Here is a 57,671-nt window from a genome sequence, read left to right as displayed (position 1 = left end):
ACGACGGCCATGAAGCAGACCAGAATCGCCCAGAAGGTGGCGACGATAAGGCCCGCGAGCTCTCCCGCGGTAAGCATTGCCGATCTCCCTAGATCACCGGAGCTGGAATGGCAAGACCCTATCGCGAACGCCCTGCGCGCCGACGCGCACTACACGCCTGCCCGGCGATGCTCACGTGCCCGTCGGGTCGCTCTCGCCCCGGAGGAAACCGCGGATCTTCGTCCATCTCTCGCCGAAACGGGCCTCGGCCCCGTGGCTCGTCGGCTCGTAGTAGCGGCGGTCCCTCAGCTCCTCCGGCGCGTACTCCTGCCTGACCAGGCCGTGCTCGAAGTCGTGCGGATACTTGTAGCCCTTGCCGTGGCCGAGCTTCGCCGCCCCCGGATAGTGGGCGTCGCGCAGGTGGCCGGGCACGTGCCCGATCAGGCCACGCCGTACGTCGTCCGAGGCGGTGCCGATGGCCTTGACGACGGCGTTGGACTTGGGCGCCAGAGCGCAGTGGATCACCGCCTGGGTCAGGTTGATGCGGCCCTCGGGAAGGCCGATGAACTCGACGGCCTGGGCGGCGGCCACCGCGACCTGGAGGCAGGTGGGGTCGGCCATGCCCACGTCCTCGGACGCGAAGATCACGATGCGGCGGGCGATGAAACGGGGGTCCTCCCCCGCCTCGACCATCCGTGCCAGGTAGTGCACGGCCGCGTCGGCGTCCGAGCCGCGCATGCTCTTGATGAAGGCACTGATCACGTCGTAGTGCTGGTCGCCCTGACGGTCGTAGCGTACGGCCGCCTTGTCGGCAGCCTTCTCCACCACCTCGACGGTGACGTCGTCCGCGAGCAGGGCGGCGGCCTCCAGGTACGTCAGCGACCGGCGGGCGTCGCCCCCTGCCAGCCGTACGAGCTGGTCGAGGGCGTCGGCCCGCAGGGTGGCGCGGCCGTCGAGGCCGCGCGGGTCGGCGACGGCGCGCTCCAGAACGGACCGGATGTCGTCTTCCGACAGCGGCTCGAGGGTCAGCAGCAGCGACCGGGACAGCAGCGGGGAGATCACCGAGAAGAAGGGGTTCTCCGTCGTCGCCCCGATGAACGTGACCCAGCGGTTCTCCACGGCGGGCAGCAGCGCGTCCTGCTGCGCCTTGTTGAACCGGTGCACCTCGTCGACGAACAGAACGGTCTGCCGCCCGGTCATGCCCAGCTCGCGACGGGCCTGGTCGATGGCGGCGCGGACGTCCTTGACGCCCGCCGAGACCGCGGACACCTCGACGAACCGCCGCTTGGTGGCGTTGGAGACGACGTAGGCGAGTGTGGTCTTGCCCGTCCCCGGGGGCCCCCACAGGAACAGCGACATCGGGGCCTCGCTCTCGACCAGCCGCCTCAGGGGCGTGCCCGAGCCGAGGAGATGCCGCTGGCCGATCACCTCGTCGAGGCCTCGCGGCCGCATGCGCACGGCCAGCGGCTCGTGGCTCTTGTGGGCCTCTTCGGCCGCCGAATCGAACAGGCTATCCACAACGCCGAGACTACCGTCAGTACGCCCAGACCGCCCTCGCGCCGCTGTCGCCGGCCCGGAACACGTAGTAGGCGACGACGAGCGCCAGCACGACCGTCGCGACGGACAGGACGAGGCTGACGACCCTGGCCGAGCCGGCGGGCGCCGTCCCCGGCTCGCGGTGGGGACGCGTCAGGTAGACGAGCACCAGCGCCACGACGCCGAGCCCGATCGTGGAGTACAGCAGGGGGCTGGCGAAGCTCGAGTGGTCCAGAACGGGCTGCGGGATCTGGCCCTTGAACAGGCGCGCCTCGAGGGCCTCCCCGCTCTCCCTGGCGGAGAACACGGCCAGCGGGGCGGCGACGGCGCTCACGACGAGGGCCCAGTCGAGCTTCCCTCGGAAGGCCGGGAGAACGACGTAAGCGATACCCAGCAGCACGAGCAGTGGGGTGAAGACCACCGCCGCGTGGATGATCAGAGGGTGGGCGGGGAGACCGAGTATCTCGTCGAACATGTGCATCGCTCCTGAACTGGATCCAAGCGTGACTTCACTCTCGCTGCACTCTCATACGGATTCCAGCGCCAAGAGGTTCTCCCAAGACCCCAAGTCATCCCGAATTTCTCAGATTCCCCCACTCCCCCACCCCGCGTGATCATGCACACCCTCGGGAAATGCGGGCCCTGACCTGCCCCACCCCGGATCGTGATCATGCGCGGGTTCGGCGGAAAGGCCTCCCACATGCGTCTTCGCCGTACGTGATCCGGCAATCAGAATTGCCAGATCACGTACGGCGTCGCCCAAGGCAGACCTGCCTACTTCCGAATCCGCGCATGATCACGTACGGCATCGCCGCAGGTCAGGGAGGAGATCCGCGAACCTACGCATGATCACGCCGCGCGTTGGCACACGTCAGCGCACACGTCCACGAGCCTGTGCATGATCACGCGCAGGCAGGGGTCACGTGGCCGGCTTGGCTTCCTTCTGCTTGGCGTCCACGCCCGCCTCCTTGCGCTGCGCGCCCGTGATGGGCGTCGGAGCGCTGGTCAGCGGGTCGAAGCCCGACGCGGTCTTCGGGAAGGCGATGACGTCCCGGATCGACTCGCCGCCCGCGAGCAGCATGCAGATCCGGTCCCAGCCGTAGGCGATGCCTCCGTGCGGCGGCGGGCCGTACTTGAACGCCTCCAGCAGGAAGCCGAACTTGCTCTCGGCCTCTTCTTTGGAGATGCCCAGCACGTCGAAGACCCGCTGCTGCATCTCGGCCCGGTGGATACGGATCGAGCCGCCGCCGATCTCCATGCCGTTGCAGACCATGTCGTACGCGTAGGCGAGCGCCTCGCCCGGGTGGTCCTGGAAGTTGTCCGCCCACTCGGGCTTCGGCCCGGTGAAGGGGTGGTGGACGGCGGTCCAGCCGGTCTCGCGGCCGACCTCGTCGACGACGGGCTCGAACATCGGGGCGTCGACGACCCAGAGGAAGGACCACTGGGAGTTGTCGATCAGGTCACAGCGGCGGCCGATCTCCAGCCGGGCCGCGCCGAGCAGCTCACGCGAGGGACCACGCGCACCGGCGGCGAAGAAGATCGCGTCGCCGGGCTTGGCCCCGGTCGCCTCCGCCAGGCCTGCGAGCTCCTTCTCCGACAGGTTCTTGGCGACGGGTCCGCCCAGACCGTCCTCCTGGACCAGGACGTAGGCCAGGCCGCGGGCGCCGCGCGCCTTGGCCCAGTCCTGCCAGCCGTCCAGCTCCTTGCGGGTCTGCGACGCGCCGCCCGGCATGACGACCGCACCGACGTACGGCGCCTGGAAGACACGGAATGTGGTGTCCGAGAAGTACTCGGTCAGGTCGACGAGCTCGACACCGAAGCGGAGGTCCGGCTTGTCCGAGCCGTACCTGGCCATGGCGTCGGCGTACGTCATCCGCGGCAGCGGGGACGGCAGGTCGTAGCCGACGGTCTCCTTCCAGATGCGCCCGATCAGCGCCTCGCCGAGCTCGATCACGTCGTCCTGGTCGACGAACGACATCTCGATGTCGATCTGGGTGAACTCGGGCTGCCGGTCGGCACGCAGGTCCTCGTCGCGGAAACACCGGGCGAGCTGGTAGTACCGCTCCAGGCCGGACACCATCAGGAGCTGCTTGAACAGCTGGGGCGACTGGGGCAGGGCGTACCAGTTGCCCGGCTGGAGCCGTACGGGCACGAGGAAGTCGCGGGCGCCTTCGGGCGTGGAGCGCGTGAGGTTCGGCGTCTCGACGTACACGAAGCCGCGGTCGCGCATGACCTCGTTGGCCAGGTAGGTGGCCTGAGACCGGATCCGCAGCGACTGGGCGATCTGCTGGCGCCTGATGTCGAGGTAGCGGTACTTCAGCCGCGCCTCCTCCGACACCTCCGTGCCTCCCTCGATGGGGAACGGCAGGGGCGCCGCCTCGCTGAGCACCTCGACCTCGGAGGCGACGACCTCGATCTCACCTGTCGGCAGGTCGGGGTTCTCATTGCCCTCCGGCCGCACGCGGACCTCGCCCGTGACCTTGACGCAGTACTCCGAGCGCAGGTCGTGGGCGTGATCCTCCTCGCGGAAGACCACCTGGGCGGAGCCCGACGCGTCACGCACGTCGATGAACACCACCCCGCCGTGGTCGCGCCGGCGCGCCACCCACCCCGCCAGCGTCACCTGCTGGCCTGCCTGCTCCTTACGAAGCGTCCCTGCTTCGTGAGTGCGGATCACGAGAGTTTCCCCTTCAAAACGTCGACGACCTCGGCCAACGGCACCGCGGTCTGCTCACCTGTTGTCAGGTCTTTCAGTTGTACGGCTTCCGCCTCGATGTCCCGCTCACCCAGGATCAGGGCGAAACGGGCACCACTGCGGTCGGCGGCCTTCATGGCGCCCTTGACGCCCCGGCCGCCGAAGGACATGTCGACCGCCACGCCGTCTCTGCGCAACTGCGCGACCAGCGAGAAGATCCGGCGCCTGGCCTCCTCGCCCAGGGGGACGGCGAAGACCTCGACGTGCCCCGGACGCTCGGTGAGCAGCCCTTCCGCCTCCATCGCGAGGACCGTGCGGTCGACGCCGAGCGCCCAGCCGACGCCGGGCAGCGTGGGGCCGCCGATCATCTCGCTCAGGCCGTCGTAACGCCCGCCGCCGCCGACCGCGGACTGCGCGCCGAGCCCGTCGTGCACGAACTCGAAGGTCGTCCGCGTGTAGTAGTCGAGCCCTCGGACCAGCCGCGGATCGTCGGTGTAGGTGAGTCCGGCGCCGGTGAGCAGGGTGCGGACCTCCTCGTGGTAGGCCTTGCAGGCCCCGCACAGGTGGTCGGTCACGAGGGGCGCGTTCACCAGCTGCGCCTGGACCTCCGGGCGCTTGTCGTCGAGGACCCGCAACGGGTTGATCTCGATGCGCTGCCGGGTGGCCTCGTCGAGGTCGAGCCCGCGCAGGAAGTCCTGCAGCGCGGCCCGGTAGGCGGGACGGCACTCCTTGCAGCCGAGCGAGTTGATCAGCAGCCGCACGTTCTTGAGGCCGAGAGAGGCGTACCCGTCGCAGGCCAGCACGATCAGCTCCGCGTCGAGCGCCGGGTCCTCCGCGCCGAGCGCCTCCGCGCCCACCTGCGAGAAGTGCCGGTAACGGCCGGCCTGCGCCTTCTCGTAGCGGAAGTAGCTGCCGGAGTACCAGAGCTTGATCGGAAGGGCTCCGCCGTACAGGCCGTGCTCGAGGACGGCGCGCATGACGCTGGCCGTGCCCTCGGGGCGCAGCGTCAGGGACTGCCCGCCCTTGCTCTGGAAGGTGTACATCTCCTTGGTCACGATGTCGGTCGACTCGCCGACTCCCCGCGAGAACAGACCGGTGTCCTCGAAGGCCGGCGTCTCGATGTACCCGTAGCCCGCGCGGCGGGCGGGCGCGCTGAGTGCGTCGCGCACGATGAGCGCCCACTCCGAGCGCGGCGGCATCCAGTCGAAGGTGCCCTTGGGCGCCTGAAAACTCATTACAGTCCCCTGCTAGGGCCGCTGGGCGGCACCACTTCCCTGAGAAAGGGGTTGGTGGCCCTCTCGCGGCCGATCGTCGTCTGTGGTCCGTGACCGGGCAGGACCAGCGTCTCGTCCGGCAGCGTCAGCGTTTTGGCGAGGCTGCCGAGGATCGTCGCATAGTCGCCGCCCGGGAGATCGGTGCGGCCGATGGAGCCGGCGAACAGCAGGTCTCCCGAGAACAGGACCTCCGCGTCCTCCGCGGGATCCGTACCCTTCAGGGGCGTCCTGAACGTCACCGACCCCCTGGTATGCCCGGGGGCGTGGTCGACCGTGATGTCCAGACCGGCGAGCCGCAGGGTGGCCCCGTCGGACAGCTCCCTGACCTCGTCGGGCTCGCTGAACCGCAGCCCGCCGAACACCTGACTCGCCTGAGCCGACAATCCCTTGCCGGGGTCCGACAACAGCTCGCGGTCCTCCGGGTGGATCCACGCGGGGATGTCATGCGCGCCGCAGACCGGGGCCACCGACCAGACGTGGTCGAGATGCCCGTGGGTCAGCAACACGGCCACGGGCTTCAGCCGGTGCTCCCGGAGCAGTTCGTCGAGGCCGTCCACCGCGTCCTGACCAGGGTCGACGACGACGCACTCCTCGCCTGGGGCGGGAGCGACGACATAGCAGTTGGTCTGGAAGGACCCTGCGGGAAACCCGGCGACGAGCACGGAAGCGCCTCTACGTCTCGTGACGATGTATCAAGGATTACGCGAGCGAATGTAACCGAAGGGTACCGGTGCGGGTCGGCGGGCTGCGAACCAATACCCGTGTGCCGATACGATTCGCCCACCTCAATAGTCATTCTTGGAGCAGTCGAGCCGGATGCCATAGAGCGACGCGCCGTTCGCGGAGATCTTCCGTCACCACGTACGGCGGCGCTCGGGGCGGACCGGCATCCGACGAGGCGACCAACGGAACCAGGCAGTTCGGGAGGACGCAGTGGTCACCGGCAAGGACCGTCAGAGGCAGCTGGCCCGCGAGCACCACCAGCGGCAGATGCAGTCGCGGGCGGAGCGCCAGCAACGGGCGCGTCGTGTCGCGATCTTGGGGACCAGCACGGCCGTCGTGGTCGTGATCGGCGGCATCGTGGCCGCGATCGCGCTCCTAGGCGGAACCGACGGTGATGTCGCGACCGCGTCCGCGGCGCCGTCCGCGAGCGCTCCCGCCACGGACGCCGCAGCCGCCGCCGAGCCCAAGGCGTACGACCCGGCGACCGGAACCTGCGGCTACGTCGCCGACCCCGGCAGCGGTCAGGTCAAGGACGTCGGCCTGCCGCCCGCCAAGGTCAGCACCGCCGCGGCCACGATGACCATCAAGACCAACCTCGGCGACATCGTCGCGAAGCTGGACGCGGCCAAGGCGCCGTGCACGGTGGGCTCGTTCCGGTACCTGGCCTCCAAGAACTACTTCAAGGACAGCAAGTGCCACCGGCTGGGGACGGACTTCCCGATCCTGCAGTGCGGCGACCCGCTCGCCAAGGCCGACGGCAAGAACCCGACGGATGGCCAGGGCGGCCCCGGCTACCGGTTCGTCGACGAGAACCTCGAGGGCGCCAAGTACTCGCGTGGCGTGCTGGCCATGGCCAACAGCGGCCCCAACACCAACGGGAGCCAGTTCTTCATCGTGTTCGGCGACACGGGGCTGAACGCCGCCTACACACCCTTCGGTACCGTAACAAAAGGACTAGAAATCCTCGATAAGGTCGCCAAGCAGGGCATACTTCCCGGCGGTACGGGTGACGGCACGGGCGCTCCCAAGCAGCCCGTGGAAATCAAAGACGTGACAATCACGGGCAAGAGCTGACGTAATACAACCAAGGGCATTTCGGGCCCTGGAGGGCTGATTCAAGTGCGGGAGGACGCGGTGACCACCGACCCGTGGGGCCGGGTAGACGCTGACGGCACCGTCTACGTGCGTACGGCTGAGGGAGAACGGGCCGTCGGGTCCTGGCAGGCCGGCGAGCCTGAAGAGGCTCTGGCCTACTACCGCCGGAAGTTCGACGAGCTAGCCGGGCAGGTCCAGCTTCTGGAGCAGCGGGTGAAGGGCACCGACCTGGCGCCCGCTCAGGCCGAGTCGAACATCGCGAAGCTGCGGGAGGCGGTCGCGGAGGCGCACGCCATCGGCGACCTCGCGTCCCTCCAGGACCGCCTCGCGGCGCTGACCGAGATCGTCGGCAAGCGCCGGGAGGAGGTCAGGGCCGCCCGCGACCAGGCTCGCGTCCAGGCCCGGGAGACCAAGGAGCGGATCGTCGCCGAGGCCGAGCGCATCGCCGAGGACGCCACGCACTGGAAGTCCGGCGGCGAGCGCCTACGGCAGCTCATCGACGAGTGGAAGGCCGCCGAGCGCATCGACCGGGCGACCGAGGCCACCCTGTGGAAGCGCCTGTCCGCCGCCCGTACGGCTTTCGCGAAGCGGCGCAAGGCCTACTTCTCGTCCCTCGACGAGCAGCGCGACGCCATCCGCAGCTCCAAGGAGCGGATCGTCACGGAGGCCGAGACGCTGGCGTCCTCGACCGACTGGAACGCGACGGCAGCGGCCTACCGCGAGCTGATGCGGCAGTGGAAGGCCGCCGGGCGCGCCTCCCGCGAGGCCGAGGACGAGCTCTGGGGCCGGTTCAAGGCCGCCCAGGACCAGTTCTTCCACGCGAGGTCGGCGGTCTTCGCCGAGCGCGACGCGTCGTTCGCGGCCAACGCGGAGGTCAAGGAGGCCCTGCTGGTCGAGGCCGAGCGGCTCCTGCCCGTCACCGACGCCCGTACGGCCCGCAGCGCGTTCCGGAACCTCCTGGAGCGCTGGGAAGCCGCCGGACCTGTGCCGCGAGAGATGCGGGACAAGCTCGAGGGCGGCCTGCGCCGCGTCGAGGACGCCGTCCGCAAGGCCGAGGAGAACGAGTGGAAGCGCTCGAACCCCGAAGCCCGCGCTCGCGCCCAGGACACGGTCAACCAGCTCCGCCGCTCGATCGAGCAGCTCGAGACGCGCCTGTCCAAGGCCCGGGCCGGCGGCAGGGACAAGGACGTCAAGGAGGCCGAGGAAGCTCTGGCCGCCCGGCGTTCCTGGCTCGAGGAAGCCGAGCGCACCCTGGCCGAGTTCTCCTGACGACGACGCCCCGTTTGTGCGTGATCACACCCAAGTTCGGAGAAGGTGCCGCTGACCTGCTCCGACCTTGGGTGTGATCATGCCCGGGTTCGTGTAAAGGTGTCACGAGCCGGCCTCCCCCGGTTTGTGATCATGAACACTTTCGACGTAACCACCGTTGACCTGCGGTTACGTCTTTCGTGATCATGCACGGGGGGACGGCCGCAACGTGCATGGGAGCGCTCAAGCGAGATCGCCAGTCCTGCATCAGGACTCGGCCACCCAAGACGGCTTGCCACGGATCGTCGCCACTGTGGCCATAGACCTCACAGCCCGAGTGCCGCCATCGGTCGCCTGCCCTGATGTCGCGGCGGCACCACGCCGACCAGGCTCGCGCAACGACCCCACGTACGGACTGAGCATCACCTCAACGACCTGCGTACGTCCGCAGTGCATGATCACCTACAAGCACAAGCCGAGGGGGTCAGTTGGTGACGCGGTAGACGTCGTAGACGCCTTGGATGGTCCGGACGGCCTTGAGGACGTGTCCGAGGTGCTTGGGGTCGCCCATCTCGAAGGTGAACTTGCTGACGGCCACCCGGTCCCGGGAGGTCGCCACCGACGCCGACAGGATGTTCACGTGGTGGTCCGACAACGTCCGGGTGACGTCGGACAGCAGGCGAGGCCTGTCCAGCGCCTCCACCTGGATCGCGACCAGGAACAGCGAATCGTCCTGCGGCGACCATGACACCTGCACCAGACGATCCGCCTGGGCACTCAACTGGTCCACGTTCGGACAGTTCGTCCGATGTACGGAAACTCCATGCCCTCGGGTGACAAATCCGACGATGTCGTCGCCGGGTACCGGCATGCAACATCGAGACAGCCGCACCCAGACGTCCGGGTCGCCCGCCACCATGACGCCGGCGTTCGAGTTGCCCCTGGGACGGCCCTTGAGCCTCGTGGGGACCGCGGCCTCCGCCAGGTCCTCCTCAGCCCCCTCGACGCCTCCCAGCGCCTGTACGAGCTTCTGAACGACGGACTGGGCCGCGACGTGGCCCTCCCCCACGGCCGCGTACAGCGCCGACACGTCGGGGTAACGCAGATCGCGGGCGAGGGCGAGAAGCGCCTCGCCGGACATAAGGCGCTGGAGCGGCAGGCCCTGCTTGCGCATCGCCCGCCCGATGGCCTCCTTGCCGGCCTCGATCGCGGTCTCCCTGCGCTCCTTGGAGAACCACTGACGGATCTTGTTCCGGGCTCGGCCGCTCTTGACGAACTTCAGCCAGTCACGGGACGGCCCCGCGTCCGGCGACTTCGAGGTGAAGATCTCGACCGTGTCCCCGTTGCCGAGCCGGGACTCCAGCGGCACCAGCCGCCCGTTCACACGGGCGCCGATGCAGCGGTGGCCCACCTCCGTGTGCACGGCGTACGCGAAGTCCACGGGCGTGGCGCCCTCGGGAAGGGCGATCACCTGCCCCCGCGGCGTGAAGACGAACACCTCGGACACCGACAGGTCGAAGCGCAGCGACTCCAGGAACTCACCCGGGTCGGAGGTCTCCTTCTGCCAGTCGAGCAGCTGCCGCAACCAGGCCATGTCGTTGACCTGCTTGGCCTTGGCGGGCCCGGAGCCGTTCGTCTCCTCCTTGTACTTCCAGTGGGCGGCCACGCCGTACTCGGCGCGGTTGTGCATCGCCCTCGTACGGATCTGCAGCTCGATCGTCTTGCCCTCGGGCCCCATGACCGTCGTGTGCAACGACTGGTACATGTTGAACTTGGGCATGGCGATGTAGTCCTTGAACCGCCCGGGCACGGGCCGCCACTGCGCGTGGATCGTGCCGAGTGCCGCGTAACAGTCGCGGACCGTGTCGACGAGCACCCTGATGCCGACCAGGTCGTAGATGTCGTCGAACGCCACGTCCTTGGCGATCATCTTCTGGTAGATCGAGTAGTAGTGCTTCGGCCGCCCGCGCACGGTCGCCTTGATCTTGGCCTCGCGCAGCTCCGCGGAGACCTTCTCGATGACCTCCTGCAGGAACAGGTCACGCCTGGGCGCCCGTTCCGACACCATCCGGGCGATCTCGTCGTACCGCTTCGGATAGAGCATGGCGAACGCGAGGTCCTCCAGCTCCCACTTGATGGTGTTCATGCCAAGTCGGTGAGCCAGAGGCGCGAAGATCTCGAGCGTCTCCCGGGACTTCTGCTGCCGCTTGTGCTCCGGCATGTACCGCATGGTGCGCATGTTGTGCAGCCGGTCGGCGAGCTTGATGACCAGGACCCGGATGTCGCGGGACATCGCGACGACCATCTTCCTGACGGTCTCGGCCTGCGCGGCGTCACCGAACTTGACCTTGTCCAGCTTGGTCACACCATCGACGAGCAGCGCGATGTTGTCGCCGAAATCGGCTCGTAATTCGTCGAGGCTGTAGGCGGTGTCCTCGACGGTGTCGTGCAGCAGGGCGGCGCACAGGGTCTCGTCGTCGGTCCCCAGCTCGCCCAGGATGCTCGCCACGGCCAGCGGGTGGGTGATGTACGGGTCGCCGCTCTTCCGCTTCTGGTCGCGGTGGTGGTAGGCGGCCATGTCGTAGGCGCGCTCGATCAGGCGCAGGTCGGACTTGGGATGGGTCGCCCGGACCGTCTTGAACAGCGGCTCCAGCACCGGATTCATAGCACCCCATTGCCCCCCGAACCGGGTCAGCCGCCGTCGTACGGCCGGCGCCGGTCTCTCTTCCGCGCCCCCCGATGCGTCGGGCACCGCGTCAGCGGGCACATCGGCCGGCTCGGGGGCGTCGCGCGGGTCGGTCCCGCGTCCAGCCCGCGCGCTGTCAGGCACGACCACATCACGGGGCACACAGACTCCTCACGTCGAGTCCAGATTCCTCAGTGTATCCGTGCTGCCACAGCACTCTCCGCCGCCTGTTCACGGCCGTGATCCGCAGCCCTTTCCCGGCCGTGACCCGCCGTCCATTTCCGGCCGTGATCCGCCGCCCGCTCCCGGCCGCGCTTCGCCGGCCGCCAGGCCCGCCGCACGGCGGATGCCGGTGCCCCTGATCCGCCTGCTTACCGGCCTGCCCCACGGCGGCTCCGCACCGTGCTCACACGCTCAGCAGCGTACGGACCTCGAGGCCGGGCAGCCGGTCCCGTCCGGACAGGAACGACAGCTCCATCAGGAACGACAGCGCGGCCACTTCCGCGCCCGCCCGCCTGACCAGTTCCACGGTCGCCTCGGCGGTTCCTCCCGTGGCCAGCACGTCGTCGACGATCAGAACCCGCTCGCCGGGTGCGAAGGCGTCCGCGTGCACCTCGATGACCGCCGAGCCGTACTCGAGATCGTAGGAGGCCTCGAGAGTCGCGGCCGGCAGCTTGCCCTTCTTCCGCACAGGGACGAACCCGGCGCCGCTCCGGTAGGCGACCGGCGCGGCGAGGATGAACCCCCGCGCCTCGATGCCGACCACCTTGTCGAAGGCCAGGCCGTCCGCCAGATCATCCACGACCTGCGTGAACGCCGTGTGGTCGGCCAGGAGCGGGGTGATGTCCTTGAACACGACCCCCGGCTTCGGGTAGTCAGGAATGTCCCTGATCAGGGCGCTCCAGTCAGTCACGACGCCCACCCTAGAGCACATCGGGCGAACGATCCGCGTCCGCCGAGCCGGCTGTGCACCGACGGAAGCCGGCCGCGCCGGCTGCGCGACCGGCAACACCCGCCGTGACCCCCGGAAACAGCAGCGCCCCCGCTGCCCGTGCGGGCGGCGGGGGCGCTTTCAGCGTCCGGACGACTAGCGCTTCTTGCGCTGCTTGCCGGACACGGCGCCGTTCTGAGTGCCCTGCCCGGTCTGAGTGCCCGTACCGTTCTGGGATCCCGCCACGACGGGCTCCTTGCCCGTACGGCTCCCGCCCGCGGCCGCCGCAGCCGCCTTGGCGGCGGAGACCTGCCGGGCCGCGACGCGCCTGGCGAGCGCCTGCCACTGCGGTTCCCGCTCCTTCAACGTCACCAGGATCGGTGTGGCGACGCACAGCGAGGAGTAGGTGCCGACGATCATTCCGACGAACAGGGCAAGCGACAGGTCCTTCAGCGTGCCCGCGCCGAGCAGCGTGGTCCCGATGAACAGGATCGCGGCCACGGGCAGGATCGCGACGAGCGAGGTGTTCAGCGACCGGATCAGGGTGTGACTGAGGGCGTTGTTCGCTGCCTGGGTGTAGGTCATCTTGGCCGACGTCCCGAGCTTGCCCGTCACCTCCTTGATCATGTCGAAGACCACGACCGCGTCGTACAGCGAATAACCGAGGATCGTCAGGAAGCCCAGCATCGTCGCCGGGGTGACCTCGAAGCCCGACCAGGCGTAGATGCCCGCCGTGATCACGAGGTCGTGCACGAGGGCCACGACGGCCGCGAGCGCCATCCGCCACTCGAAGGCCACGGAGAGGTACAGCAGGATCGCGATCATGAAGACCGCGAGGCCCAGCCATGCCTTCTGCGAGACCTCACCGCCCCACGTGGCGCCGATCACCTGAGAGCTGACCTGCGCCTCAGGGATCTTGAACTCCGCCGCGACCGCCTTCTGAACCGTGGACACCTCTGCGACGTCCAGGCTCTCCGTCGTGACCCGCCAGTTCTTCTGGCCGGCCTGCTGGACGATCACCTGGTGCGGGCCGGCGTCCGAGACGGCCGACCGGACCTGTTCCACGGTCGACCCGGGCGTACGGGCGAAGTCGAAGACCGATCCGCCCCTGAACTCGACACCGAGGTTCAGTCCGTGGAGGACGAGCCCGAGGATCGACACGGCCAGCAGGAAGGCCGACAGGCCGTACCAGGTCTTGCGCTTGCCGACGAAGTCGATGTTGATGTCGCCGCGGTAGAGGCGGCTGATAACACCCGGCATCACGCCTCCTGCAGGGTCTGCTCGGCGGGGCTCGTACGGCCCATGCGCTCCGCGTCGAGTCCGGACAGCTTGTGGCCCTTCGCGAAGAACCTCAACCTCGCCACCAGCGACATCAGCGGCTTGGTGAAGAGGAAGACGACCACGATGTCGATCAGTGTGGTCAGGCCCATCGCGAACGCGAAGCCCGCCACGCCGCCGACCGCGAGGAAGTACAGAACGATCGCCGCGATGAACATGACCGCGTCCGCCACGAGGATCGTCCGTCTCGCGCGCCGCCAGGCGACCTCGACGGCCGATCGCAACGTGCGGTGGCCTTCCTTGATCTCGTCACGGATGCGTTCGAAGTAGACGATGAACGAGTCCGCCGTGATGCCGATCGAGACCACGAGGCCGATGATGTGCGGCAGCGAGAGCCGGAAACCGGCGTTGTGGCTCAGCAGCACCACCGTCGAGTAGGTGATCACCGTGGCCACCCCGAGGCTGGCCACACCGATCAGGCCGAGGCCGCGGTAGTAGAGCAGCAGGTAGAGCACGACCACCAGAAGGCCGATCGCGCCCGAGATCAGACCACCCCTGAGCTGGTCCTGGCCCAGCGTCGAGGAGACGGACACGACCTCGCTCTGCTTGAACTTCAGCGGCAGCGCGCCGTACTTGAGCTGGTCGGCGAGGTCGTTGGCGGTCAACTGGGTGAAGTTGCCGGAGATCCGGGCGCTTCCTCCCGGGATGGCCTCCTCGATCGTGGGAGCCACGATGACGACGCCGTCGAGCACGTTCGCCAGCTGGTTGCGCGGCGCCGGCAGCGTGGTGATCCGCCGGGTGATGTCCGCGAACTCCGTGGCGCCCTTGGACTTGAAGTTGACCTGGACGATCCATTCACCCGTCGTCGAGTCGGTGCCCGCCGAGGCCCCGCTGATCTCGGTGCCCTGCACGGCCGCCTTGTCGAGGATGTAGCGCGCCGTCCCGTCGTCGCTGCACGCCACGATCTGCTTGTTCGGATCGTCGGCGACGCCCTGGCCGCGGTTCTTGGCGGTGCAGTCGATGTCGCGGAACTGCGTCAGCAGAGCCGGGTCGATGCCGGTGGTGTCCTGGCCGGCCAGCGGGTCCGCTGTGTCGCCTGGACCCGGCGGCGGCGGGGTCGGGGTGGATTCGGCCTTCGCCGCGTCGCTCTTGGCCTTGTCGTCGCCCTTGGCCTTGTCGTCGCCCTTCGCCCCGCCCTTGGGATCCGCGGGGGCGGACGGCGACGGAGCGGCGAGCGCCGAGGACAGCGCCCTGCCCGCGGGAGTCGCGCTCGCGCTGGGAGTCGACGTAGCCCCCCCGCTGGGCGTGGCGCTCGGAGCGCCCGAGCCGCTGGGCGTGGGAGCCGTCGTCGGCATCTGGACCGGCTGGTTCGTCGCCGAGGCAACCGCGAGCACCTGGCGCATCCGCAGCTCAGCGGTGGTCGCGACACGCGCCACCGCCTCGCGCTGTCCGACGCCGGGCAGCGAGATCACGATGTTGCCGTTCGCCTTGGCGACTTCGGCGTCCGTGATGCCGCCGCCGTTGACGCGCGCCCGGATGATGCTGACGGCGCGGTCCAGGCTCTCGGCCGACGGTGGCTTGTTGTCGAGTGTGACCGGCGACAACGTCACCGTGGTCCCGCCGGCCAGGTCGAGGCCGAATTTCGGGACGAACGCCTTCTGCAGGGCGATCGTCGCGCCCATGGCAAGAATGATCGCCAGAAGTACCAGGAGCGTGCGTCCCGGCTTGATCTGGCTACTGGTCGGTGGGGCCACTGGTGGTCAGTTCTTTCGTCAAAGGGTGTGCGATCAGCCTACTCAGGACTGCTTGCTACTCGAATCATCGTCGCCCGGCGTCGTGTCGGGGGTGTCGGCGACCGAGCTGGTCTCTTCCTCAGAGGTTCCCTCCGCGGGCGGGATCACACGGCCGATCGCCGCCTTGACCCACCGGGTCTCGACACCCGGCGCGACCTCCAGGATGACGTCGTCGTCCTCAATCGCCGACACGGTGCCGAACAGCCCGGTCGTCGTCATGACGCGGGCGCCGGGAGCCAGAGTGTTCTGCATCTGTACCTGCTCCTGCTGCCGCTTTCGCTGCGGACGGATCAAGAGGAAGTAGAAGACCACTACCAGCAAGATCAGCGGCAGGAACGTCCCAAGCGGGTTGCTACCCACGGGGCCACCCTTCCTTACGTGATTAACCGGCCTGACGCCGGAGGTTTGATGCGCATTGCCACGTGGCCGCCGCGACGCTACACGGGTCGGCGTAAGCGGCCAGTCAAGCCACGCAGTGTATGCGAGCCGTTCTTGACCCGGCAACGAGCACACGTTCCGGCTCGCGGGAAAGTTCCTGTTTCATAGCCTTCGAAACCGATTTGTAATCGCACTCGCCCCGTACATCACAGGTGTGCGACTTTTCCCGGAACTTTTTCCTTTCATTTTCCTCCTTGTACGGCTCACGCCACCACGCCCCCGAGTGTCTACGCCTCGTCGAACAGCCCGGGGAGGACGGATGCGCCGAACGCGTCAGGAGGAGGAGTCAGACCGAGATGAGCCCAGGCCGACGCCGTCGCGACCCTGCCTCGCGGGGTGCGGGCGATCAGGCCCTGCCGTACGAGGAACGGCTCGGCCACGACCTCGACGGTCTCGGGCTCCTCCCCTACGGCCACGGCGAGAGTCGACAGGCCCACGGGACCACCGCCGAACTTGCGGAGCAGCACGCCGAGAACCGCCCGGTCGAGCCGGTCCAGCCCTTCCGCGTCGACCTCGTAAAGATTCAGTGCGGCTGAGGCTATCTCCTGGGTGATGACCCCCTCGGCGCGGACCTCCGAGAAGTCTCTGACCCTTCTGAGCAGCCGGTTCGCGATTCGAGGCGTGCCACGAGACCGCCGGGCGATCTCATGGGCGCCCTCCTCGGGCAGGCCCACCGCCAGCAGGCGCGCCGAACGGTGCAGGACCTGCTCCAGCTCGCTCGCGTCGTAGAAGTCCATGTGCGCGGTGAACCCGAACCGGTCGCGCAGCGGGGCCGGCAGCAGGCCCGCGCGGGTCGTCGCCCCCACGAGGGTGAACGGCGCGATGTCCAGGGGGATCGAGGTCGCCCCCGGCCCCTTGCCGACCACGATGTCGACCCGGAAGTCCTCCATCGCGAGGTAGAGCATCTCCTCCGCGGGCCGGGCCATCCGGTGGATCTCGTCGATGAACAGCACCTCGCCCTCGGACAGGGTCGACAGGATCGCGGCGAGGTCGCCCGCGCGCTCGAGCGCGGGACCGGAGGTCACCCGGAGCGGCGCACCCAGCTCCGCTGCGATGATCATCGCGAGCGTGGTCTTCCCGAGGCCGGGCCCTCCGCTCATCAGCACGTGGTCAGGCGGGCGGTTGCGGCGAAGGGCGCTCTCCAGCACGAGCGACAACTGCTCGCGGACCCGCGCCTGGCCGATGAACTCGTCGAGACGCTTGGGCCGCAGCGCGGCCTCCAGCGTGTGCTCGTCGTTGTCCGGCTCGGGCGACACGAGATCACGTTCGAAGCTCATGCGCGCCCCCGGGTCGCCGGTCTAATGCCCTGCCTCATCGGACGCTCAGCGCGCGCAGCGCCGCCTTGAGCAGCACCGCGACCTGGGGCGTACGGCCCGCCGCGACCTCCGCGTCCGCCTCGGCGCCGACGACGGCGACGGCCTCGTCCGCGTCCTTGGCGGAGTAGCCGAGCCCGACCAGGCCGGAGTGGACCTGCTCGCGCCAGGCCGGAGGCTTCGCCTTGCCGTTCAACGCGGCGGCGACCGTCTCGTCGGGGGTGCCGAGCTTGTCCTTCAGTTCGAGCACGATGCGCTGGGCGCCCTTCTGCCCGATGCCGGGGACCATCGTCAGTGCCTTGAGATCGGCGCCGGCCACGGCGACCCGCAGCGCGTTCGGCGTGTGCACCGCCAGCATCGCGAGGGCGATGCGCGGTCCCACACCGCTGGCCGTCTGCAGCAGTTCGAACACGACCCGTTCGTCATCGGTGGCGAAGCCGTACAGCGTGAGCGACTCCTCCCGCACGACGAGAGCGGTCGCGAGCCGGGCGGGCTCGCCCACGCGCAAAGTGGCGAGCGTGCCGGGCGTGCAGTGCACCAGGACGCCCACCCCGCCGACCTCGATGACGGCGGCGTCCGGCGCGACGGCGGTCACCTCCCCCGCCACGGATGCGATCATTCGCCCGTCCCCTCCCCGCTCCGGGCGGAACGGTCACGACGCCGTCCCACCGGCCCGCCGTCGTGAGCGTCAACGCCTGTCGCCCGCCTGAACCGCGACATCCACCGCGGGACCTCCGGCAGGCCACGCCCGCGAGCCGCCCCCAGTCCTACCAGAGCCCGCAGACAGAGCGCCGCCCCCACCGCGGATCGGACGGTCATGGTCTGGTCCGATCGCCGGTACGGCCGGGGGGCGAATGCCGGTAGCCCGCGGCCATCGCGACCGAGGCGGCGCCGCGAGACCGGGCGAGAGCATCGGCCAGCCGGTTCTGTACGCCTCCTCGCCACACGTGGCAGATGGCCAGCGCGAGGGCGTCGGCGGCATCGGCGGGCTTGGGCATCGCGTCGAGCCGCAGGAGCCGGGTGACCATCGTGCCCACCTGCTTCTTGTCGGCGTTGCCGTTCCCCGTGATGGAGGCCTTGACCTCACTGGGGGTGTGCAGGGCGACCGGCAGGCCCCTGCGGGCGGCGCACACGATCGCGACGGCGGAGGCCTGGGCGGTGCCCATGACGGTGCGGACGTTGTGCTGGGCGAACACCCTCTCGACCGCCACCGCGTCGGGCTTGACCTCGTCGAGCCACCGCTCGAGCTCGGCCTCGATCACCACCAGGCGGGCGCCGATGTCGTCCTCGGCCGGAGTGCGCACCACCCCGACCCCGATGAGATCGAGTGGCGCGCCGGGACGGCCCCGCACCGCGCCGACGCCGCATCGCGTCAGCCCGGGGTCGACCCCCAGCACGCGCAGCTCTGGCATCCGCACCGGCAGGCCTCCCTGGTCCGCTCGCCCAGCGGCGTCCTGGGAACCGCCGAACATCTGTTCGGCACCGAACTCTACCGTGATCGGCTCGTCTTCGCTCGCGTCAGAAGTAATCGATCATGTACGCGGCGCAGTTGAAGGCGGCGTCCAGGGCGTCGTCGACCTCGGGAGATCCCCCGGAGAGCCGTCCCGTACGCCGGAGGGTGGCCGTGGGGACGCCGGCGAACAGGGCCGACAGGCCGCCGATCGTGAATCGGGGCGCCGCACCCGAGCCGGCGGCGGACCCGGAGGAAGCCGTACCGGACCCGGCGGCGACCTCCAGGCGCCAGGTGCCCGAGTTGGCGGGCCGCTGCGGGTCGTCGACCTCGATCGTCGTGTCGAGGGCGACCCCGGCGGGGAAGCCGCGCCGTCCGACGGCGGCGGGCAGGTCGATCAGGCGGAACATCCAGCGCGTCTGCCTGACCTCGTCGGACTGCCGCTCACGGAGCATCCACAGAACCGGGTCGTGGGGCGCCACAGGGGCCCTGACCGACGTGGCGATGGACGAGGCGGTGCCGACGAGCGACCACAGGGCGCGCGCCGTGGCCTCGGAGCCGGCGACGAGGTTGTCGACCTCGATGTCCCCGGAGTCCCAGCGGTAGATCACGTACCCGTCGTCGGCCAGGTAGCAGAAGTCGTCATCGTCGTCGAGCCACAGGCGCCACGTGGGCTCGTCCCAGCCGAGCGGGCCGCTGGCGCGGGTGGAGGCGTAGACGCGCTCCAGCACCGCCATGAGCTCCGGCGCGTCGGCCGCGCCCATGCGGCGCAGCTTCACGGCCTTCGAGGCGTCGTCCCCGAGGCCGCGCAGCGCCTCAGTGGGCAGGACGGCCGTGAACAGCGCCCCCGCATGCTCCCAGCCCAGGCTCCGGTAGATCGGCGTGGTGGCCGGATAGAGCGCGGACGTGACGTGCCCGAGTTCGCCGCACCGGTCGATCACGGCCGACATGAGCGTGCGGCCCACGCCGCGTCCGCGGTCCTCCGGCGCGACGGTCACGCCGGCGATGCCCCCCATGGACAGCGCCCGCCCGTGCCACCACTGGGTGAAACGGTTGATCCGTGCCGTGCCGGTCAGCCGGGAGCCTTCGAAGGAGCCCAGGTAGGACCCTTCTGGCAGGATCTCGAAGCGTTTGCGCCACGTCTCCACGTCTCCCGGGGAGAGCGGGCCGAAGGCGCGCTTGCGGTTGTCGAGCACGGCGTCGAGATCATCGGCCGTCAGGTCGCGAATGTCCACGAACGACCAAACTAGGCTGCCCGCGGCCGCACACGCGACCCGTTTTCCGCCCGGCGCTAGTCCTCCTCGAGCTTCTCCATGATCTCGTCGCTGACGTCGAAGTTGCCCCAGACGTTCTGGACGTCGTCGCTGTCCTCGAGCGCGTCGATGAGGCGGAAGACCTTGCGGGCGCCCTCCTCGTCGAGCGGGACGTTCATCGTGGGCACGAAGCTCGCCTCGGCCGACTCGTAGTCGATCCCGGCGTCCTGCAGGGCCTTGCGGACCGGGATGAGGTCGGTCGCCTCGGAGACGACCTCGAAGTTGTCGCCGAGGTCGTTGACCTCCTCGGCCCCCGCGTCCAGGACGGCCATGAGCACGTCGTCCTCGGTCAGCGAGGCCCGCGGGACGATCACGACGCCCTTGCGGTTGAACATGTACGAGACCGAGCCGGGGTCCGCGAGGGAGCCGCCGTTACGGGTGAGAGCGACCCGGACCTCCGACGCCGCGCGGTTGCGGTTGTCGGTCAGGCACTCGATCAGGATGGCGACCCCGCCGGGGGCGTAGCCCTCGTACATGATGGTCTGCCAGTCGGCGCCGCCCGCCTCGAGACCGCCGCCGCGCTTACGCGCGCGCTCGATGTTGTCGATGGGGACGGAGTTCTTCCGCGCCTTGGTGATCGCGTCGTACAGGGTCGGGTTGCCGTCCGGATCGGGACCGCCGGTCCTGGCCGCGACCTCGATGTTCTTGATGAGCTTGGCGAAGAGCTTGCCGCGCTTGGAGTCCAGCGCCGCCTTCTTGTGCTTCGTCGTCGCCCATTTGGAGTGGCCGGACATCGCCTAGAACTCCCTCACCATTTCGACAAAATACGAATGAACCCGCGCATCTCCGGTTAGCTCCGGGTGGAAGGATGTCGCGAGCAGAGGTCCCTGTCGGACCGCGACGATCCTATCCCCAGCTTCGCTCACCGCATCCCCTGGTCGCGCGCGGCCCAGCACGTCGACCTTTGGACCGACGGACTCGACCCAGGGCGCGCGGATGAAAACGGCCCTCATCAAACCCCGCGAGGCGAAGTCGAGATCGGCCTCGAAGGAGTCGACCTGACGGCCGAACGCGTTGCGCCGGACGACCATGTCGATGCCGCCCAGAGTCTCCTGCCCCTCGATCCCGCCCTCGATGCGGTCGGCCAGCATGATCATGCCGGCGCAGGAGCCGTAGGCGGGCATGCCCTCCTTGATCCGCAGCCGGAGGGGCTCGAGGAGCTCGAACGCGGTCGCGAGCTTCCACATCGTGGTGGACTCCCCACCCGGGATGACCAGCGCGTCCACCGCGTCCAGCTCTTCCTGGCGGCGGACGGGCATCGCGCCGGCACCCGACGCCTCCAAGGCGCGGACGTGCTCGCGCACGTCACCCTGGAGGGCGAGCACACCGATCTTCGGCGCAGCGGTCACAGCAGTCCCTTCCTCTGGTGCCGATTCAGCGTATGACCACGCGGGGTCGCGTCCCAAACCGGCGACGACCGCGGGTGGTCAGCCGCGGCCGAGCTTGGCCAGCGCGGGCAGGGCCGCGGTGATGGCACGCCGCTCGTCCACCGTGAGCCGGTCCAGCTGCCGAGTCAGGTAGGCGATCCTCGCGTGCCGTACGGCATGCAGACGGGACCGGCCCTCGCTGGTCAGCTCGACCGTGCGGACACGGGCGTCGGACGCGTCGGTGCCCCGGGCGACCAGGCCCGCATCCTCGAGCCGGTTGATCTGGACCGTCATGGTGGGCAGCTGAACGCCGTGCTCCTCGGCCAGCTCGGACATGCGCCGGGGGGCGCCTTCGAGCGAACCGAGGACGGAGTACTGCTGGGCGGTCACCGGCTGTCCCGCCGTCGTACGGCGGAGCAACATGACGAGGTGACGCAGCTCCCGCGACAGGCTCCCCGCCAGCTGCCCCGTGTCGTCCGTCGTCACACCCCAGACCCTAACCCAGCCCGCCCCATCGACGGTGATCACACATCTGATAGGGGTGATCACGCACGAGGGAGGCGCAGGTCAGCGCGCCTCTCGCGAATATGTGCATGATCACACCTAGGCGTTACCAGCCGCGTTCCGCGAGGCGGTGGGAGACGGGGACGTCGTCCACGTTGATGCCGACCATGGCCTCACCCAGGCCGCGCGAGACCTTGGCGATGACATCGGGGTCGTCGTAGAACGTGGTGGCCTTCACGATCGCCGCCGCCCGCTTGGCCGGGTCGCCCGACTTGAAGATGCCGGAGCCGACGAAGACGCCCTCCGCCCCGAGCTGCATCATCATCGCGGCGTCCGCCGGCGTCGCGATCCCGCCGGCCGTGAACAGCACGACCGGCAGCTTGCCCGCCTTGGCCACCTCGGCGACCAGCTCGTACGGCGCCTGCAGTTCCTTGGCCGCGACGTAGAGCTCGTCCTCGGGCAGGGAGGTCAGCCGCTTGAGCTCGGCGCGGATCTGCCGCATGTGGGTGGTCGCGTTGGAGACGTCGCCGGTGCCCGCCTCGCCCTTCGACCGGATCATCGCGGCACCCTCGGTGATGCGGCGCAGCGCCTCCCCGAGGTTCGTGGCGCCGCACACGAAGGGCACGGTGAACTGCCACTTGTCGATGTGGTTGGCGAAGTCGGCGGGCGTCAGGACCTCGGACTCGTCGACGTAGTCGACCCCGAGCGCCTGAAGCACCTGGGCCTCGACGAAGTGGCCGATCCTCGCCTTGGCCATCACCGGGATCGACACCGCGCCGATGATGCCCTCGATCATGTCGGGGTCGCTCATCCGCGACACTCCGCCCTGGGCGCGAATGTCGGCGGGCACGCGCTCGAGCGCCATGACCGCCACCGCTCCGGCATCCTCGGCGATCTTGGCCTGCTCGGGGGTGACGACATCCATGATGACCCCGCCCTTGAGCATCTCCGCCATTCCGCGCTTCACGCGGGCGGTACCGACGGCGGACTCGTTGACTTCGGGGGTGCTGCTGGACACGGTGCTACCTCACGTCGGCGGGCCTACGATTGTCATCTCCATCGTAGGTCCTGGTCGGTCCATCCCCTTACGTTCCACTCTGTCAGGATTGATCACGAGCTTTGTACCATTTGCACGATCACGGAGAGACCGGCTTCTTCGACGCCAGCACGACCCACACCTGCCCGCGCGAGAACGGCATCGGCTCCCCGTCGGCCGTCGTGTAGGTGGTGCCCTCCTCCTCCGAGGGGCGCGACCACGACACGTCGTACGCCTTGCCGTCCCGCAACACGACGCCCTTGCCCTTGCCCACCGAGTGGACGAGGGGCGTGTAGCTGCCGTGGAAGTCGTGGAACTGCGAGCGGTCGGTCTTGACCCACTGGACCACGATCGTGGGCGCGCCCTGCTGGCCGCCCTCCGCCGCCATGTCCTTGCGGCCGTCCTGCGTGATGAGCCACCGCTTCTGCGAGGCCGACCAGGTGAACGTGAACCGGGCCGCCGGATACTTCACGCTGAAGGACTTCTTGGCGGTGCCCCCGTCGGGCGCCTCGTCGGAGAACGTGAAGCCGACGTCCTGCGCGTTGCTCGCCTTCGACGCCTTGGCCAGCAGCTTCTTCGGGCTCGCGAAGAGGTTGTACGGCGCGACCCGGCCGGACACGCGCGAGTACGCCGAGGGCACGGCGCTGTCGGAGACGTCGTAGAGCGACGCCTGCTGGACGAAGGGGATCATCCTGGTCTGCACACCGGAGTAGCCGAGCGCCGGCTTGCCGAACATCGGCAGGATGTGCAGGTCGGAGATGCGTGCGCTGCGGACCGGGCCCACCTGCGCGGGCAGCTTCGACGAGAAGATCGCCATCAGCCGGGTCAGGCCGCCCTCCACCTGCTCGACGTAGACGATGTCGGCGCTGCGCAGGCCCATCTGCGGCTTCCCCGCAGGCGTGTTCTCGATCTTCACCGCGAGCACGGGCTTCAGCGCGGAGCCCTCCCGCCCGGTGAAGGGATGCTCGGGCGGCGCGGTCGGAGAAGGGGACGCCGGAGGCGAGGCCGAGGCCGTGGCGGCCAGTGGCTGTTTGGCGGGCTCGTCCGACGAACACCCCGCTCCCGCCAGTACGACCCCCAAGACAAGGGTGAAGCCCGTCACTGCCCGCATTGTTCAGCACCTCCCGTGGGGACCCCGTGAGCAGGCAGAACATGCCCATCACACGCAGCCCTCATGCCATGAAACGGCATGAGCTTACCGGCGGGCGGCCTAATGTCCCTATACATCTGGTCAAAACGGACTACTCCGCGGCCAATGACTCCGGCGGAGCATCGTCGATCTCGAAGAACTGCGGGTAGTCCGTGTGCCCCGCGAGCCTGAGTGTCCGCGCCAGCCAGCGACGCTGTGCCGTACGGGTGACCGCCACGGCGTTGTTGAAGAAGCGGCGGGAGTAGACGACCTTCGCCACCGCCGTGTCGAGCTCCTTCATCAGCGCGGGGCCCTCAAGGTGCTCGCCGAGCTTCTCGCCGAACCGGTCCTGGTCGACGACCGCCCTGAGAGTCCTGGACAGGTCGCTCTCGGCGTGTTCGCGCTCGTCGGGTCCCGACGTACGGGCCTCGTGGGCGGCCGCGGCGAGCACGAGCGAGGTCGCGGGGTCGAGAATCCGCGACCCCGCGAGCTCGAGGCTGACGGCTGCGCGGCGCAGCAGCGCGGCGTCGAGCGCGGCCTGCGCCGCCTCCAGCCTGATGTGCAGGCGGTCGAGCCGGCCTGCCCGCCACGAGATGTACACGCTGGCGAGCACCACGAGCACGCCGATGACGAGGATCAGGGTGGTCGTCACGCCACGTCCTCCACGACGCCCGCGTCGGCCGCGACGGTCTCGTAGACGCGCAGGACGTCACGGGCGACGGTGGACCAGTCGTACTTGCGCACGGCGTGGCGGGCCTCGTCGGAGAGTTTGGCCCGGCGGCCGGGGTCGTCGAGGAGACGCGCGGCCTCCTCGGCGAGCGCCGAGGCGTCGCCCGTGGTGAACAGCGCCCCGGCCTGCCCGCCGCCGAGCACCCGGCGGAACGCGGGGATGTCGCTGGCCAGGATCGGCGCCCCGGCGGACATGGCCTCCGTCAGGACGATGCCGAAGCTCTCCCCGCCCAGGTTGGGAGCGCAGAAGATGTCGACCGAGTGGTAGGCGCGGACCTTGTCCGCCTCGCTCACCATGCCGAGCAGCCCGACGCGGTCCCGGTACTGCCTGGGCACCCGGTCGAGCACGTCGTCGTGATCACCTGGTCCGGCGATCAGCAGCCGCAGCCCCGGCCGTTCCGGGGCGAGCAGCGAGAACGCCTCCAGCAGCACCGGCAGGCCCTTGCGCGGCTCGTCCATCCGGCCGAGGAATCCGATCACCTGGCCGTCGGGCCCCCAGCCGGGAAGCGGGGTCGCCTCGGCGTACCTGCTCACGGTGACCCCGTTGGGGATCAGCACGGCGTCGCCGCCGAGGTGCTCCACGAGGGTCCTGCGGGCCGCGTCGGAGACGGCGATCCTGGCGTTGATCTTCTCCAGGGCACTCTGCAACATCGGCGCGGCCACCGACATGGCCCGCGAGCGTTCGTACGACGCGTGGAACGTGGCCACCATCGGCCCGCGGGCCACCCAGCAGGCCAGCACCCCGAGGGACGGCACGGCGGGCTCGTGCACGTGCAGCACGTCGAACCCGCCCTCTCTGATCCACTTGCGCACCCGGTTGGCCGACAGGAAGCCGAAGGCCAGCCGGGCCACCGACCCGTTGTACGGCACGGGCACGGCGCGGCCGGCGGAGGTGACGTACGACGGCAGCGGGGCGTCGTCGGCCGCAGGAGTGATCACGGACACGTCGTGACCGTCGGCGATGAGCGCCTCGGCGAGATCGCGGATGTGCGCCTGGACGCCTCCCGGGACGTCCCAGGTGTACGGACAGACGATGCCGATCTTCACGGCGCTCCCACAGGCCGGGGCTCCAGGTCGTCGAGCCAGAGACGCTGGAGCATGTGCCAGTCCTCGGGGTGCTCGGCGATGCCCTTCTCGAAGACCGACGCGAGGCTCTGCGTCATCGCGATGACCTTCTCCTGCCTGCTCCCCTCAACCGGCACCGGGATCTCCTCATATATGCGGATGCCCCAGCCCTTGCCCTCGAACCACAGAACGGCGGGCAGCAACGCGGCCCCCGTCTGGATCGCGAGGAGCGCCGGCCCGGCGACCATGCGGGTCCTGGCGCCGAAGAAGTCGACCTCCACCCCTGAGGCGGTCAGGTCCCGCTCGGCGGGCAGGCACACGGCGCGGCCTTCGCGCAGTCGCTTGGCCAGCGTCCCGAAGGCCATCGCGCTGCCGCCGCCCTTGCTCGTGAGGGGCAGGACCTCCATGCCGAGGCTCTCCCGGTAGGCGAAGAACCGTTCGTAGAGCGACTCGGGCCGCAGTCGCTCCATGACGGTGGTGAAGGGATATCCCTTGTGCGCCAGCCACGCGCCGGCGAGATCCCAGTTCCCCATGTGGGGCAGGGCGATCACCGCCCCGCGGCCCTTGTCGACGTTGTCGAAGATGAAATGCCCGTCGACGTCCCGCGTCTCGGAGAGGATCCGGTCCCGGTCCATCGAGGGAAGGCGGAACGCCTCCATCCAGTAACGGAAATAGGACCGCATCCCGGCGCGGCTCAGCTCGCGGACTGCCGGATCGGAGGCGGCGCCGCCCACGACCCGGGCCAGGTTGGACTCCAGGCGGCGTACCGACGTGCCCTGCCTGCGCCACAGGTGGTCGGCCAGCACGCGGAAGAACCACGCGGCGACCCTCTCGGGCACCCGGCGGACGACGACCCAGCCCACCGAGTAGGCCGCCGCCACGAGACGGTCCCCCAGCGGCACCCGATCGGGTGGGGTGCGGGCCGCGTCCTTCATCTGACCACCGCCTGTCGGTACACGTGGACCATGCGCTGGACGACCGTGAAGGCGCTCGCCGCCGCGAGCAGCCAGAGCCCGATCGCCAGGACGTACGGCACGCCAAGCCCGGACAGTCCGGCTCCGACCAGCGCGACCACCAGTCGCTCCGTCCGCTCGGCGATGCCCACGTTCGCGGTCATCCCCAGGCCCTCTGCCCTCGCCTTGGCGTAGGACACCAATGCTCCCGCGACGAGGCAGAAGAGCGCGACACCCGCGAGGACGATCTCCGGGTCGTCCTTGAGGACGAAGTAGAGGATGAGACCGGAGAAGACGGAGGCGTCAGCGAGACGGTCGAGCGTGGAGTCCAGGAAGGCGCCCCACACGCTGCCCTTGCCCGTCATCCTGGCGAGCACGCCGTCCAGCGCGTCCGCGAACACGAAGACGGTGATCACGACGGTCCCCAGGAACAGCTGCCCCCGGGGGAAGAAGAACAGCGCCGAGGCCACCACGCCGAAGGTTCCGACCAGAGTGATGGTGTCGGGCGAGATGCCCACCCGGGCGAGGGTTCTGCCCAGCGGGGTCATGACGCGGGTGACGGCGGGGCGCAGGATGCTCAACATGGCCGTCCGATCGTAGGCCATGAACACCTCGGCGAGCTCGCGAGGACATTCCGCCGAAAAGTCTTGTGATCCTCCCCACATGGGTAAAGGGTGAAGAACACGCGCCTGACAGGCCGCGGGGAGATGACGTGCAGTGAAACATCACGTCGACTCCCCCGCGCGCCCCGCGAGGGCGGGGCCATCGGCGCGGACAGCGACGGCACGAGCGGCCGGCGCGGGGAGCGCGCGACGTGCCCATCCCGACCGCTCTGAGACGCGGGAGGCGATGTGGCCGAAAGATCTACCGGCGCTACAACAGGAGCCGCGGGCAGAGCACCCGCGGCCGATCGGCCGGACATGGTGCGCAATGTCGTGTTGGTCGGCCATTCTGGAGCCGGCAAGACCACCCTGATCGAGGCGCTGCTGACGGCGACGGGCACGGTCCCGCGCACCGGCAGGGTCGAGGACGGCACCACGGTCTGCGACTTCGACGAGGTGGAGGTGCGCCAGCAGCGCTCCGTCAACCTGTGCGTCGCTCCCGTCGTGCACAACGGAATCAAGATCAATTTTCTCGACACCCCCGGTTACGCGGACTTCGTCGGCGACCTGCGCGCGGGATTGCGTGCGGCCGACGCGGCGCTCTTCGTCGTCTCCGCCGCCGAGGGCGTCGACGGCCTGACCCGCATGCTCTGGGAGGAGTGCGGGCTGGTCGGCATGCCCCGCGCCGTGGTCATCACGAAGATCGACCACCCGCGCGCCGGCTTCGACGAGGTCCTCGCCAGCTGCCAGGAGGCCTTCGGCGACGGTGTCGCCCCCCTCTATCTTCCCGTGGACGGCGTCGGCCTGCTCGGGCTGCTGTCCCAGAGGTTCTACGAATACGGGGCCGGCGGCCGTACGGAACGGGAACCGGACGCCGGTCAGCTCGAGTTGATCGAGCAGTACCGGGGGGACCTCATCGAGGGGATCATCCAGGAGAGCGAGGACGAGTCCCTCATGGACCGTTATCTCTCCGGTGAGGAGATCGACACCAAGGTCCTCATCGACGACCTGGAGAAGGCCGTCGCGCGGGCGAGCTTCCACCCGGTGCTGGCCGCGGCGCCGGGCGTCGGCATGCAGGAGATCCTGGAGATCGTCACCCAGGGGTTCCCGTCGCCGCTCGAGCACCCGCTTCCCGAGGTCACGACGACCGACGGGAAACCGGTGACGCACGTCACGGCCGATCCCGCCGGGCCCCTGGTGGCCGAGGTCGTCAAGACGATGAGCGACCCCTACGTCGGGCGGATCAGCCTGGTCCGGGTCTTCTCCGGGACACTCCGCCCCGACATGGTCGTCCACGTGTCCGGGCACGGAATGGCCGACCGGGGGCACGAGGATCATGACGTGGACGAGCGCGTCGGCAGCCTGTCCTCGCCTCTGGGCAAGGCCCAGCGCCCGCTCGGCAAGTGCGTGGCCGGCGACATCTGCGCGATCGCGAAGCTGACGCGCGCGGAGACCGGCGACACTCTGTCGGACAAGGAGGACCCGCTGCTCATGACGGCGTGGGAGATGCCCGACCCGCTCCTGCCTGTCGCGATCCAGGCCAAGTCGAAGGCGGACGAGGACAAGCTGAGTCAGGCACTCAGCCGCCTCGTGGCCGAAGACCCGACGTTGCGGCTGGAGAACAACGCCGAGACCCGTCAGCTCGTGCTCTGGTGCATGGGCGAGGCCCACGCCGACGTCCTGCTCGACCGGCTGTCCAAGCGGCACGGCGTGGAGGTGGAGAAGGTCGACCTGCGGGTGCCGCTGCGGGAGACGTTCGGCGGGAAGGTCCAGGGGACCGGGCGCAACGTCAAGCAGACCGGCGGCCACGGGCAGTACGCCGTCTGCCACCTCGAGATCGAGCCGTTGCCGTCGGGCGGCGGGCTGGAGTTCGTCGACAAGATCGTCGGCGGCGTGGTGCCGCGCCAGTTCATCCCGTCGGTGGAGAAGGGCGTGCGGGCCCAGATGGAGCGCGGGGTCGTCGCCGGGTATCCGGTGGTCGACATCCGCGTCACCCTCTACGACGGCAAGGCGCACTCGGTCGACTCCTCCGACATGGCCTTCCAGATCGCAGGGCAGCTGGCCCTGAAGGAGGCCGCGGCGAAGGTGCCGACGCTGCTGCTCGAGCCGGTCGACCAGGTGTCCATCCTGGTGTCGGACGAGTTCGTCGGGGCCGTCATGTCGGATCTGTCCTCGCGGCGCGGCAGGGTGCTCGGCACCGAACCCGTGGGCACCGGGCGGACTCTGGTCAAGGCGGAGGTGCCGGAACTGGAGATCACCCGGTACGCCATCGACCTGCGGTCCATGTCGCACGGCACGGGGACGTTCCACCGTTCCTTCCTGCGGTACGAGCCGCTCCCGTCGCATCTCGCGGGGAAGGTCACGGCGGACTCCGCCTGACGATCGCCGGGGTGTTTCCCCGGGAGCCGGAGTTTCGCGCGGCCGGCACCCGGGGAACTCCCTGACGTGCGCCTGGCTTTATCACATCAGCATCATGAGATGACTTTCTTTTCTTCGGAGAAACCATCGATTTGCCGATGCCAGACTGAAGGCGGTATGCATCGGGAATCGGGGAGGTCCTCTCGTGACTGAGCGGAGACGGGTGAGCCGGCCGTTGATCGCCGGCGTGCTGGCCGCGGCCGCCGCCATGGGAGTCGCGTACGCCTTCGGACCGGGTGCCCGGGCCGAGCGGGTCGAACAGGCGGCTGCCATGCGGACGCAGCTGACGGCGCGCACGGATGCCGCGCGCCCCGCGACTCCTCGTTCCGCCGCGGCGGGATCCGGAGAGACGATGGCCGAGCAGGCGAAGACCGCCTCGTGCACGACCAGCGCCCGCTACGCGAAACGGCAGCTTCGCGGCATCTGGATCGCCTCGGTGCACAATCTCGACTGGCCCTCGCGCACCGGCCTGACCCCCGCCCAGCAGCGGGCCGAGTACGTCAAGCTCCTCGACCTCGCGGCCAAGCGCCGATTCAACGCCGTCTTCCTTCAGGTACGGCCGGCCTCGGACGCCCTGTACAGCTCCCCGTTCGAGCCGTGGTCGCAGTACCTCACCGGCACGGCGGGCAAGAACCCCGGCTGGGATCCGCTGCCCTTCCTCGTCCAAGAGGCGCACAAGCGCGGGATGGAGTTCCACGCGTGGTTCAACCCGTACCGCGCGGGCGACACCACGGACCTGTCGAAACTTCCGGCCAACCACCCCGCCCGCCTTCACCCGAGCTGGGTCGTCAAGCACGAGGGCAAGCTGTACTACAACCCGGGTCTGCCCGAGGTCCGCGACTGGGTCACCAAGGTCGTGAAGGACGTGACCAGGCGTTACGACGTGGACGGCATCCACTTCGACGACTATTTCTATCCCTATCCCGGCCAGGGGACGCCGTTCGCCGACTCCGCCGCCTTCAAGAAGTACGGCAAGGGCATGAAGCTCGCCGACTGGCGGCGGGACAACGTGAACAAGCTGATCGCCCAGGTGTCGAAGGCCGTTCACACGGAGAAGCCGTACGTGAAATTCGGCGTCAGCCCATTCGGCATCTGGCGGAACAAGTCCGAAGTCGCGTCCGGCTCAAACACAAAGGGCATGTCCGCATATAGCCAGATTTATGCGGATGCTAAGGCGTGGATCAAGGCGCGCTCCGTGGACTACCTGATCCCTCAGATCTACTGGCCGCGGGGATACGCGATCGCCGACTACAACGTCCTGGTCCCCTGGTGGGCGAACGCGGTGAAGGGCACCGGCGTCGACCTCTACATCGGCCAGGCGCTCTACCAGGTGGGCAGCAAGACGATCCCGGCCTGGTCCAAGCCCGACGAGCTGCCCTCGCACCTGGCCGTCAACCAGAAGTACCCCGAGGTCAAGGGTGACGTGTTCTTCAACGCCGCGCAGCTCCGCGCGAACCCGCTCTCGGTCATGGACCGCATCGCGAAGCAGTACTACACGAGGCCGGCGCTCATTCCGCTGATCAAGGGGATGCCCGCCAAGGCCCCCGCCGCTCCGAGCGGGTTGAAGTACGGCGGCGGGACGCTCATGTGGGCCGCCCAGTCCGGCGCCCGCGCCTATGGCGTGTACCGAGCCACCGCCGCCGGTACCTGCGCCACGGCGGACGGCCGCAATCTCGTGGCCGTCGTCCCGGCCACGTCCGCGCCCAGATACGCGGGCAAGGTCGCCGGCACGTACTACGTGACCGCCCTCGACCGCCTCGGCAACGAAAGCCTCCCCACCCGCCTCACCGTCCGCTGACCGCCCCCCGTTTTCTTGGCCGTGATCATGCACAGGTTCGCGGCATGCCCCTCCGACCTGCCCCGCCTTTGTTGATCGACAACACGGGTGGGGCAGGCCAGATGGCGTTCATGTGAACTTGAGCATGATCACGCCCAAGGGGATGGGCTGGTCCGATAGCGTAAGCGCGAATGTGTGCATGATCACGCCCGAGGAGGGGTCGACCGATGAGGCGTCGGCTGATCGCGATAGTTGTGGGGGCGCTGTTCTGCGTCTTCGCTCCCACAGGTGCGGCCATGGCCCAAGTCCAGGCCCCACCGGACGGGCAGGTGGTCCTCATCGGAGTGCCCGGTCTGATGTGGAGCGACGTCAACCCGGCCGACACCCCGAACCTCTGGAAGCTGGCCGGCTCGAGCGCCGTCGGCTCCCTTTCCGTACGGACCGTCGGCAACATCACCTGCCCCTATGACGGCTGGCTCACGGTCTCGGCCGGTGTCCGGTCGGCCGTGGGGGCCAGGTGCGGCATGCCGCCCACCCCGGAGCGGCAGGGCGAGGGCGCGGTCGTGCCGGAGTTCAACTGGCTGTGGGAGGTCCGCGACCAGCAGAACGCGGGCACTCTCGGCCAGGCCGTCCACGACGCGCGGCAGTGCACGATGGCGGTCGGCCCCGGGGCCGCGCTCGCCCTGGCCGACAGGCAGGGCAAGGTCGACGTGTACGCCGACACCCCGGCGCAGGTGACCGACTGGACCCGTTGCAAGGTCATCGCGATCGACGCCGGCGATCTGATCACGCCGTACATCGAGGACGACAAGGTCACCTCGGCCGTCGAGAAGCTGACCCCCGAGGCCCGCCGCGCGGCGGTCAGGGCGGCGGACGCGAAGCTGGCACCCGCTCTCCTCCACCTCGCGACCAGCACCGTCCTCGTCGCCGGGCTCGCCGATCACGGGTCGGTCCCGCACCTGCGGGCGGCCATGATGTTCACGCCCGGCCCCAAGGGCCCGGGGGGCTCCTTCGATCTCGGCAGCCGGTCGACCCACCGGGACGACATGGTGATCCTTCCGGACTTCACCTCCACGATCCTCGCCCACGTCGTCGATGTGCCTCCGGCCACCGTCGTCGGTACGGCGATGGAGGCTCACGCGTCCGGGGCGGGCTCCGTCGGCGAGCAGGCCGACGCCCTGAAGGTGGCCGACGTGGCCGGGCAGACGATCAGGAACAACACGGGCGTGTTCTTCACCGCCCTGGCCGTGCTGCAGGTGGTCTTCTACATCACGGCGTTCCTGCTGATGCGCCGCCGCGACGGCCTGCGCGGCGTGCGGATCGCGGCCATCACGCTCGCCTCGATCCCCGTCTCGACCTACCTGGTCAACCTCCTCCCCTGGGCCCGTGCCCCGCAGCCGACGCTCACGCTGTTCAGCGCGATCGTGGTGGGCGCGATCGTCCTGAGCGCGGTCGCCCTCCTGGGACCGTGGCGCCGTACCCTGCTCGGACCGCCGACCGTGGTCGCGGGGGTGACGGCGGCCGTGCTGCTCGCCGACCTGCTGACCGGGACGTCCCTCCAGCTCAACGGCATGATGGGCTACACCGGAGTGGTCGGCGCCCGCTACTACGGCCTCGGCAACATCCCGTTCGCCCTGCTCGCGACGGCCGTCCTGCTCGTCACGACGGCGGTCGCCGACAGGCTGGTCCGCTCGGGCCGCAAGACGCTCGCCGTCGGCCTGGTGGCCGGTCTGGGCGGCTTCGCGATGTTGCTGGACGGCTGGCCGGGCGTCGGCAGCGACTTCGGCGGCGTCATCGCGTTCGTGCCGGGCATCGCCGTTGCGGCGCTGATCGTGGCGGGCAAGCGCGTGTCGATCATCAAGCTCGGGGCCTTCTGCGTGGCGGGCGGTGTGCTCGTCATGGGCATCGCCTACCTCGACTACCTCCGCCCCGCCGCCGACCAGACCCACCTCGGGCGGTTCGTCGGGCAGGTCTTCGACGGCACCTTCCTTCCCGTGATCTCACGCAAGCTCGGTGCGATGTTGCACACGCTGATCAACCCGAACCTGATGCCCGTGGTGATCGCCGCGTTCGCGTTCCTCGTCTTCGCGCTGCTGCGCCCGGGCAAGGCGAGCGCGGGCGTGCTGCCGCTGGCGTTCGAGCGGGCGCCCACGCTCAAGGCCGGCCTGCTCGGCGCCCTCGTCAGCGGCGTGGTGGGCATGCTGGTCAACGACTCGGGCGCCGCCGTCCTGTCGATGGCCCTCGCTCTGGCCGTCCCGCTCGTCCTCAGCGCGGGCATCCGCGCGCTGGAACCGGGCGGCGACCGGGAATCGGTGCCCGCCCCGCTGGCCGAGCCGAGTCCTGCGGAGCAGCCCGCCTAGGAGACGGGCCAGGCGTCCGCGAGCAGCGCGCGGGTGTCCCTCAGGAGCTGCGGCAACACCTTGGTGTGCCCGACCACGGGCATGAAGTTGGTGTCGCCGCCCCACCGGGGCACCACGTGCTGGTGGAGGTGGGCGGCGATGCCCGCGCCCGCGACCCCGCCGAGGTTGATGCCGATGTTGAAGCCCTGGGCTCCGCTGGCCTTCCTGAGGGCGAGCGTCGAGCGCTTGGTGAACTCGGCCAGCTCGGCGGTCTCCGGCTCGTCCAGGTCGGCGTAGTCGGCCACGTGGCGGTACGGCACGACCATCAGGTGGCCGGAGTTGTACGGGTACAGGTTGAGCACGGCGTAGACGGCGGAACCACGCGCGACGATCAGGCCGTCCTCGTCAGGCAGCTTGGGGATCTCGCAGAACGGGCACCCGTCGTCCTCCCCCGTCCCGCTCGGCTTGTTCTCGCCCTTGATGTACGCCATGCGATGCGGGGTCCAGAGGCGCTGGAAGTTGTCCGGCGCCCCTGCGCCGGCCTGCTCGATGGGCTCTGAACTCACAGCCGCCCTCTCCCCTCGTTCCTCCGTGCCTGCCGCATGTGAAGCAGCATATGACTCGCGGATCTCTCCTACGCGGGCTGGGCATTGTTCGGGACAAACCAATCGATCTTCGGGCAGAATTCACCTGCTACGCGGAGCACGCGAGGCCGTAATCGAGGAGTTGGACAATGACCGACGTCGCAGTCGAGCAGGGCCAGGACCACGCCGACGATCAGCATGAGGAGTTCGACCACGAGGGCGAGGAGGCGGCGGAGGCCACGCCCGCCGAGGCCCCCAGCCAGGGTGGTTTCACCCTGCCGGAGCCGGGGACCGTCTCCGGGATCTCCGACGGCTTCTCCGTGGCCGTCCAGGGCAGGATCAAGGTGGCGGACGAGGTCGTCGAGAAGGTCGCGGCGCTGGCCGCTTTGGAGATCGCCGGTGTGGCCGACCTCGGCGGCGACCTCGAGCGCGCGTTCGAGAGCGTCCGTGACCGCATCGGACTGGGCAACAAGCGCGCCAACCAGGGCGTCCGGGCCCAGATCATCAACCAGCAGGTGATGGTCGACATCACCATCGTGATCGAGTACGGCTACATCGTGATGGAGGTGGCCACCGACGTGCGGGCCAACGTGGCCCGGTCGGTCAGCCACATGCTCGGCATGCGGGTCACCGAGGTCAACGTGACCGTGGACGACGTGCGCCTGCCCGGCGAGGGCAGCGAGAAGCCCGCCGAGCCCGAGGACGCAAGCTTCTAGGAGGACCCGCCGGGGGTCTTCTGAAACGACTACGGCCTGCGCCCCCGCTGGTGGGGGCGCAGGCCGTAGCAGTTTGGATCAGACCTGCACGCGCCGCTCGACGGCGTCGACGATCTCGTCGATGGCCTCCTCGATCGGCACCCCGTTCTTCTGCTCGCCGTTGCGGTAGCGGAAGGACACCGCGCCCGCGGCGACGTCATCGTCACCGGCGAGCAGCATGAACGGCACCTTGGCCTTCTGCGCGTTGCGGATCTTCTTCTGCATCCGGTCGTCGGCCACGTCGACCTCCACCCGGATCCCCCGCTCCCGCAGCCGCTTGGCCACGTCCTGCAGGTACGGCGCGTGCGCGTCGGCGATCGGGATGCCGACGACCTGCACCGGGGCGAGCCAGGGAGGGAAGGCGCCCGCGTAGTGCTCCACCAGGACGCCGAAGAACCGCTCGACCGATCCGAACAGCGCCCGGTGGATCATCACCGGCTGCTGGCGTGAACCGTCCGGCGCCTGGTACTCGAGCTCGAAGAGTTCCGGCAGGTTGAAGTCGAGCTGGATGGTCGACATCTGCCAAGTGCGGCCGAGGGCGTCGCGCACCTGAACCGAGATCTTGGGCCCGTAGAAGGCGGCGCCGCCCGGGTCGAGCACGAGCTCGAGGTTCTCCGACTCGGCCACCTCGCGCAGGGTCTCGGTGGCCTCCTCCCACGCCTCGTCGGAGCCGACGAACTTCTCCGGGTCCTTGGTGGACAGCTCGAGATAGAACTCCTCGAGCCCGTAGTCGCGGAGCAGGTCGAGCACGAAGCGCAGCAGCGACTTCAGCTCGTCGCGCATCTGGTCGCGGGTGCAGTAGATGTGCGCGTCGTCCTGGGTGAGGCCGCGCACCCGGGTGAGCCCGTGGATCACGCCGGACTTCTCGTAGCGGTATACGGTGCCGAACTCGAACAGCCGCAGGGGCAGCTCCCGGTAGGACCGCCCCCGTGCACGGTAGATCAGGTTGTGCATCGGGCAGTTCATCGGCTTCAGGTAGTACCGCGCGCCCTCGAGCTCCATGGGCGGGAACATGCCGTCGGCGTACCAGTCCAGGTGGCCGGAGACCTTGTAGAGGTGCTCCTTGGTGATGTGCGGCGTGTTCACGAAGGAGTAGCCGGACTCCTCGTGCCTGCGACGCGAGTAGTCCTCCATGATCCGGCGGATCACGCCGCCCTTGGGGTGGAAGACCGGCAGGCCGGAGCCCAGCTCGTCCGGGAAGGAGAACAGGTCGAGCTCGGCGCCCAGCTTCCGGTGGTCGCGCTTCTCGGCCTCCTCCAGCAGGCGGAGGTACTCGTCCTGCTTCTCGCGGGACTCCCACGCGGTGCCGTAGATGCGCTGGAGCTGCGGGTTCTTCTCGCTGCCCCGCCAGTAGGCGCCGCCCGACCGCATGAGCTTGAACGCCGGGATGACCCGGGTGGTGGGCAGGTGCGGCCCCCGGCACAGGTCCTTCCAGCACAACTCGCCCGACTTGGGGTCGAGGTTGTCGTAGATGGTCAGCTGGCCGCCGCCCACCTCGACGTCGGCGCCGTCGTCGGAGCCGGCCGCTCCGCCCTTGAGCCCGATGAGCTCCAGCTTGTACGGCTCGGCCGCCAGCTCCTCGCGGGCGTCTTCGTCGGAGACCGGCCTCCTGCTGAAGGTCTGCCCCTGCTTGACGATCTCGCGCATGCGCTTCTCGATGCGCTTGAGGTCGTCGGGGGTGAACGGGTCCTTGACGTCGAAGTCGTAATAGAAGCCGTTCTCCACGGGCGGGCCGATGCCGAGCCGGGCCTCCGGGAAGATCTCCTGTACGGCCTGGGCCATCACGTGGGCGGTGGAGTGGCGCAGGATCGCGCGGCCGTCGGCGCTGTCGATCGCGACCGGCTCCACGACGTCGCCTTCGGACACCTCGGCGGCCAGGTCGCGCAGGTCGCCGTTGACCCTCGCGGCGATGACGGTTCTGCCGTCGGCGCCCAGGGCCTCGCCCGTCGTCGTCCCCGCCGCCACCACACGCTCGGTTCCGGCGAGGGTGATGCGTATTTCGAGGACGGCAGACACGGTGGCTCCTTGCGTACGGATGCTGCGGAACTGACGGGACGGAGGCCCCGCGGGACCGGTCGTGCCTCGACGGCCCGGGCGGTTGCCTCCCGCATCCGATGCTACCGGTGCCCCCACCCCGATTTCGCTTGGTTACTCCCGCGTGGCGAGGGTCGCGAGTTCCTCGAGTGACCCGGCGAAGGCGTCGCGGTTGACCGGGCTGTTGGCGAACTGGTGCAGGGTCCACGACGTCCACGGCCGCGGGACCGCGGGCCGCCCCATCGGCCGGTCCGGGGCGACGATCCACAACGGCCACTCCCCCAGGCCCTCGCAGTTACCCTCGGCGGCGAAGTGACGCAGCGTGCGGATGATCGGCCGGACGCCCGCCAGGCGGCGCACCTCGTCGCACAGTCGCCGGGCGAAGACGGCCACCTCGGGGGGCGCGAGCCCGTCGGATACGCGCAGGTCGACCGCGAGCGGACCGGCGTCCACCTGGGCGAGGAAATGGGCGGCCTGGGCGAGGGGATCCCCCTGTGGCCGGGCCACGTGGTAGGCGCCCGCCAGCACCCCCGCCGCTTCCATGGCCGCCCGGTGGCCCGCGTAGGCCGTGTCGACGCCGTGGTCGCCCTCGGTCGCCCGTGCGAAGCCGAACTGGGCGCCGTCCCACGTCACGGACGGCCGCCACTCGGACACGTCGATGCCCTCGATCACCATATGACCCTAATGACGCGATGATCGGGCCGCGAGTCCTTCCCGGAAAGACGCCCCTCCCCGTTCCCGGAATCACCTCCCTCCCGGCGTACGGAACACGGGTCAGTAGGGCCACACCCAGTCGCGGATCTCGACGGGGTCCTCTCCGTGCTCCCTCGTGTAGAGCTTGCACTGGAGGCGCATGTCGGCCATGTGCTGGCGCAGGTGCGCCTGCCGTCCGCCGAGTCCGGGCAGCCGGTCGATGACGTCCATCACCAGGTGGTAGCGGTCGATGTCGTTCATCATGGCCATGTCGAACGGCGTCGTGGTGGTGCCCTCCTCCCGGTAACCCCGGACGTGGAGGTTGTCGTGGCCGTTGCGCCGGTACGTGAGCCGGTGGATCAGCCACGGATAGCCGTGGAAGTTGAAGATGACGGGCCGATCAGCGGTGAAGACCGTGTCGAACTCGGCGTCGCTCATCCCGTGCGGATGCTCGGACGGCGGCTGCAGGCGCATGAGGTCGACCACGTTGACGACCCGGACCCTGAGCTCGGGCAGGTGGGCGCGGAGCAGGGCCGCGGCCGCGAGCGTCTCCAGGGTCGGCACGTCGCCGGCGCAGGCCAGCACGACGTCGGGCTCCACCCCGTCGTCGTTGCTGGCCCAGTCGAGGACGCCCACGCCGCGGGTGCAGTGGCTGACGGCCTCGTCCATGCTCATGAGGTCGAGCACGGGGTGCTTCCCGGCCACGACCACGTTGACGTAGTCCCGCGAACGCAGGCAGTGGTCCGCGACCGACAGCAGCGTGTTGGCGTCCGGCGGCAGGTAGACCCGGACGATGGACGACTTCTTGTTCATCACCACGTCGAGGAACCCGGGGTCCTGGTGGCTGAAGCCGTTGTGGTCCTGCCGCCACACGTGGGAGGACAGCAGGTAGTTGAGCGACGCGATCGGCCGCCTCCAGCCGATCTTCTGGCTCGACTCCAGCCATTTGGCGTGCTGGTTGAACATCGCGTCGACGATGTGGATGAACGCCTCGTAGCAGTTGAACAACCCGTGCCGGCCGGTCAGCAGGTATCCCTCCAGCCACCCCTGGCACAGGTGCTCGCTCAGGACCTCCATCACGCGCCCGTCCGGGGCCAGGTGCTCGTCGGTGGGGAGGATCTCGGCGCTCCAGGCCTTCGACGTGGCCTCGAACACCGCGGACAGGCGGTTCGACGCCGTCTCGTCCGGGCCCATCAGCCGGAAGTTGCACGGGTTCCCGGCGACGACGTCGCGCAGGAAGCCGCCCAGCACCCGGGTCGGCTCGGTGGGCGAGGACGCGTGCGACTTGACCTCGACCTCGTAGTCGCGGAAGTCGGGCAGCACGAGCGGCCGCAGCAGCTCTCCCCCGTTGGCGTGCGGGTTGGCGCTCATCCTGCGCGGGCCTTCGGGAACCGTGCCGAGGATCTCCGGGACCGGCCCGCCGGCGGCGTCGAAGAGCTCCTGCGGCCGGTAGGAGCGCATCCACTCCTCCAGCATCGCGAGCCGATCCGGCCGCTCCCGCACCCCCTCCAGCGGCACCTGATGGGCCCGCCAGGTGCCCTCCACGGGCCGCCCGTCGACCTCGCGCGGCCCGGTCCAGCCCTTCGGCGAACGCAGGACGATCATGGGCAGCCGTCCGCCGTCGGCCAGTTGGTCGAAGACCGCGTCCATGGTCTCGGTCATCGCCTCGTGCATGGTCCCGGGATCGTCCCCCGACACGACATGGGGGCGGTAGCCGTACCCCTCCAGGAGCTTGATCAGGTCGGTCTCGGGGATCCTGGCGAGAACGGCCGGGTTGGCGATCTTGTATCCGTTGAGGTGCAGGATCGGCAGCACGACGCCGTCCCTCTCCCGGTCGAGGAATTTGTTGGAGTGCCAGCTGGCGGCCAGGGGGCCGGTCTCCGCCTCCCCGTCGCCGATGACGCACGCGACGACGAGATCGGGGTTGTCGAAGGCGGCGCCGTACGCGTGGGCGAGCGAGTAGCCCAGCTCGCCGCCCTCGTGGATCGACCCGGGCGTCTCGGGCGCCACGTGGCTGGGGACGCCGCCGGGGAAGGAGAACTGCCGGAACAACCGCCGCATGCCCTCCGCGTCACGCGACACGTCGGGGTACCGCTCGCTGTAGGAGCCCTCCAGCCAGGCGTGCGCGACCGCGGCCGGGCCGCCGTGACCCGGCCCGCAGATGTAGATCATGTTCTGGTCCCGCTCCCGGATGACGCGGTTGAGGTGCGCGAAGCAGAAGTTCAGCCCCGGCGTGGTCCCCCAGTGGCCGAGGAGCCGGGGCTTGACGTGCTCGGGCCGGAGCGGCTCGGCGAGCAGCGGGTTGTCCATGAGGTAGATCTGGCCCACGGACAGATAGTTGGCGGCCCGCCAGTAGGCGTCGACGTTCGCGAGTGCGTCCATGCTTCGAAACTTCCTCGCGTGACGGATTCAAACCGTGCGACTCCGGTCCGGCCGCGCGCGCGACCCGTCCCGGCCCGTGCCCGCCGCGGTTGTACGCGGGGTGGAAAGGCGGTGAACCGGATCATCCGAAGTCGGTTGAAATCTCAACCGCGTCGGTACGCTTGGCCCTATGCCGGAGACGCGTTGGCTCGACGACGAGGAGCAGGGGACCTGGCGCGCCTACATCTGGACCAACCATCTGCTGTGGGAGGCCCTCGAACGGCAACTGCAGAAGGACTCGGGCATCCCCCACGCGTACTACATCATGCTGGTCTGCCTGTCGGAGTCGCCCGACCGCACGATGACCATGACGCAGCTCGCCTCGGTGACCCAGTTCTCCGCCAGCCGCCTCTCACACGCCATGGCACGGCTGGAGGAGAAGGGCTGGGTGCGGCGGATCAAGCATGAGGAGGATCGGCGCACCACCATGGCGAAACTGACCGATGAGGGCTTCTCCGCACTCGAGAGTGCCGCCCCGGGTCACGTCGGCGAGGTGCGCCGCCGGGTGTTCGACCCGCTCTCGCGCGAGCAGATACGGCAGTTCCACGACATCCTGTCCACGATCCTCTCCGGCCTCGAGTCGGCCGAGGAATCCGAAGAAGACGCGGGACCGGCCTGACCCCCGGCGCCCTGCCGTGAATGCCCGCCTGAGCCCCGATGGCCCACGTCACGCGGCGATGTGGTTGCGCAGCCCCAGATCATCCGGATAGGGCTGGAAATAGGTCTGGTCGGACACGTAGGCGACCCCTTCGCCCCTCGCATGGTGGCGGAGCAGGGTCACGGGCACGTTCAGGGCGACCAGCCTGGCCCGGTAGGCGCCGATCACCTCGAGCACGTCCGCCCGGCGGATCCGCCCCAGATGGCCGCCGACCATCCCGAGGCAGTGCTCCAGGACGTTGGCGTTGCGGCCGACGGACGCCCTGGCCGCCAAGGCCGTACGGAACGCGTGGCCGTACTCGGCGGCGAGGACGTCGCGCGGACGCGAGCCCACCTCCGCGACCAGCCGGCCGAGCCCGCGGTAGATCTCGGGCGCGTGCGCGAGGAGCTGCATCTTGTGCGCGGCGTGGAAGGCCACCAGGTCGCGCGCCCGCCAGCCGCCGGACAGCAGCTCGCGGAGCCGCGCGACCGCGAAGATCCGCTCCACGAACGCCTCCCGGAGCACCGTGTCACGCAGCCGGCCCTCGTCCTCGGCCGCGAGCAACGGGTGGGCGCCGACCACGATCCCCGCGAACAGGCCGCGGTTTCGGCGGTCGGCGTCCACCCTCGCGCCCCCCGCGTCCGGAGTGCCGGCTCCGGCCGCGTGGATCGGGATGCCGTGGAGGCCGCAACTGGGGCTCTTGGCCTTGAAGACGTAGCCGTCCACGTCGAGGCCGGCCGCGCGGGATTCGGCGAGGGCCGTCATGCGGTCGGTGAGGTCGACGCGGGACGAGCGGGTCATCAGACGTAGCCCGCCGGCCGAGCGCTCGAGTCGGATCGTCTCCCTCGGGGTGCCGAGGCCGATCTCCATCTCCGGGCAGATCGGCACCCAGTCCACATGTTCGGAGAGCGCGCCGGTGAGGAACCGGTCGCGGCTGTGCCCTCCGTTGAACCGCACCGGCTCGCCCAGCAGGCAGCTGGAGACCGCGACGCGCGGTCTGACGTCACCCATGATCACACCCCCCTGTTCCGCCTCACCCTCCTGATCAGGCCGTCGCGGCGGCCGGCCGGCGCGCACCCGGAAACAGCCCTGGTACGGCTCACGCCGCCACCCGCGGGAGCAGCGCGGCCAGCCGATGGAGCCCGCGTGCCGTACGCGCCTTGACCGTGCCGAGCGGCACCCGCAGCCGGTCGGCGATCTCCCGCTGGGTGAGATCGCCGTAGTAGGCCAGCTCGATGGCCTGGCGCTGAACCGCCGGGAGCTCGTCCAGCGCCCTGCGGATCCGGTCGCGGTCGGCCAGTTCCTCCCCCTCCACGCGCCCGTCCGGGCCAGCCGGGTCCGCCACGGCGTCGAGTGGCAGCGTCTGGGGCCTGCGGGCCCGCAAGTGGTCCACCGCCCGTTTTCGCGCAATCCCGTAGAGCCACGCGGGCAGGCTCCTGGACGGGTCGAACCGGTGCCGCGACCGCCACACCTCGGTGAACACGACCTGGAGCACGTCGTCGACGTCCTCGTGCGGGACCATCCGCCGCAAGAACGAGCGGACCGCGGGAGCGTGCGCGCGGTAGCACTCCCCCACCGCCCCGGCGTCTCCGGCGGCGAGGCGGAACTCCAGCCTGTCGTCCATGAGATGTCCCTTGCCCGAGAAACTTCTTCAAAACCTATTCGTAGCCGCTCGTGTGTAAGGGACGCAACCTCGTCAGTGACGAGGTTTCACAAAGGCTCATCTGAGCGCGGACATGACCGCTGAAATCGCGGCGGGCAGAGAGGTGACCAGCGTCGCCTTCGGCGGGAGCCCCTCCCGCCAGCCCGGGCCGCCCACGAGGATCCTGCTGGCGGGACGGAGCCTCGGCAGCCTTCCCAAAGGGGCGGGATCTCCGGTCTCCGCCTGCTGCGACCAGACGAACACCGCCGCCGGGCCCAGCCTGCGCATGGCCTCGGCGAGCGCGGAGTAGGGCGTCCGCGCTCCGAGCACCCGCGCCTCCACCCGGCGCTCGGCGAGCGCGGCGGCCAGGACGTAGGCCGGCAGGCTGTGCTGTTCCTCCTCGGCGCAGGCCAGGAGCACCGGCAGTCGGGGATGGACGGGAAGCGCCAGCCGCCCCGCCGTCAGGTTGAGCGCGCACATCAGGCGGTCGGAGAACAGGTGCTCGACCTCGATCCCGAGGCCCGTGTCCTCCTGCCTCCGGGTGATCAGGTCGAAGGTGGGCAGCACGAGCCGTTCCCAGGTCTGGACGACGCCGTGGCGGTCCAGAGCCGCCTCCACCGCGTCGCCGACCGTCCTCGCGTCCAGGGCGATCGCCGCGCGGGCGAGCATCGCCGGGGAGAGGATCCCCCCGTCCGGCGGGGCCGGCGCCGGCGGCTCGGCCGGGTCGTCGCCGCCGGCCTCAACAGGCGCGCCGGGGCGCCGTACCCTGAGCGCCTGTCTCGCGGCGTCCGCCGGCGCGACACCCGCGTGGATGAGCCGGTTCATCTCTTCGAGGCACCGAAGATCCGACGCGTCGTAACGCCTGTGGCCGCCGGGGCTCCTGCGGCTGGGGCCGATGCCGTACCGCAGGTTCCAGGTGCGGAGCGTGGGCGCGGGCACGCCCAGCCTCCGGGCCACGGCTCCGATCCCGTATCCCGGCGCGTCTGCGGCGCCCGGCGTCCCGCCGGCCCCCTGCGTGCCCTCATCCATCGCGGCGCCCTCGCCCATCGGCGTGCACTCGCCCCACCGTCCTCCGCTGTGCGCCCGCCATGCCTCACAGCCTGCCGGGGACCTCTACCCCGATCCTTCGCGGCTCGGGTCCCTGCCGGATGCAACCCTCGTGGCCCGTCTCCGCCCCGGGGGATGCCCGCCCCCGGCCGCACGGCTCGGCGTGCGCGGGCCCGGAAACACGGACGGGCGCCGGTCCGCGCGTTCGAATCGCACGGCCCGGCGCCCGTCAGACGGCTCCTACCAGCGGTGGTGCACCTGGGGCCGGATCAGGCTGTCGTAGACGTCCCTGACGGCCGCGTGCACGTCCGCGGAGAGGGGCGGCAGGCTCGCGGCCGCCGCGTTCGCCCGGGCCTGGGCGGGGTTGCGGGCGCCGGGGATCACGACGCTCACACCGGGCTGGTCGAGGATCCACCGCAGCGCGAACTGGGCGAGGGTGGCGCCGTCCGGCACCAGCTCCTTGAGCCTCTCGACGGCCTGGAGGCCGACGCCGTACTCGACGCCGGAGAAGGTCTCGCCGACATCGAAGGCCTCGCCCTGCCGGTTGTAGTTCCGGTGGTCGTCCTCGGCGAAGACGGTGCCGGGGCCGTACTTGCCGGACAGCAGGCCGCTGGCCAGGGGCACGCGGGCGATGATGCCGACGCCCGCCTTCTCGGCCGCGGGCAGGACCTCGTCGAGCGGCTTGAGCCGGAAGGCGTTGAGGATGATCTGCACGCTGGCCACGCCGGGCCGCTCGATCGCGGTGAGCGCCTCGCCGACGGTCTCGACGCTGACGCCGTACGCCCCGATCCGGCCCTCCGCCACCAGGGTGTCGAGCGCGTCGAAGACCCGGTCGTCGGAGTAGACGGGAGTGGGCGGGCAGTGGAGCTGGACCAGGTCGATCCGGTCCACGCCCAGGTTGGCCCGCGAACGGTCGTTCCAGGCCCGGAAGTTCTCCATGGTGTAGGCCTCGGGCGTCTGGGGCACCCGGCGGCCCATCTTCGTGGCCACGGTGAGACCGGGCCGCTCCTTGATCAGGCGGCTGACGATGGTCTCGCTGCGCCCGTCGCCGTACACGTCGGCCGTGTCGATGAAGTTCACTCCGGCGTCGACCGCGGCGTTCAGCGTCGCCAGGGCGTCGGCCTCGCTGACGTCGCCCCAGTCGGCTCCGAGCTGCCACGCCCCCAAGCCGACGACGCCCACCTGCCGGCCGAACCTGCTCATTAACCGCTGTTCCATGGCGTCCGATCGTAGTCGTCCCGGCCCGGAACGCGACCGGCGGCCCTCGGCGCCGTCAGCCCGCCGGCGCGCCCGCCAGGTGGCGCAGGAACCAGTCGCGGGCCATCTCGGCCACGGTCTCCAGTGCTCCCGGCTCCTCGAACAGATGGGAGGCGCCCGGGACGATCTCCAGACGGGTCTCGCCGACGACCTTGTCCATCGCCTCGCGGTTGAGCTCGATGACGATCGGGTCCCGCTCCCCCACGATCAGCAGGACCGGCTGGTGGACCAGGCGCAGGGCGTCACCGGCGAGATCGGGCCGCCCGCCCCGGGACACGACCGCCTTGACGGTCTCCGGGCGCGCCCCCGCCGCGACGAGCGCCGCCGCCGCCCCGGTGCTCGCCCCGAAGAGGCCGATGTCGAGACCTCGGGTCAGCTCGTCCGCCGGGAGCCGGTCGATCAGCGCGGACACGCGCTCGGACAGCAGGGCGATGTCGAACCTCATCCGGCCGGTGGCGGCGTCGACGCGGTCCTCCTCGGGGGTGAGCAGGTCGGCGAGGACGGTGGCGAGTCCCGCCCGTTGCAGCTCCCGCGCCACATGGCGGTTGCGCGGGCTGCGTCTGCTGCTGCCGCTGCCGTGGACGAACAGCACCACGGCATGAGCGGATCCGGGGACGACGACATCCGCCTCCAGGACGACTCCCGCGGCCGGGATCGTGACGCTCACTTCGACGTCGGTCATCCACCCTCCTCGTCTCAGCCGGTGACCGAACGGCTCCGCATCGCCGCCGCGATCAGGCGCACTGCCGCGCCTTCCCGCCAAATTCGCAAAACAGGACGATTAGCTCTTACCCCCTCATTTGTCCGCGGAACGGCCTGCGGCGGATCCACGGCCCGTCCCACCCCTGTTGGTGCGGCGACGACCGTCAGTATCGGGGGGCCGGCGAGACGAACGCCGAGAAAGGCGGGCGAGGCCCCATGATCAGCTCCGTGCCCTCCGGCAGCCCGGTCACGATCGGCGTGGTGTTGCCCTCCGCCGCCTCCACGGTGATCCGGCCGCCCGCGAACCAGATGCCGGAGATCCGCAGCCATCCGAAGCCCTCGGGCAGGACGGGCGAGAGCCAGAGCCTGCCGTGCGAGGCGCGCGGGTCCAGCCGCAGCAGGGTGCGCGTGAGCTGGATCGGCGCGGCCGAGGCCCACGCCTGCGGCGAGCACGAGGTCGGGTACGGCACAGGCACGGGGAACTCGGCCCGGTCGAACCCGCAGAACAGCTCCGGCAGCCGCCCGTCGAACAGTCGTGCCGCGTGGATCATGCCGGTGACCACCCGCTGGGCCTCCTCGACGAAGCCGTACCGCATGAGCCCGGCCGCGATGAGGGCGTTGTCGTGGGGCCACACCGAGCCGTTGTGGTAGCTCATCGGGTTGTAGGCGCCCATGTCGGAGGCGAGCGTCCTGATGCCGAACCCGGTGAACATCCGGTCCGACAGCAGGTGCGCGGCCACGGAGACGGCCTTGTCCATGTCGACGATGCCGGACCACAGGCAGTGGCCCATGTTGGAGGCGAGCCCGTCGATGGGCCGGCCGTCGCGGTCGAGCCCGATGGCGAAGTAGCCCTTGTCTGCCAGCCAGAACGTCCGGTTGAACGCCTCACGCAACTCGAGGGCCCTGGCCATGCACCGGTCGGCGGTCTCGTCGTCTCCGGCCTCCCTGGCGAAGTGGTGGCGCGCGACGTAGGCGGCGTAGACGTACCCCTGCACCTCGGCCAGCGCGATGGGCGGGCGGGCGAACGCCCCGTCGGCGAAGTTGATCCCGTCGAAGGAGTCCTTCCAGCCCTGGTTGACCAGACCCTGGTCGGTCTTGCGCTGGTACCACAGGAAGCCGTCGCGCATGCCGTACCCCTCGATCCAGCGCAGCGCGGCGTCGGCGTGCGGGAGCAGTGCCTCCACGGCGTCGTGGTGCAGGCCCCAGCGGCGCAGCTCCCCCAGCACGATGATGAACAGCGGGGTGGCGTCGACGGAGCCGTAATAGGCCTGCGCGCCCGGTTCCGAAGGCGCGCCGCGCACGCCGTACCGCAGCTCATGCAGGATCTTCCCCGGCTCCTCCTCGGTGAGCGGGTCGGTCTTCACGCCCTGGAGCTTGGCCAGGCGGTGCAGTGTGCCGAGCGCGAGATTGGGATCGAGCGGCAGGGCGAGCCACGACGTGAGCAGCGAGTCGCGCCCGAACAGGGTCATGAACCAGGGCGCGCCCGCGGCGATGCTCGGCGGCTCCTCCGGGCGTTCCACCTCGAACAGCCTGAGTGAGCCCAGGTCGGTCCGCGATCGGTCGAGGATGTCGGCGAGGGACGCGTTGGAGGCGCGCACGACGGGGATGTTCATCTCGTACTCCGACAGGAGCCGGGCCTGCTCCGTCTGCTCCGGCATGCACGTGGCCGAGAACCAGGGTTCCGACTCCACGCCGTCGATGATCGGGCTCACCTGCACGGTCAGGCGGGTCTCGTCCCTGGCCGGCACGACGACGCGGAAGATCAGCATTCCGGGCGCGGGGATGACGGGCGTCGCGCTGTCGCCGTTCCCGGCCTCCACGCGGACGCCCCTCCCCTTGCTGACCGACATGATGCGCAGGCCCCGGTCCCCGAGCGTCGTCTCGACGTCGGCCGGGAACCTCACGCGGTTGGTCTTGACCTCGAACAGGTCGCAGACGTCGGAGTGCAGGTTGAGGGACACGACGCAGCCTGCGGGCTCGTCGGACAGGTTGCGCACGACGATGTCCTCGCACAGGCCCCCGCCGATGTACCGGTCCCTGATCACCAGGAGGGTGCTCTCCATCTGCCCGGGGCGCGGCGTGGCCCGGCCGATGAACGTCGCGTGGTGCGGCTCGACGGGCAGGACCCGCAGTTCCTCCACCGGGGCGTCGTCGATGCGCAGCTCCCAGCGGGACAGCAGCCGGGTGTCGGAGTAGTAGACCCCCTGCACCCCGCCGGGAACGATGTCGCCGTTCCGCGTGGACACCGAGAACGAGCCGCCGGCGACCAGCGTCATGTCTCCGGAGCCGATCGCCGTCGGCTGCCCATGGAACGACCATCCATCCATGACTCCGCCCCCCGATAAGCCGATTTAGGGCTCTTTATCACTTTTACCCGCAGGTACTGGGGTTCAGTGGGCCGGGCCTGGCTGTACGGCATTGCCGGCCATACATGTGCGGAGATATGCGGGGAAAATATGCTTTATGGGGGAATCTCGCCAGCGACTCCGGCGGGTATCGGACCGATACCAGTGGGAGAAGGATCGTGCCCTCCTGCCCGAGGAAGAGCGGCGCGGCAGCGGCGCGACCGAACGCGACACCGGCCTGACCAGGGAAGATCTGGACTTCCAGATCCAGTTCAGCACCACTCGCGCGACCGCCGGGCTGGCGAAGCGCTTCGGCGTCAGGGAGGGCACCAAGCTCCTGCGGCGGACCTACCGGACATGGCGCCGGGGAGACGCCGCGCCCCTCAGCCTGGTCCGCTCCTGGCTGCCCTATGACCTCGTGGCCGCCAATCCGGCGCTGCTGTCCGCGGAGAACGAGCCCTGGCCGGGGGGCACGCACCACCAGCTGTCCACGATCGGGGTGGAGATCGACCGGGTCGTCGACGAGGTCACGGTACGTCGGCCCAGCAGGGCGGAGAGGACCCTGTTCGATCTGACGCCGGGAACCGCGCTGCTGGTGGTCCGCAAGACCTCCATCGACACCACGGGGCGCGTGGCGGAGGTCGCGGAGACCGTCCTTCCCGGAGACCGCGCCGAGGTGGTCTCCACGATCCGGCTGCACCGCTGGCCGGACACGCGAAGGGGGTGAGCCGGAACCCGGCCCACCCCCTCGACGGCGAAGATCACGCCTCGCCGTGGCCCTGCTGATGATGCGGGTGACGCAGGCTGTGACGCCCGTGGTCGACATGCGACCTTGCGACAGCCCGCTGCAGGCCACGCATGGCCGGCAGGGCGTACAGGTTCTTGGGCAGAGGCATCCCCGACGGATTGATCATGACATCCCTCGGGTTGGAGCCGGTCGAGGCCCCCGGGAACCTGACCCCCTCCGGTACGGCGTCGTCCTCGACGGTCTCGTCGTCGGCCATGGTGGGGTCGAAGTCCTCAGCGGCCTCGAGGTCCCGGACGTCCTTCGGGGCCAGGAACTTGTGCGCGGGCTCCGCCGTGGGCTCGGCCTTCTTCTTCTTCACGAGCGGCGCCTCGGCCGCGATCTTGGGCACCTCGACGGCCGGTGCGAGCGCCGGCCTGGGCTCCGGAGCGTGCTTGTCGGCGGGAGCGTGCTTGACCGCGGAAGCCTGCTTGGCCACAGGGGCCTGCTTGTCGGCGGGCGCCTGCTTGACCGCAGAATCCTGCTTATCGGCGGGCGCCTGCTTGACCGCAGAATCCTGCTTGTCGGCGGGCGCCTGCTTGACCGTGGGAGCGTTCTTCACCCCGGGAGCGTGCTTGACGGCGGGAGCCACCGCGGGCTTGGCGGCCGAGGCGACGGCGGGCTCGATCACCGGAGCGTGCGCGGGCCTGGCGGCCGGCGCCGCGGGAGCGTCCGCCGCGCCCTTCGCTCGCGGCACGTCCTCGCCTCTCGGCGCCAACGCCCTCGTGCCGTTCCTCCCGTGGTGGCCCTGACCGGCCTTGCGGGTCTTCTTGGTGTCCAAGAATTGCGAGTCCCCTCCGGCGTGGGGATCGCTGGACCAGGACTCCGACTTCTGGAAGGACGCCTTCTCGCTCCCGGAGCCCGAGCTCCCCGAGTCGGACGAGGCGCTCGACTCCTGGACGGGGTGGTCGTCGTCCGTCCGCGTCGCCGGAGTCGCGGCCTTGTGCACCGCGTGGCGCGTCGCGTCTCTGTCTGCGATCTTGTCGGGCGTCTGCTGCTTGGTGGTCTTGTTCGCGAGGCTCTTGTGCGCCGCGGGCACCGGGTCAGCGGGCGAGGCCGCGGGTCCGGCCAGGAGCGCGGTGGTGAGGATGGCGGTACAGATCGGCATTTGTCTCCCCCGAGGTCATGGACGGTTCGAGGACGACGCTAGATGCCACCCCTCGGTGTCATCGCGCTCCGGAGATCAATGTCCCGTCAAACATGGGGATCGATACCTCCAGTACGACGAATCACCCGCTATACGGTCAAACAGCCCATCAATAGATAAAGCCCCATGATCATGCGAGGGTGGAGGACGACACGGACGGCTTGCGGGCGCCGAGGAAGAAGATGCCGGGCAGGCCCGCGGTCTCGAACCCCGCGCTGGGATTGCGGCGCAGGGTCGAGCCCTCGATGCTCATCGTGCCGGTGCGGTCGTTGCTGACGAAGAACACGGCCCCGCCGCCCTCCTTCGCCTGGTTGTCCGTCACGATCGAGCCCGCGATCCGCACGGTGAAGCGGTTGCCGTCGGTATAGACGGCTCCGCCGCTCCCCCCGCCGGGAGTCCCCCCGCGCGCGGGGTTGGCGCCGTTGCCGATCGCCCGGTTGTAGGTCATGACACTGTTCAGCACGACCCACGAGACCCCGATGCTGCTCAGCGCCCCGCCGTTGGAGCACATCCCGCCCTGGCCCGGGGCCCCGCCGAACGTGCTGCTCACGATGTAGACCGGCAGATCACGCGACTGGTCCAGCACCCGGATGGCGGCTCCGCCGAGATCGGGTCCCGTGGCGTCACACCGGTTGCGGACGAACCGAGAGTTCACCACCTTGACCCGGCCGCCGCGCACGAACATGGCGCCGCCGCCTCCCCCGTCGACGGTCTGCCCCGTGGCGTCGCCGTCGGCCAGCGTCAGGTTCTGCACGGTCAGCTGCGGCTGCTCCTGGTCGTCGCAGTGCGACGTCGTCCACTGCTGTGCCTTGTCACAGGTGTTCATGTAGAGGATGCGCCTCTTGCCCCCTCCGCTGAGCGTCACCAGGCCGCCTCCGTCGATGACCACCCGGGCGCTGGAGTTACGGACCTTCGCGGTGGCGCTCATGGTGATCGTCACGGGATCGGGGCCGCAGGAGAAGGTGATCACCCCGCCCGCGGCGACCGCCGCGACGACGGCCTTCGACGTGCAGCTCGCCGGCGTGCCGTTCCCGACGACCCGCGTCGGATGCGACGTGTCGACCGCCCTGGCCTCCGCCGGAACGGCGGCCCGCCCGTTGGGGTTCCCGGCCTTGAACGGCGGCTGACGGGGTTTGACCCGCGTGAGAGCCGACCGCGGATCCCGATGCGCCTTCGAGGTCGGGGCCGGGCTCACGCCCGGGCTCGAGGCTCCGGCCGCGACCGCCTGGGTCGCCTCGGACCGGCCCGGCTTCAGCGCCACCCAGCCCCATACGCCGATCACCAGGACGAGCGTGACGAGGAGAACGGCGCCCTGCCTTAATCGCATCGGCCGATGCTACTGCGACCCCCCCGGCCCTATCGTCACTTTCGTCCGGTGATGTCACACCGGAGGCATCCGTCACGCGGCGCATGGGGTGTGAGTCGTCGGATCCGGCGGGGACGGGGAGGTCGTTCGGGGATCGTGGAGGAGGTCACACGGCGCCCTGCGGGGGCGGTTCGTCCAGAACGAGACGCGCGCCGAGCTGGGCGTACATCTCCAGTTGGTCGTAATACACGCGCTGCGCGACGATCTCGGCGGCCTCGACGGTGAAGACCCAGCAATATCGGACGCTGATCCCCTTCCCGGTCCGGTCGGCCACGTCGCCTCCCGGGAGGATGAAGTATCCCGTGTTCGTTCCCGTGACCGTCGCCTCGAGCATCACCAGGTCACCGAACTGGGCCATCTCCCAGACGATGAGGCGGAGATCGGGAAAGCCCTCCCAGATGTGCGAGTGATAGAAGCCGATCTCCTCGGGGCCGTCCGCCACACCCTGCGGCCCCACAGCGGCGGCCGTGGAGCTGTAGCAGCGCAACACCGCGTCGAGATCATGATCATTGATCGCGGCGACCAGGCGGTGAACGACGTCACTGGCCTCCGACATCGCGAGGCCCCCTTTCTCGCAACAGCAGCTACGCTACCGGCACGTTGGTAAGGACCGGCCCAAACATGGACGGACCGGTTCTTCGGCGATATGACCGGCAATTTCGACGTCATAAATCACAATTTCTCGGGGCACCGGACGGCGGGTCTCGTCCGCCGGAGGCCTTCCGGAGCTCGTACGGCCCCCGTGGTGCGAGAGCCGTACGAACCGTGGCCGGAGGATCAGCAGGAGCCGAGCATGGTGGTCAGCGCGGTCTTCTCACTGCTCTGCACGCTCAGGTGGTAGAAGTACTTCACCTGGATCCAGGCGCGCGCGTAGGTGCACCAGAACGCGGTGCGCGAGGGCTTCCACGTGGTGGGGTCCTGGTCGCCCTTCGCCTGGTTGACGTTGTCGGTGACGGCCCACAGCTCGGGACCGCCCAGGTCGTTGGCGTAGGTCTGGCGCTGCGCGGTGGTCCACGCCCAGGCGCCCGAGCGCCACGCCTCGGCCAGCGGGACCATGTGGTCGATGTCCACGTCTGACGCGGCGTGCCAGGTGGCGCCGTCGTACGGGCTGTACCAGGTGCCGGAGGTGGCCGCGCAGCTGGAGTCGGTCACCACACCGGTGCCGTCGCGCTTGAGCACCTGCTCGCGGGTGTTGCAGGCCCCGGACACGGTGATCCAGTGCGGGAACAGGTCCCGGTTGTAGGTCGACTGGTGGGACTCGGCGGCGACGGTGAGCGTGGCCAGCCGGGTGGCGGCCGTACTGGCGGACGGGATGTTGGGCGGGGTGGCGCTCGCGGGCCCCGCGGTGAGGGTGATGCTCAGGACGATGAGGGACAGGACGGCGGTGATGCCGGCGAAGACTCGTTTCACGAGCCTGGCCTTTCTGCCCGCGGCTCCGGCCAGGAGGGGGGTTCCTGGTCACGGACGAAGCCGCTCGACAGACGGAAGGTCGCGAAATCTGACAGATCCTGAAATATCAGGGTTTGCTTATGTCGCCGGGTCCGATTCGTGGGGGATCGCCGACGACCCGGAGGTGGTCACCGCCGACCTGCGCCGACACCGGGCAGGCGGATCAGGGCCTGCGCACAGGCCGGGAACACGCAGGTGAAGATGTCGTTACCGGGCCGCAGGGAGGGGCCATCGGGAGGGCTGCCGGGAGGGACGCCGAGGGGGTGTCGTCAGCCGGCGTCTCCCGGCCGCGGCCGGGTCGCCCGTTCGGCGGACGACGACGGATCGGAAGCGCCGTACCCGAGTCGTGGATCTTGGTGCGCCGCGTCAGGACCCGCCGCGTCCAGGCTCGCCGTGACCGGGCTCGCCGTGTCCAGGCTCGGCGCGTCCAGGCTCGGCGCGTCCAGGGGCGTGGACGGCGTCTGGCGTGTCTCGGCCGGGTCCTCCGTGTCGTGGTCGTCCCTCATCCGGCTCGTCTCCTGCTTGAACACGCGCAGGGCCTGGCCGAGCGATCGGGCGGTGTCGGGGAGCCTCTTGGCGCCGAACAACATCACGAACACGAGGGCGACGATCAACCAGTGCCAGACGGAGAGCTCTCCCACGACCCCTTTCCCTTCCCGAGACAGCCGGAACTCCAACCATACGACCGGTTACCCTCGGTGGGACGGACGGCCCCGCGTGTGGCACCGGGGTGACGGACAAGGGCCCCCGCACTCAGGACGGCAGGACGCCCCGCCGGGGTCGCATACGCTCGTGAACGTGACACGCTCGAGCAGGCCCAGGAACGGGAAACCGGGCACGGACCTGCTGCCGCACCTTCGCCGGGCGCGCGACCACATGGACCGGCACTACCAGGCGCCCCTCGACCTCGACGAGCTCGCCCGGGTGGCGGGGATGTCGAAGTTCCATCTGGTCCGCTGTTTCGAGGCCGCCTACGGCGAGACGCCGATCCGCTATCTCACCCGCCGCCGCATCGAGCGGGCCCAGGACCTGCTGCGCTCGGCCAACCTCACGGTGACCGAGGTGTGCATGATGGTGGGTTTCGCCAGCCTCGGCTCGTTCTCCTCGCGGTTCAGCCTGCTCGTCGGGGAGAGCCCCACTGCGTACCGCGACCGGTGGGCGGCCAGGGGCGGGGCGCGCATCCCCGGGTGTTTCCTGTTCATGCGCGGCCCCATGGATCTCCGCGGCACGGCGGGCTCCCACGACGACGGGCCGGATCGTGCAATTTGAGAGAAGCCCCCGGTGACCTGCGGCCCTTACGTTGAGCACATGGTCACGAACATCTCACTCATCACGATCTACTGCCTCGACCAGGACGAGACGCGCGACTTCTATGTCGACAACCTCGGCTTCGAGCCCCGCACCGACATCACCATGGGCGAGGGCTTCCGCTGGGTCACCATCGGGCACCCCAACCAGCCCGAGCTCGAGGTCACGCTGATGCTCCCCGGCCCTCCCCTCGACCCGGAGGCCGCCGACTTCATCCGGGGAGAGCTCGGCAAGGGACAGATGCACGCCGTCGGCCTGACCGTTGACGACTGCCGCAAGACCTACGAGGAGCTCAGCGCCAAGGGGGTGACGTTCCTCCAGGAGCCGTCCGACAGGCCGTACGGCGTCGAGGCCGTCATGCGCGACAACACGGGCAACTGGCTGGTCCTCGTCGAGCCGAAGGCGTTCGTTCCCGAAGACTTCGCCTGACCGCACCGGAGAGGGCCGGGCCGGACGATTTCGTGCCGGAGCGGACCCCTCGGCGTGACCCGGAAACCTCGGTCGGAATCCGGGTCACGCCTGCTCTCGGGGCGGCGACGTCAGCGGGCCGCCTGGAACGCGCGGCCGGCCGGCGTGGCCGCGCCCGTGGTCGTGAACAGCCCGGTGCCGGGCTTCTTGTCGGCCGGAAGGCCGAACCACGCGTAGCGCTGCACGTACGGCAGGCCGGCCAGCATCTTGGTCGACGAGGTGACGAAGGCCGCCTGCTGCGAGTCCGTCGGGAAGCGGGTGCCGTTCGAGAAGTCGATGAGCGCGAACTCGGTCAGCCAGATCGGCTTGTGGTAGCGCTTGTACACGGCCTGGATGTAGGACCTGAGCTGGTTGGTGGCGTTCGCGGTGTTGAAGTCCCCGCCGTACCAGTGCAGCGTGATGAAGTCGACGCGGTAACCCTTCGCCTTCGCCCCCGACATGAACTTGTCGAGCCAGCCGCCCGCGCGGTCCCCGCCGTACGCCACGGCGGGGCTGCCGAGCACCTTGCCCGCCGACATGAGCTTCGGCCAGAGCGACAGCGCCTTCTCCGGCGTCATGTTCGCCTGCCCGCCCATGTCGGGCTCGTTGAACCCCAGCAGGTACGGCCCGGCGGCCTTGGCCTTGGCGAGGTTCTGGCTGGTGACGCTGTCGGCTCCCCAGATCATCGGCACGAACGCGGCCGACGAGGGGGTCGTGATCCCGTCGCGGGTCGTGGCCCAGGTGTAGTACCAGCTCGCGCCCGATTTCTTGAGAGACGCGCTGACGCCGGGCATGCCCCACACGCCCACGCCCTTCTTCGCGGACTTCGCCACGACGACCGGAGGGGGCGGAGCCGGCTTGGTCACCTTGGGCTTGGCCTTCTTGCTGGGCGTGGGGGACGGCTTGCGCGAGGCCTTGACGGACGCCGAGGGCGACGGCTTCGGCGGGAGCGCCGTCGAGGCAGCCTGGGGCGCCACGCCCTGGGCCGACGGCACCTGCGGCGGGCGGTTGGCGGCCACCAGGACGCCCACCACGACGACCGCGGCCACCCCGGCGGCGGCCGTGCCCGCGACGGGACCGCGCGACAACACGGACAAGACACCGCGCGGCCGATCCCGGACGGCGTGGGCCGCCCGGTGCACGCCGCTCCGCCCAGGGGGAAGGTGCGAAGCGGCGTGCGCGGCCGCCTCGGAGGCGGCAGGGGGGATGGACTGGAAGTGCTGCAGGACGAAGCCGGCGGGGACCGGCACCAGCGGAATGCCCGCGAGCAGGCGGTCGATGGGCAGCATGCCCTGGCCGCTTCGCCCGCAGTCGGCGCAGCCGCGCACGTGCCGGGCGAAGCGCTTGCGCCAGAGCGGGCTGGGCTTGCCGTCCCAGTTCCACGTCATGGAGAGCAGTTCGGCGCACCGGGCGGCGGAGCCGAGCGCCCGCACGATGGTCCGGGCGAGCTGCATCTGCTCTTTCATGCGCTGCACGCGGACGGCCGCGTGACGGCCGGACAGGCCGAGGGCCCCGGCGAGGTCGGTGCGCCGCAGTTCGCCGGTCTCCTCCAGCCACCACAGGGCGAGCAGTCCCCGGTCGTCGGCGTCCAGCCATCGGGTCGCCTCGGCGACCTCGCGGCGCTGGTCGGTGAGGCCGAGCCTGAGGATGGTGAGGGCCGCGAAGTCCGAGGCCGGATCCGGCATCTCCTCCGCCGTGTCGAGGTCGGCCCGGCGCTTCTGCGTGGCCGACCGGTCCTGTTCGCGGTCGCGCACCTGCCGTACGGCGATGGCCACCAGCCATGACCGGAACGCCTCCGGGTCACGCAGCGTGGGCAGCCCCCGGACGACCCGCAGCAGGGTCTCCTGGACGACGTCGTCGACGTCGTTGTGCCCGTTGAGCGCGCGGCCGACGATGTTGTAGACGAGCGGAAGGGAGTCGGCGACCAGGGCGTCGAGTGCCCGCTGGTCTCCGTCGCGCGCGGCCTCCACCATCGCCGCGTCGGGTCCGCCCCTGCCGGTTCCGGGCATCGCACTCCGCTCTCAGTCGTCGTCCCCGGGCCGCCCGTGGGTGTCGGGCCGGGACAATCCACTACAGCCAGGACATTGTCTCTATACAGGAGACCGGCGGGCGGGCGGCGGATAACGAAAATCGCCGCCTTCGTTCGCCGGTTTCCGTTGTCGGGCTCCTCGCCTCCCGTCTCCTGTTCAGAGGCGTGGGCGCTCCCGGCCTCATCGGCGGGCATGGAGAGAAGGGCGCGTGACCATGACGACGAGGAGGAGACGGGCGCCGGGCCGGGCGTGGCAGCCGTACGCCCTGGTCCTGGCGGTGGTGGCGGCGGCGGTGGTGGTCCTGGTCTGGCCCTCCTCCCCACGCGGGAGCGCCACGACCGCCTCGGCGGCCGGCCGGTCGTCCGCACCGGCGGACGGGGCCGCGAACCCTTCGGCCTCTCCGTCGCGCACCGCCCGTCCCGGCCACAAACCGAGCGGCTCACCCCGGCCGTCGGCCTCGCGCTCCGCCCCGGCGAAGAAGACCCCGCCGTCCGGCACCACCGCGAAGGCCGCGGCGGGCAAGCGCCTGTTCACGTTCGTCAACAAGCTGGACCAGACGGTCTGGCTCGCCTCCAACAAGAGCGACGAGTACCCGCTTTCGGCGACCGGCTGGGTGCTCCGCCCGGGCCAGACCGTCTCGGTACAGGTCCCGAACAAATGGGGTGGACGCTTCTGGGGCCGCACCGGCTGCTCCTTCGACTCGTCCGGGCGGGGGCACTGCAAGACCGGCGACTGCGGGGGCGTCTTCCAGTGCGTCGGCAGCACGGGATCCCCCACCACGCTCGGCGAGTTCTCCCTGGCGGCCTGGGGCGGAATGGACTTCTACGACGTCAGCATGGTCGACGGCTACAACCTGCCGATGTACATCAACATCTCGGGAGGCGGCACCAAGGACCCGGTCAGCCCCTCCGGCTGTTACAAGGGCGTCTGCACCAAGGCCGTAAGTTGCCCGGGCAAGATGCAACTCCAGGTCGGCGGCCAGATGGTGGCCTGCAAGAACCCGTGCACGGCCTTCGGCGGCGACACGTACTGCTGCCGCGGCAAGTGGGCCGGGCGGGAGAACTGCATCCCCTCGAAGTGGCCCACGGACTACACCCAGGTGTTCAAGAAGGCCGCGCCGTACGCGTATTCGTACGCCTTCGACGACTCCGCCACGATGCCGTGCAAGGGCCGCTGCAACTACCGGGTGACGTTCGGGATCACGTGAGCCGGGGCGGTCCCGGGCCCACATCCGGCGTCGAGCAGTCCCACTGACGCGGACCCGGCCGCGCGAAGTCCGCGGCCGGTCGGCGTGACCGCCTGACACCTCAGGCCGTGCGCGGCCGAATCCCGGCCTGTCCGCCCTGGAGCAG

51 protein-coding genes (1 of these 51 running past the window's edge) are annotated in these 57,671 nt (G+C 69.8%); 11 read left to right on the top strand and 40 right to left on the bottom strand.

Annotation, left to right across the window (positions count from 1 at the left end; all coding sequences use genetic code 11):
- From Pph01_RS37360 to Pph01_RS37335, 6 genes are all read right to left on the bottom strand, one after another.
- On the bottom strand, positions 1–77 hold the 5' end (the start) of the coding sequence (locus tag Pph01_RS37360) for a DUF948 domain-containing protein (protein WP_204077961.1). It extends 379 nt beyond the left edge of the window; only the first 77 of its 456 coding nucleotides appear in the window; the start codon lies at positions 75–77; its stop codon lies off the left edge, out of view.
- Between the two features lie 94 nt (positions 78–171).
- Positions 172–1,497, bottom strand: a complete 1,326-nt coding sequence (locus Pph01_RS37355) for a replication-associated recombination protein A (RefSeq protein WP_239117306.1) — start codon at positions 1,495–1,497, stop codon at positions 172–174.
- Positions 1,498–1,513: 16 nt separating this feature from the next.
- Positions 1,514–1,990: a DUF2231 domain-containing protein gene (locus Pph01_RS37350; RefSeq protein WP_204077960.1), complete on the bottom strand. Its 477-nt coding sequence runs from the start codon at positions 1,988–1,990 to the stop codon at positions 1,514–1,516.
- Positions 1,991–2,434: 444 nt separating this feature from the next.
- Positions 2,435–4,192, bottom strand: a complete 1,758-nt coding sequence (gene aspS / locus Pph01_RS37345) for an aspartate--tRNA ligase (protein ID WP_204077959.1) — start codon at positions 4,190–4,192, stop codon at positions 2,435–2,437.
- Positions 4,189–5,445, bottom strand: coding sequence for a histidine--tRNA ligase (gene hisS / locus Pph01_RS37340; protein WP_204077958.1), 1,257 nt, complete (start codon positions 5,443–5,445; stop codon positions 4,189–4,191). The genes aspS and hisS overlap by 4 nt, the downstream gene beginning before the upstream one ends.
- Positions 5,445–6,146 (bottom strand): MBL fold metallo-hydrolase, encoded by a 702-nt coding sequence (locus Pph01_RS37335; RefSeq protein ID WP_204077957.1) that lies wholly within the window; start codon positions 6,144–6,146, stop codon positions 5,445–5,447. Before Pph01_RS37335 ends, hisS begins: the two co-directional genes overlap by 1 nt.
- Positions 6,147–6,417: 271 nt before the next feature.
- Here Pph01_RS37335 and Pph01_RS37330 point away from each other — a divergent pair, with 271 nt between their 5' ends.
- Together Pph01_RS37330 and Pph01_RS37325 are read left to right on the top strand one after the other, a co-directional pair.
- Positions 6,418–7,281 carry a peptidylprolyl isomerase gene (locus Pph01_RS37330; protein ID WP_239117305.1) on the top strand — a complete coding sequence of 288 codons (864 nt, stop codon included), beginning with the start codon at positions 6,418–6,420 and terminating at the stop codon, positions 7,279–7,281.
- 60 nt (positions 7,282–7,341) lie between these two features.
- Positions 7,342–8,571 (top strand): DUF349 domain-containing protein, encoded by a 1,230-nt coding sequence (locus tag Pph01_RS37325; RefSeq protein WP_204077956.1) that lies wholly within the window; start codon positions 7,342–7,344, stop codon positions 8,569–8,571.
- A 463-nt stretch (positions 8,572–9,034) separates the two neighbouring features.
- On the opposite strand, the gene Pph01_RS37320 is transcribed toward Pph01_RS37325, so the two are convergent.
- The 18 genes from Pph01_RS37320 to pgsA form a co-directional block, all read right to left on the bottom strand.
- Positions 9,035–11,215, bottom strand: coding sequence for a RelA/SpoT family protein (locus Pph01_RS37320; RefSeq protein WP_204077955.1), 2,181 nt, complete (start codon positions 11,213–11,215; stop codon positions 9,035–9,037).
- Between the two features lie 427 nt (positions 11,216–11,642).
- Positions 11,643–12,170, bottom strand: a complete 528-nt coding sequence (locus tag Pph01_RS37315) for an adenine phosphoribosyltransferase (RefSeq protein ID WP_204077954.1) — start codon at positions 12,168–12,170, stop codon at positions 11,643–11,645.
- 153 nt (positions 12,171–12,323) lie between these two features.
- Positions 12,324–13,427, bottom strand: coding sequence for a protein translocase subunit SecF (gene secF / locus Pph01_RS37310; protein ID WP_204077953.1), 1,104 nt, complete (start codon positions 13,425–13,427; stop codon positions 12,324–12,326).
- Positions 13,427–15,127, bottom strand: a complete 1,701-nt coding sequence (secD, locus tag Pph01_RS37305; protein ID WP_204077952.1) for a protein translocase subunit SecD — start codon at positions 15,125–15,127, stop codon at positions 13,427–13,429. The genes secF and secD overlap by 1 nt, the downstream gene beginning before the upstream one ends.
- A gap of 114 nt (positions 15,128–15,241) precedes the next feature.
- A complete protein-coding gene (yajC, locus tag Pph01_RS37300; protein ID WP_204077951.1) occupies positions 15,242–15,598 on the bottom strand; it encodes a preprotein translocase subunit YajC in 357 nt (118 codons plus the stop codon).
- Between the two features lie 305 nt (positions 15,599–15,903).
- Entirely contained in the window at positions 15,904–16,953 is a 1,050-nt protein-coding gene (ruvB, locus tag Pph01_RS37295) for a Holliday junction branch migration DNA helicase RuvB (RefSeq protein WP_204077950.1), read from the bottom strand.
- Between the two features lie 34 nt (positions 16,954–16,987).
- The gene (ruvA, locus tag Pph01_RS37290) at positions 16,988–17,608 is read right to left on the bottom strand and encodes a Holliday junction branch migration protein RuvA (protein ID WP_204077949.1); all 621 of its coding nucleotides are present in this window, start codon (positions 17,606–17,608) and stop codon (positions 16,988–16,990) included.
- Between the two features lie 196 nt (positions 17,609–17,804).
- Positions 17,805–18,392 (bottom strand): crossover junction endodeoxyribonuclease RuvC, encoded by a 588-nt coding sequence (gene ruvC, locus Pph01_RS37285; RefSeq protein ID WP_204077991.1) that lies wholly within the window; start codon positions 18,390–18,392, stop codon positions 17,805–17,807.
- A 115-nt stretch (positions 18,393–18,507) separates the two neighbouring features.
- Positions 18,508–19,674: a GNAT family N-acetyltransferase gene (locus Pph01_RS37280; RefSeq protein ID WP_204077948.1), complete on the bottom strand. Its 1,167-nt coding sequence runs from the start codon at positions 19,672–19,674 to the stop codon at positions 18,508–18,510.
- Positions 19,675–19,730: 56 nt separating this feature from the next.
- A complete protein-coding gene (locus tag Pph01_RS37275; RefSeq protein ID WP_204077947.1) occupies positions 19,731–20,486 on the bottom strand; it encodes a YebC/PmpR family DNA-binding transcriptional regulator in 756 nt (251 codons plus the stop codon).
- Positions 20,487–20,489: 3 nt separating this feature from the next.
- The gene (gene pdxT / locus Pph01_RS37270; protein WP_204077946.1) at positions 20,490–21,101 is read right to left on the bottom strand and encodes a pyridoxal 5'-phosphate synthase glutaminase subunit PdxT; all 612 of its coding nucleotides are present in this window, start codon (positions 21,099–21,101) and stop codon (positions 20,490–20,492) included.
- A 78-nt stretch (positions 21,102–21,179) separates the two neighbouring features.
- On the bottom strand, positions 21,180–21,605 hold the full coding sequence (locus tag Pph01_RS37265) for a MarR family winged helix-turn-helix transcriptional regulator (protein ID WP_239117304.1): 426 nt from the start codon (positions 21,603–21,605) through the stop codon (positions 21,180–21,182).
- Positions 21,606–21,729: 124 nt separating this feature from the next.
- On the bottom strand, positions 21,730–22,641 hold the full coding sequence (gene pdxS, locus Pph01_RS37260; protein WP_204077945.1) for a pyridoxal 5'-phosphate synthase lyase subunit PdxS: 912 nt from the start codon (positions 22,639–22,641) through the stop codon (positions 21,730–21,732).
- 118 nt (positions 22,642–22,759) lie between these two features.
- Positions 22,760–23,770 (bottom strand): DUF3048 domain-containing protein, encoded by a 1,011-nt coding sequence (locus Pph01_RS37255; RefSeq protein WP_204077944.1) that lies wholly within the window; start codon positions 23,768–23,770, stop codon positions 22,760–22,762.
- A gap of 130 nt (positions 23,771–23,900) precedes the next feature.
- The gene (locus Pph01_RS37250; RefSeq protein WP_204077943.1) at positions 23,901–24,440 is read right to left on the bottom strand and encodes a hypothetical protein; all 540 of its coding nucleotides are present in this window, start codon (positions 24,438–24,440) and stop codon (positions 23,901–23,903) included.
- Positions 24,437–25,564 (bottom strand): glycosyltransferase family 4 protein, encoded by a 1,128-nt coding sequence (locus tag Pph01_RS37245; RefSeq protein ID WP_204077942.1) that lies wholly within the window; start codon positions 25,562–25,564, stop codon positions 24,437–24,439. The genes Pph01_RS37250 and Pph01_RS37245 overlap by 4 nt, the downstream gene beginning before the upstream one ends.
- The gene (locus tag Pph01_RS37240) at positions 25,561–26,517 is read right to left on the bottom strand and encodes a phosphatidylinositol mannoside acyltransferase (RefSeq protein ID WP_204077941.1); all 957 of its coding nucleotides are present in this window, start codon (positions 26,515–26,517) and stop codon (positions 25,561–25,563) included. The genes Pph01_RS37245 and Pph01_RS37240 overlap by 4 nt, the downstream gene beginning before the upstream one ends.
- On the bottom strand, positions 26,514–27,119 hold the full coding sequence (gene pgsA / locus Pph01_RS37235) for a phosphatidylinositol phosphate synthase (RefSeq protein WP_204077989.1): 606 nt from the start codon (positions 27,117–27,119) through the stop codon (positions 26,514–26,516). The genes Pph01_RS37240 and pgsA overlap by 4 nt, the downstream gene beginning before the upstream one ends.
- Before the next feature lie 267 nt (positions 27,120–27,386).
- Here pgsA and Pph01_RS37230 point away from each other — a divergent pair, with 267 nt between their 5' ends.
- From Pph01_RS37230 to Pph01_RS37220, 3 genes are all read left to right on the top strand, one after another.
- Complete coding sequence (locus Pph01_RS37230; protein ID WP_204077940.1) at positions 27,387–29,516, top strand: elongation factor G-like protein EF-G2; 2,130 nt, start codon at positions 27,387–27,389, stop codon at positions 29,514–29,516.
- Between the two features lie 184 nt (positions 29,517–29,700).
- Positions 29,701–31,353: a glycoside hydrolase family 10-like protein gene (locus tag Pph01_RS37225; protein WP_239117303.1), complete on the top strand. Its 1,653-nt coding sequence runs from the start codon at positions 29,701–29,703 to the stop codon at positions 31,351–31,353.
- A 206-nt stretch (positions 31,354–31,559) separates the two neighbouring features.
- Complete coding sequence (locus Pph01_RS37220; RefSeq protein ID WP_204077939.1) at positions 31,560–33,692, top strand: hypothetical protein; 2,133 nt, start codon at positions 31,560–31,562, stop codon at positions 33,690–33,692.
- Here Pph01_RS37220 and Pph01_RS37215 read toward each other — a convergent pair.
- Positions 33,689–34,237 (bottom strand): HIT family protein, encoded by a 549-nt coding sequence (locus Pph01_RS37215; protein ID WP_239117302.1) that lies wholly within the window; start codon positions 34,235–34,237, stop codon positions 33,689–33,691. The genes Pph01_RS37220 and Pph01_RS37215 overlap by 4 nt on opposite strands.
- A 167-nt stretch (positions 34,238–34,404) precedes the next feature.
- Between Pph01_RS37215 and Pph01_RS37210 the strand changes: the two genes are divergently transcribed.
- On the top strand, positions 34,405–34,971 hold the full coding sequence (locus Pph01_RS37210; RefSeq protein ID WP_204077938.1) for an Asp23/Gls24 family envelope stress response protein: 567 nt from the start codon (positions 34,405–34,407) through the stop codon (positions 34,969–34,971).
- Positions 34,972–35,049: 78 nt separating this feature from the next.
- On the opposite strand, the gene thrS is transcribed toward Pph01_RS37210, so the two are convergent.
- The 3 genes from thrS to Pph01_RS37195 all read right to left on the bottom strand — a co-directional run bounded on the left by thrS (position 35,050) and on the right by Pph01_RS37195 (position 40,119).
- Positions 35,050–37,026: a threonine--tRNA ligase gene (thrS, locus tag Pph01_RS37205; protein ID WP_204077937.1), complete on the bottom strand. Its 1,977-nt coding sequence runs from the start codon at positions 37,024–37,026 to the stop codon at positions 35,050–35,052.
- A 132-nt stretch (positions 37,027–37,158) separates the two neighbouring features.
- Positions 37,159–37,716, bottom strand: coding sequence for a glycoside hydrolase family 25 protein (locus Pph01_RS37200; RefSeq protein WP_204077936.1), 558 nt, complete (start codon positions 37,714–37,716; stop codon positions 37,159–37,161).
- A 102-nt stretch (positions 37,717–37,818) separates the two neighbouring features.
- Positions 37,819–40,119, bottom strand: a complete 2,301-nt coding sequence (locus Pph01_RS37195; protein ID WP_204077935.1) for a phosphoketolase family protein — start codon at positions 40,117–40,119, stop codon at positions 37,819–37,821.
- A 169-nt stretch (positions 40,120–40,288) separates the two neighbouring features.
- Between Pph01_RS37195 and Pph01_RS37190 the strand changes: the two genes are divergently transcribed.
- Positions 40,289–40,777 carry a MarR family winged helix-turn-helix transcriptional regulator gene (locus tag Pph01_RS37190; protein ID WP_204077934.1) on the top strand — a complete coding sequence of 163 codons (489 nt, stop codon included), beginning with the start codon at positions 40,289–40,291 and terminating at the stop codon, positions 40,775–40,777.
- A gap of 48 nt (positions 40,778–40,825) precedes the next feature.
- On the opposite strand, the gene Pph01_RS37185 is transcribed toward Pph01_RS37190, so the two are convergent.
- From Pph01_RS37185 to Pph01_RS37160, 6 genes are all read right to left on the bottom strand, one after another.
- On the bottom strand, positions 40,826–41,806 hold the full coding sequence (locus Pph01_RS37185) for a YbgA family protein (protein ID WP_204077933.1): 981 nt from the start codon (positions 41,804–41,806) through the stop codon (positions 40,826–40,828).
- Between the two features lie 88 nt (positions 41,807–41,894).
- Entirely contained in the window at positions 41,895–42,419 is a 525-nt protein-coding gene (locus Pph01_RS37180) for an RNA polymerase sigma factor (RefSeq protein ID WP_204077932.1), read from the bottom strand.
- Positions 42,420–42,515: 96 nt separating this feature from the next.
- A complete protein-coding gene (locus Pph01_RS37175; RefSeq protein WP_204077931.1) occupies positions 42,516–43,466 on the bottom strand; it encodes a MerR family transcriptional regulator in 951 nt (316 codons plus the stop codon).
- Between the two features lie 258 nt (positions 43,467–43,724).
- Positions 43,725–44,702, bottom strand: a complete 978-nt coding sequence (locus Pph01_RS37170) for an aldo/keto reductase (protein ID WP_204077930.1) — start codon at positions 44,700–44,702, stop codon at positions 43,725–43,727.
- Between the two features lie 55 nt (positions 44,703–44,757).
- Positions 44,758–45,423: a dienelactone hydrolase family protein gene (locus Pph01_RS37165; protein WP_204077929.1), complete on the bottom strand. Its 666-nt coding sequence runs from the start codon at positions 45,421–45,423 to the stop codon at positions 44,758–44,760.
- A gap of 184 nt (positions 45,424–45,607) precedes the next feature.
- Positions 45,608–47,770 carry an amylo-alpha-1,6-glucosidase gene (locus Pph01_RS37160; RefSeq protein WP_204077928.1) on the bottom strand — a complete coding sequence of 721 codons (2,163 nt, stop codon included), beginning with the start codon at positions 47,768–47,770 and terminating at the stop codon, positions 45,608–45,610.
- A gap of 136 nt (positions 47,771–47,906) precedes the next feature.
- Between Pph01_RS37160 and Pph01_RS37155 the strand changes: the two genes are divergently transcribed.
- Positions 47,907–48,515 carry a UTRA domain-containing protein gene (locus tag Pph01_RS37155; protein ID WP_204077927.1) on the top strand — a complete coding sequence of 203 codons (609 nt, stop codon included), beginning with the start codon at positions 47,907–47,909 and terminating at the stop codon, positions 48,513–48,515.
- A 34-nt stretch (positions 48,516–48,549) separates the two neighbouring features.
- Here the strand turns inward: Pph01_RS37155 and Pph01_RS37150 are convergent, their stop codons facing one another.
- The 5 genes from Pph01_RS37150 to tatA all read right to left on the bottom strand — a co-directional run bounded on the left by Pph01_RS37150 (position 48,550) and on the right by tatA (position 53,175).
- On the bottom strand, positions 48,550–49,680 hold the full coding sequence (locus Pph01_RS37150) for a hypothetical protein (RefSeq protein ID WP_204077926.1): 1,131 nt from the start codon (positions 49,678–49,680) through the stop codon (positions 48,550–48,552).
- Positions 49,681–49,849: 169 nt separating this feature from the next.
- Positions 49,850–51,046 (bottom strand): hypothetical protein, encoded by a 1,197-nt coding sequence (locus Pph01_RS37145; protein ID WP_204077925.1) that lies wholly within the window; start codon positions 51,044–51,046, stop codon positions 49,850–49,852.
- A gap of 145 nt (positions 51,047–51,191) precedes the next feature.
- Positions 51,192–51,641 carry a nuclear transport factor 2 family protein gene (locus Pph01_RS37140; protein ID WP_204077924.1) on the bottom strand — a complete coding sequence of 150 codons (450 nt, stop codon included), beginning with the start codon at positions 51,639–51,641 and terminating at the stop codon, positions 51,192–51,194.
- Positions 51,642–51,862: 221 nt separating this feature from the next.
- Positions 51,863–52,495 (bottom strand): HNH endonuclease family protein, encoded by a 633-nt coding sequence (locus Pph01_RS37135; RefSeq protein WP_204077923.1) that lies wholly within the window; start codon positions 52,493–52,495, stop codon positions 51,863–51,865.
- A 308-nt stretch (positions 52,496–52,803) separates the two neighbouring features.
- Entirely contained in the window at positions 52,804–53,175 is a 372-nt protein-coding gene (gene tatA / locus Pph01_RS37130; RefSeq protein ID WP_204077922.1) for a Sec-independent protein translocase subunit TatA, read from the bottom strand.
- Between the two features lie 157 nt (positions 53,176–53,332).
- Here tatA and Pph01_RS37125 point away from each other — a divergent pair, with 157 nt between their 5' ends.
- Together Pph01_RS37125 and Pph01_RS37120 are read left to right on the top strand one after the other, a co-directional pair.
- Positions 53,333–53,803, top strand: coding sequence for a helix-turn-helix domain-containing protein (locus Pph01_RS37125; RefSeq protein WP_308441940.1), 471 nt, complete (start codon positions 53,333–53,335; stop codon positions 53,801–53,803).
- A 39-nt stretch (positions 53,804–53,842) separates the two neighbouring features.
- The gene (locus tag Pph01_RS37120; RefSeq protein WP_204077921.1) at positions 53,843–54,271 is read left to right on the top strand and encodes a VOC family protein; all 429 of its coding nucleotides are present in this window, start codon (positions 53,843–53,845) and stop codon (positions 54,269–54,271) included.
- Between the two features lie 110 nt (positions 54,272–54,381).
- Here Pph01_RS37120 and Pph01_RS37115 read toward each other — a convergent pair whose 3' ends face one another.
- A complete protein-coding gene (locus Pph01_RS37115) occupies positions 54,382–56,298 on the bottom strand; it encodes a sigma-70 family RNA polymerase sigma factor (RefSeq protein ID WP_204077920.1) in 1,917 nt (638 codons plus the stop codon).
- Positions 56,299–56,533: 235 nt separating this feature from the next.
- On the opposite strand from Pph01_RS37115, the gene Pph01_RS37110 reads away from it, so the two are divergent.
- Positions 56,534–57,526, top strand: coding sequence for a thaumatin family protein (locus Pph01_RS37110; RefSeq protein WP_239117310.1), 993 nt, complete (start codon positions 56,534–56,536; stop codon positions 57,524–57,526).
- Positions 57,527–57,671: the final 145 nt, after the last annotated feature.

The organism is Planotetraspora phitsanulokensis, from assembly GCF_016863295.1.
Taxonomy (GTDB): Bacteria; Actinomycetota; Actinomycetes; order Streptosporangiales; family Streptosporangiaceae; genus Planotetraspora; species Planotetraspora phitsanulokensis.
The sequence above is the reverse complement of the archived record's forward strand: the minus strand, read 5'-3'. Positions and strand labels throughout refer to the sequence as shown.

Bases quoted from the DNA above. Each gene is read 5' to 3' on its own strand.
- Pph01_RS37350 (WP_204077960.1), bottom strand. From the start codon at position 1,990: ATGTTCGACGAGATACTCGGTCTCCCCGCCCACCCTCTGATCATCCAC.
- hisS (WP_204077958.1), bottom strand. From the start codon at position 5,445: ATGAGTTTTCAGGCGCCCAAGGGCACCTTCGACTGGATGCCGCCGCGC.
- Pph01_RS37320 (WP_204077955.1), bottom strand. From the start codon at position 11,215: ATGAATCCGGTGCTGGAGCCGCTGTTCAAGACGGTCCGGGCGACCCAT.
- Pph01_RS37315 (WP_204077954.1), bottom strand. From the start codon at position 12,170: ATGTGCTCTAGGGTGGGCGTCGTGACTGACTGGAGCGCCCTGATCAGG.
- secF (WP_204077953.1), bottom strand. From the start codon at position 13,427: ATGCCGGGTGTTATCAGCCGCCTCTACCGCGGCGACATCAACATCGAC.
- secD (WP_204077952.1), bottom strand. From the start codon at position 15,127: ATGGGCGCGACGATCGCCCTGCAGAAGGCGTTCGTCCCGAAATTCGGC.
- ruvB (WP_204077950.1), bottom strand. From the start codon at position 16,953: ATGAGCTTCGAACGTGATCTCGTGTCGCCCGAGCCGGACAACGACGAG.
- ruvA (WP_204077949.1), bottom strand. From the start codon at position 17,608: ATGATCGCATCCGTGGCGGGGGAGGTGACCGCCGTCGCGCCGGACGCC.
- Pph01_RS37275 (WP_204077947.1), bottom strand. From the start codon at position 20,486: ATGTCCGGCCACTCCAAATGGGCGACGACGAAGCACAAGAAGGCGGCG.
- Pph01_RS37255 (WP_204077944.1), bottom strand. From the start codon at position 23,770: ATGCGGGCAGTGACGGGCTTCACCCTTGTCTTGGGGGTCGTACTGGCG.
- Pph01_RS37240 (WP_204077941.1), bottom strand. From the start codon at position 26,517: ATGAAGGACGCGGCCCGCACCCCACCCGATCGGGTGCCGCTGGGGGAC.
- pgsA (WP_204077989.1), bottom strand. From the start codon at position 27,119: ATGTTGAGCATCCTGCGCCCCGCCGTCACCCGCGTCATGACCCCGCTG.
- Pph01_RS37220 (WP_204077939.1), top strand. From the start codon at position 31,560: ATGAGGCGTCGGCTGATCGCGATAGTTGTGGGGGCGCTGTTCTGCGTC.
- Pph01_RS37210 (WP_204077938.1), top strand. From the start codon at position 34,405: ATGACCGACGTCGCAGTCGAGCAGGGCCAGGACCACGCCGACGATCAG.
- Pph01_RS37195 (WP_204077935.1), bottom strand. From the start codon at position 40,119: ATGGACGCACTCGCGAACGTCGACGCCTACTGGCGGGCCGCCAACTAT.
- Pph01_RS37190 (WP_204077934.1), top strand. From the start codon at position 40,289: ATGCCGGAGACGCGTTGGCTCGACGACGAGGAGCAGGGGACCTGGCGC.
- Pph01_RS37185 (WP_204077933.1), bottom strand. From the start codon at position 41,806: ATGGGTGACGTCAGACCGCGCGTCGCGGTCTCCAGCTGCCTGCTGGGC.
- Pph01_RS37180 (WP_204077932.1), bottom strand. From the start codon at position 42,419: ATGGACGACAGGCTGGAGTTCCGCCTCGCCGCCGGAGACGCCGGGGCG.
- Pph01_RS37175 (WP_204077931.1), bottom strand. From the start codon at position 43,466: ATGGATGAGGGCACGCAGGGGGCCGGCGGGACGCCGGGCGCCGCAGAC.
- Pph01_RS37170 (WP_204077930.1), bottom strand. From the start codon at position 44,702: ATGGAACAGCGGTTAATGAGCAGGTTCGGCCGGCAGGTGGGCGTCGTC.
- Pph01_RS37165 (WP_204077929.1), bottom strand. From the start codon at position 45,423: ATGACCGACGTCGAAGTGAGCGTCACGATCCCGGCCGCGGGAGTCGTC.
- Pph01_RS37160 (WP_204077928.1), bottom strand. From the start codon at position 47,770: ATGGATGGATGGTCGTTCCATGGGCAGCCGACGGCGATCGGCTCCGGA.
- Pph01_RS37155 (WP_204077927.1), top strand. From the start codon at position 47,907: ATGGGGGAATCTCGCCAGCGACTCCGGCGGGTATCGGACCGATACCAG.
- Pph01_RS37150 (WP_204077926.1), bottom strand. From the start codon at position 49,680: ATGCCGATCTGTACCGCCATCCTCACCACCGCGCTCCTGGCCGGACCC.
- Pph01_RS37145 (WP_204077925.1), bottom strand. From the start codon at position 51,046: ATGCGATTAAGGCAGGGCGCCGTTCTCCTCGTCACGCTCGTCCTGGTG.
- Pph01_RS37140 (WP_204077924.1), bottom strand. From the start codon at position 51,641: ATGTCGGAGGCCAGTGACGTCGTTCACCGCCTGGTCGCCGCGATCAAT.
- Pph01_RS37120 (WP_204077921.1), top strand. From the start codon at position 53,843: ATGGTCACGAACATCTCACTCATCACGATCTACTGCCTCGACCAGGAC.
- Pph01_RS37115 (WP_204077920.1), bottom strand. From the start codon at position 56,298: ATGCCCGGAACCGGCAGGGGCGGACCCGACGCGGCGATGGTGGAGGCC.
- Pph01_RS37110 (WP_239117310.1), top strand. From the start codon at position 56,534: ATGACGACGAGGAGGAGACGGGCGCCGGGCCGGGCGTGGCAGCCGTAC.